Origin of the sequence: Cryobacterium breve (genome assembly GCF_004402375.1) — a bacterium.
In the GTDB taxonomy this organism is placed as follows: domain Bacteria; phylum Actinomycetota; class Actinomycetes; order Actinomycetales; family Microbacteriaceae; genus Cryobacterium; species Cryobacterium breve.
Genome location: NZ_SOGJ01000011.1, coordinates 225,887 through 282,787 on the forward strand (window position 1 = coordinate 225,887; position 56,901 = coordinate 282,787).

The 56,901-nt window shown below is 65.1% G+C and carries 55 protein-coding genes, 2 tRNA genes, 1 pseudogene and 1 riboswitch (2 of these 59 only partly in view); of the genes and pseudogenes, 16 read left to right on the forward strand and 42 right to left on the reverse strand.

The genetic code is table 11. The features are described 5' to 3' along the window. The 6 genes from E3O65_RS04195 to E3O65_RS04220 all read right to left on the reverse strand — a co-directional run. On the reverse strand, positions 1-81 hold the start of the coding sequence (locus tag E3O65_RS04195) for a serine/threonine-protein kinase (RefSeq protein ID WP_134362476.1). The gene continues 1,551 nt to the left of window position 1, outside the view; the window shows 81 of its 1,632 coding nt (coding positions 1-81); the start codon lies at positions 79-81; its stop codon lies off the left edge, out of view. Continuing rightward, complete coding sequence (locus E3O65_RS04200) at positions 78-1,241, reverse strand: FHA domain-containing protein (RefSeq protein WP_134362477.1); 1,164 nt, start codon at positions 1,239-1,241, stop codon at positions 78-80. Before E3O65_RS04200 ends, E3O65_RS04195 begins: the two co-directional genes overlap by 4 nt. Positions 1,242-1,248: 7 nt before the next feature. Further along, a complete protein-coding gene (locus E3O65_RS04205; protein ID WP_241985678.1) occupies positions 1,249-2,130 on the reverse strand; it encodes a PP2C family protein-serine/threonine phosphatase in 882 nt (293 codons plus the stop codon). A 46-nt stretch (positions 2,131-2,176) separates the two neighbouring features. Further along, complete coding sequence (locus tag E3O65_RS04210) at positions 2,177-3,202, reverse strand: TerC family protein (protein WP_134362479.1); 1,026 nt, start codon at positions 3,200-3,202, stop codon at positions 2,177-2,179. 240 nt (positions 3,203-3,442) lie between these two features. After that, positions 3,443-3,515, reverse strand: a tRNA-Glu gene (locus tag E3O65_RS04215). Between the two features lie 56 nt (positions 3,516-3,571). Further along, a complete protein-coding gene (locus tag E3O65_RS04220) occupies positions 3,572-4,471 on the reverse strand; it encodes a diacylglycerol/lipid kinase family protein (protein WP_134362480.1) in 900 nt (299 codons plus the stop codon). Between the two features lie 56 nt (positions 4,472-4,527). Here E3O65_RS04220 and E3O65_RS04225 point away from each other — a divergent pair, with 56 nt between their 5' ends. From E3O65_RS04225 to E3O65_RS04235, 3 genes are all read left to right on the forward strand, one after another. Beyond that, the gene (locus tag E3O65_RS04225) at positions 4,528-5,166 is read left to right on the forward strand and encodes an MBL fold metallo-hydrolase (protein WP_134362481.1); all 639 of its coding nucleotides are present in this window, start codon (positions 4,528-4,530) and stop codon (positions 5,164-5,166) included. Between the two features lie 269 nt (positions 5,167-5,435). Continuing rightward, positions 5,436-7,106, forward strand: coding sequence for a YhgE/Pip domain-containing protein (locus E3O65_RS04230; protein ID WP_134362482.1), 1,671 nt, complete (start codon positions 5,436-5,438; stop codon positions 7,104-7,106). 91 nt (positions 7,107-7,197) lie between these two features. Next, positions 7,198-7,413 carry a hypothetical protein gene (locus E3O65_RS04235; protein ID WP_134362483.1) on the forward strand — a complete coding sequence of 72 codons (216 nt, stop codon included), beginning with the start codon at positions 7,198-7,200 and terminating at the stop codon, positions 7,411-7,413. A gap of 504 nt (positions 7,414-7,917) precedes the next feature. On the opposite strand, the gene ald is transcribed toward E3O65_RS04235, so the two are convergent. Continuing rightward, complete coding sequence (gene ald / locus E3O65_RS04240; RefSeq protein WP_134362484.1) at positions 7,918-9,036, reverse strand: alanine dehydrogenase; 1,119 nt, start codon at positions 9,034-9,036, stop codon at positions 7,918-7,920. Between the two features lie 352 nt (positions 9,037-9,388). Between ald and E3O65_RS04245 the strand changes: the two genes are divergently transcribed. Next, positions 9,389-10,612, forward strand: a complete 1,224-nt coding sequence (locus E3O65_RS04245; RefSeq protein ID WP_134362485.1) for a PucR family transcriptional regulator — start codon at positions 9,389-9,391, stop codon at positions 10,610-10,612. 25 nt (positions 10,613-10,637) lie between these two features. On the opposite strand, the gene E3O65_RS04250 is transcribed toward E3O65_RS04245, so the two are convergent. The 8 genes from E3O65_RS04250 to E3O65_RS04285 all read right to left on the reverse strand — a co-directional run bounded on the left by E3O65_RS04250 (position 10,638) and on the right by E3O65_RS04285 (position 18,433). Beyond that, positions 10,638-12,125, reverse strand: a complete 1,488-nt coding sequence (locus E3O65_RS04250; RefSeq protein ID WP_134362486.1) for an amino acid permease — start codon at positions 12,123-12,125, stop codon at positions 10,638-10,640. A 299-nt stretch (positions 12,126-12,424) separates the two neighbouring features. Further along, the gene (locus E3O65_RS04255) at positions 12,425-13,330 is read right to left on the reverse strand and encodes an ABC transporter permease (protein WP_134362487.1); all 906 of its coding nucleotides are present in this window, start codon (positions 13,328-13,330) and stop codon (positions 12,425-12,427) included. Next, positions 13,317-14,300 (reverse strand): ABC transporter ATP-binding protein, encoded by a 984-nt coding sequence (locus tag E3O65_RS04260; protein ID WP_134362488.1) that lies wholly within the window; start codon positions 14,298-14,300, stop codon positions 13,317-13,319. The genes E3O65_RS04255 and E3O65_RS04260 overlap by 14 nt, the downstream gene beginning before the upstream one ends. Before the next feature lie 13 nt (positions 14,301-14,313). Next, positions 14,314-15,486 carry a LolA family protein gene (locus E3O65_RS04265; protein ID WP_134362489.1) on the reverse strand — a complete coding sequence of 391 codons (1,173 nt, stop codon included), beginning with the start codon at positions 15,484-15,486 and terminating at the stop codon, positions 14,314-14,316. 116 nt (positions 15,487-15,602) lie between these two features. Then, entirely contained in the window at positions 15,603-15,929 is a 327-nt protein-coding gene (locus E3O65_RS04270; RefSeq protein WP_134362490.1) for a TFIIB-type zinc ribbon-containing protein, read from the reverse strand. Positions 15,930-16,110: 181 nt separating this feature from the next. Further along, positions 16,111-16,368 carry a zinc-ribbon domain-containing protein gene (locus E3O65_RS04275; protein ID WP_134362491.1) on the reverse strand — a complete coding sequence of 86 codons (258 nt, stop codon included), beginning with the start codon at positions 16,366-16,368 and terminating at the stop codon, positions 16,111-16,113. A 3-nt stretch (positions 16,369-16,371) separates the two neighbouring features. Then, complete coding sequence (locus E3O65_RS04280) at positions 16,372-16,914, reverse strand: SRPBCC family protein (RefSeq protein WP_241985677.1); 543 nt, start codon at positions 16,912-16,914, stop codon at positions 16,372-16,374. A gap of 4 nt (positions 16,915-16,918) precedes the next feature. After that, the gene (locus tag E3O65_RS04285) at positions 16,919-18,433 is read right to left on the reverse strand and encodes a phytoene desaturase family protein (protein WP_422386400.1); all 1,515 of its coding nucleotides are present in this window, start codon (positions 18,431-18,433) and stop codon (positions 16,919-16,921) included. 252 nt (positions 18,434-18,685) lie between these two features. Between E3O65_RS04285 and E3O65_RS04290 the strand changes: the two genes are divergently transcribed. Beyond that, positions 18,686-18,901 carry an AsnC family protein gene (locus tag E3O65_RS04290; protein ID WP_134362492.1) on the forward strand — a complete coding sequence of 72 codons (216 nt, stop codon included), beginning with the start codon at positions 18,686-18,688 and terminating at the stop codon, positions 18,899-18,901. Positions 18,902-19,288: 387 nt separating this feature from the next. Beyond that, positions 19,289-20,158: a serine hydrolase domain-containing protein gene (locus E3O65_RS04295; protein WP_277870414.1), complete on the forward strand. Its 870-nt coding sequence runs from the start codon at positions 19,289-19,291 to the stop codon at positions 20,156-20,158. Positions 20,159-20,527: 369 nt separating this feature from the next. On the opposite strand, the gene E3O65_RS04300 is transcribed toward E3O65_RS04295, so the two are convergent. From E3O65_RS04300 to E3O65_RS04345, 10 genes are all read right to left on the reverse strand, one after another. Then, positions 20,528-21,544: a sigma-70 family RNA polymerase sigma factor gene (locus E3O65_RS04300; RefSeq protein ID WP_338419165.1), complete on the reverse strand. Its 1,017-nt coding sequence runs from the start codon at positions 21,542-21,544 to the stop codon at positions 20,528-20,530. 573 nt (positions 21,545-22,117) lie between these two features. Continuing rightward, positions 22,118-22,831, reverse strand: coding sequence for a GAF and ANTAR domain-containing protein (locus E3O65_RS04305; RefSeq protein ID WP_134362493.1), 714 nt, complete (start codon positions 22,829-22,831; stop codon positions 22,118-22,120). Beyond that, positions 22,824-23,189, reverse strand: a complete 366-nt coding sequence (locus tag E3O65_RS04310) for a hypothetical protein (protein ID WP_134362494.1) — start codon at positions 23,187-23,189, stop codon at positions 22,824-22,826. The genes E3O65_RS04305 and E3O65_RS04310 overlap by 8 nt, the downstream gene beginning before the upstream one ends. Continuing rightward, complete coding sequence (locus E3O65_RS04315; RefSeq protein WP_134362495.1) at positions 23,182-23,796, reverse strand: MarR family winged helix-turn-helix transcriptional regulator; 615 nt, start codon at positions 23,794-23,796, stop codon at positions 23,182-23,184. The genes E3O65_RS04310 and E3O65_RS04315 overlap by 8 nt, the downstream gene beginning before the upstream one ends. A 540-nt stretch (positions 23,797-24,336) precedes the next feature. Next, on the reverse strand, positions 24,337-26,151 hold the full coding sequence (locus E3O65_RS04320) for a class I mannose-6-phosphate isomerase (RefSeq protein ID WP_134362496.1): 1,815 nt from the start codon (positions 26,149-26,151) through the stop codon (positions 24,337-24,339). A gap of 61 nt (positions 26,152-26,212) precedes the next feature. Beyond that, positions 26,213-27,298, reverse strand: a complete 1,086-nt coding sequence (locus E3O65_RS04325) for a LacI family DNA-binding transcriptional regulator (RefSeq protein ID WP_241985675.1) — start codon at positions 27,296-27,298, stop codon at positions 26,213-26,215. Between the two features lie 88 nt (positions 27,299-27,386). Continuing rightward, positions 27,387-28,163, reverse strand: coding sequence for a glucose-6-phosphate isomerase family protein (locus E3O65_RS04330; RefSeq protein ID WP_134362497.1), 777 nt, complete (start codon positions 28,161-28,163; stop codon positions 27,387-27,389). After that, the gene (locus tag E3O65_RS04335; protein ID WP_166785647.1) at positions 28,160-29,146 is read right to left on the reverse strand and encodes an ROK family protein; all 987 of its coding nucleotides are present in this window, start codon (positions 29,144-29,146) and stop codon (positions 28,160-28,162) included. The genes E3O65_RS04330 and E3O65_RS04335 overlap by 4 nt, the downstream gene beginning before the upstream one ends. Continuing rightward, the gene (locus tag E3O65_RS04340) at positions 29,143-29,715 is read right to left on the reverse strand and encodes a glucose-6-phosphate isomerase family protein (RefSeq protein WP_198411663.1); all 573 of its coding nucleotides are present in this window, start codon (positions 29,713-29,715) and stop codon (positions 29,143-29,145) included. Before E3O65_RS04340 ends, E3O65_RS04335 begins: the two co-directional genes overlap by 4 nt. 79 nt (positions 29,716-29,794) lie before the next feature. Beyond that, the gene (locus E3O65_RS04345) at positions 29,795-31,219 is read right to left on the reverse strand and encodes a sugar porter family MFS transporter (RefSeq protein WP_134362608.1); all 1,425 of its coding nucleotides are present in this window, start codon (positions 31,217-31,219) and stop codon (positions 29,795-29,797) included. A gap of 458 nt (positions 31,220-31,677) precedes the next feature. Between E3O65_RS04345 and E3O65_RS17390 the strand changes: the two genes are divergently transcribed. After that, entirely contained in the window at positions 31,678-32,265 is a 588-nt protein-coding gene (locus E3O65_RS17390; RefSeq protein ID WP_198411662.1) for a hypothetical protein, read from the forward strand. Between the two features lie 196 nt (positions 32,266-32,461). On the opposite strand, the gene E3O65_RS04355 is transcribed toward E3O65_RS17390, so the two are convergent. From E3O65_RS04355 to thiM, 3 genes are all read right to left on the reverse strand, one after another. Then, a complete protein-coding gene (locus tag E3O65_RS04355) occupies positions 32,462-33,973 on the reverse strand; it encodes a bifunctional hydroxymethylpyrimidine kinase/phosphomethylpyrimidine kinase (protein WP_241985673.1) in 1,512 nt (503 codons plus the stop codon). Beyond that, the gene (gene thiE / locus E3O65_RS17110; RefSeq protein WP_166785648.1) at positions 33,970-34,623 is read right to left on the reverse strand and encodes a thiamine phosphate synthase; all 654 of its coding nucleotides are present in this window, start codon (positions 34,621-34,623) and stop codon (positions 33,970-33,972) included. Before thiE ends, E3O65_RS04355 begins: the two co-directional genes overlap by 4 nt. Continuing rightward, the gene (gene thiM / locus E3O65_RS04365) at positions 34,620-35,426 is read right to left on the reverse strand and encodes a hydroxyethylthiazole kinase (protein ID WP_134362500.1); all 807 of its coding nucleotides are present in this window, start codon (positions 35,424-35,426) and stop codon (positions 34,620-34,622) included. Before thiM ends, thiE begins: the two co-directional genes overlap by 4 nt. Then, positions 35,420-35,513, reverse strand: a riboswitch (TPP riboswitch). Its footprint overlaps the gene before it by 7 nt. Before the next feature lie 241 nt (positions 35,514-35,754). On the opposite strand from thiM, the gene E3O65_RS17475 reads away from it, so the two are divergent. After that, the gene (locus tag E3O65_RS17475) at positions 35,755-37,092 is read left to right on the forward strand and encodes a DNA/RNA non-specific endonuclease (protein ID WP_134362610.1); all 1,338 of its coding nucleotides are present in this window, start codon (positions 35,755-35,757) and stop codon (positions 37,090-37,092) included. 1,405 nt (positions 37,093-38,497) lie between these two features. Here the strand turns inward: E3O65_RS17475 and E3O65_RS04380 are convergent. The 3 genes from E3O65_RS04380 to E3O65_RS17545 form a co-directional block, all read right to left on the reverse strand. Continuing rightward, entirely contained in the window at positions 38,498-39,871 is a 1,374-nt protein-coding gene (locus tag E3O65_RS04380) for a LamG-like jellyroll fold domain-containing protein (RefSeq protein ID WP_166785649.1), read from the reverse strand. Positions 39,872-40,069: 198 nt separating this feature from the next. Then, positions 40,070-40,675, reverse strand: a complete 606-nt coding sequence (locus E3O65_RS04385) for a hypothetical protein (protein ID WP_134362503.1) — start codon at positions 40,673-40,675, stop codon at positions 40,070-40,072. 78 nt (positions 40,676-40,753) lie between these two features. Next, a complete protein-coding gene (locus E3O65_RS17545) occupies positions 40,754-41,095 on the reverse strand; it encodes a Mu transposase domain-containing protein (RefSeq protein WP_422386402.1) in 342 nt (113 codons plus the stop codon). A gap of 357 nt (positions 41,096-41,452) precedes the next feature. On the opposite strand from E3O65_RS17545, the pseudogene E3O65_RS17120 reads away from it, so the two are divergent. Next, positions 41,453-41,803 (forward strand): annotated as a pseudogene (locus E3O65_RS17120) (ATP-binding protein); the annotation flags it as partial. A gap of 73 nt (positions 41,804-41,876) precedes the next feature. Here the strand turns inward: E3O65_RS17120 and E3O65_RS04395 are convergent. Next, positions 41,877-42,209: a hypothetical protein gene (locus E3O65_RS04395; protein ID WP_134362504.1), complete on the reverse strand. Its 333-nt coding sequence runs from the start codon at positions 42,207-42,209 to the stop codon at positions 41,877-41,879. A gap of 286 nt (positions 42,210-42,495) precedes the next feature. On the opposite strand from E3O65_RS04395, the gene E3O65_RS04400 reads away from it, so the two are divergent. The 5 genes from E3O65_RS04400 (at position 42,496) to E3O65_RS17125 (ending at position 44,997) form a co-directional block, all read left to right on the forward strand. Further along, complete coding sequence (locus tag E3O65_RS04400) at positions 42,496-42,750, forward strand: hypothetical protein (protein WP_134362505.1); 255 nt, start codon at positions 42,496-42,498, stop codon at positions 42,748-42,750. A 66-nt stretch (positions 42,751-42,816) separates the two neighbouring features. Next, positions 42,817-43,110, forward strand: coding sequence for a hypothetical protein (locus tag E3O65_RS04405; RefSeq protein ID WP_134362506.1), 294 nt, complete (start codon positions 42,817-42,819; stop codon positions 43,108-43,110). 147 nt (positions 43,111-43,257) lie between these two features. Further along, positions 43,258-43,707, forward strand: coding sequence for a cytidine deaminase family protein (locus E3O65_RS04410; RefSeq protein ID WP_198411661.1), 450 nt, complete (start codon positions 43,258-43,260; stop codon positions 43,705-43,707). A gap of 310 nt (positions 43,708-44,017) precedes the next feature. Then, complete coding sequence (locus E3O65_RS04415) at positions 44,018-44,710, forward strand: GNAT family N-acetyltransferase (RefSeq protein WP_134362507.1); 693 nt, start codon at positions 44,018-44,020, stop codon at positions 44,708-44,710. Next, the gene (locus E3O65_RS17125; RefSeq protein ID WP_241988657.1) at positions 44,650-44,997 is read left to right on the forward strand and encodes a GNAT family N-acetyltransferase; all 348 of its coding nucleotides are present in this window, start codon (positions 44,650-44,652) and stop codon (positions 44,995-44,997) included. Before E3O65_RS04415 ends, E3O65_RS17125 begins: the two co-directional genes overlap by 61 nt. Before the next feature lie 192 nt (positions 44,998-45,189). Here the strand turns inward: E3O65_RS17125 and E3O65_RS04425 are convergent, their stop codons facing one another. The 5 genes from E3O65_RS04425 to E3O65_RS04445 form a co-directional block, all read right to left on the reverse strand. Beyond that, a complete protein-coding gene (locus tag E3O65_RS04425) occupies positions 45,190-45,993 on the reverse strand; it encodes a LysM peptidoglycan-binding domain-containing protein (RefSeq protein ID WP_134362508.1) in 804 nt (267 codons plus the stop codon). A gap of 212 nt (positions 45,994-46,205) precedes the next feature. Then, positions 46,206-47,411: a DUF4232 domain-containing protein gene (locus tag E3O65_RS04430; protein WP_134362509.1), complete on the reverse strand. Its 1,206-nt coding sequence runs from the start codon at positions 47,409-47,411 to the stop codon at positions 46,206-46,208. Between the two features lie 287 nt (positions 47,412-47,698). Beyond that, positions 47,699-47,770, reverse strand: a tRNA-Gln gene (locus E3O65_RS04435). A 140-nt stretch (positions 47,771-47,910) separates the two neighbouring features. Next, complete coding sequence (gltX, locus tag E3O65_RS04440) at positions 47,911-49,431, reverse strand: glutamate--tRNA ligase (protein WP_134362510.1); 1,521 nt, start codon at positions 49,429-49,431, stop codon at positions 47,911-47,913. A gap of 11 nt (positions 49,432-49,442) precedes the next feature. Then, complete coding sequence (locus E3O65_RS04445; RefSeq protein ID WP_134362612.1) at positions 49,443-50,360, reverse strand: LysR family transcriptional regulator; 918 nt, start codon at positions 50,358-50,360, stop codon at positions 49,443-49,445. 118 nt (positions 50,361-50,478) lie between these two features. Here E3O65_RS04445 and E3O65_RS04450 point away from each other — a divergent pair, with 118 nt between their 5' ends. Next, positions 50,479-51,621 (forward strand): aminotransferase class V-fold PLP-dependent enzyme, encoded by a 1,143-nt coding sequence (locus E3O65_RS04450; protein ID WP_134362511.1) that lies wholly within the window; start codon positions 50,479-50,481, stop codon positions 51,619-51,621. 208 nt (positions 51,622-51,829) lie between these two features. Here the strand turns inward: E3O65_RS04450 and E3O65_RS04455 are convergent, their stop codons facing one another. Both E3O65_RS04455 and E3O65_RS04460 read right to left on the reverse strand, forming a co-directional pair. Further along, entirely contained in the window at positions 51,830-52,537 is a 708-nt protein-coding gene (locus E3O65_RS04455) for a type 1 glutamine amidotransferase domain-containing protein (protein WP_134362512.1), read from the reverse strand. A gap of 48 nt (positions 52,538-52,585) precedes the next feature. Then, positions 52,586-53,605 (reverse strand): NADP-dependent oxidoreductase, encoded by a 1,020-nt coding sequence (locus E3O65_RS04460; RefSeq protein ID WP_198411660.1) that lies wholly within the window; start codon positions 53,603-53,605, stop codon positions 52,586-52,588. Between the two features lie 93 nt (positions 53,606-53,698). Between E3O65_RS04460 and E3O65_RS04465 the strand changes: the two genes are divergently transcribed. Further along, a complete protein-coding gene (locus tag E3O65_RS04465; RefSeq protein ID WP_134362513.1) occupies positions 53,699-54,304 on the forward strand; it encodes a TetR/AcrR family transcriptional regulator in 606 nt (201 codons plus the stop codon). Between the two features lie 49 nt (positions 54,305-54,353). Here the strand turns inward: E3O65_RS04465 and E3O65_RS04470 are convergent, their stop codons facing one another. The 3 genes in view from E3O65_RS04470 to E3O65_RS04480 are tightly spaced (each overlapping or abutting the next) and all read right to left on the reverse strand, a layout consistent with a single transcriptional unit that may run on beyond the window. Then, positions 54,354-55,118, reverse strand: a complete 765-nt coding sequence (locus tag E3O65_RS04470; RefSeq protein ID WP_134362514.1) for a fumarylacetoacetate hydrolase family protein — start codon at positions 55,116-55,118, stop codon at positions 54,354-54,356. Continuing rightward, positions 55,115-56,260 (reverse strand): branched-chain amino acid aminotransferase, encoded by a 1,146-nt coding sequence (locus tag E3O65_RS04475; protein WP_134362515.1) that lies wholly within the window; start codon positions 56,258-56,260, stop codon positions 55,115-55,117. Before E3O65_RS04475 ends, E3O65_RS04470 begins: the two co-directional genes overlap by 4 nt. After that, positions 56,257-56,901: the 3' portion of a 3-isopropylmalate dehydrogenase gene (locus E3O65_RS04480; protein WP_134362516.1), read on the reverse strand. It continues 429 nt past the right edge of the window; the window shows 645 of its 1,074 coding nt (coding positions 430-1,074); its start codon lies beyond the right edge, outside the window — the gene reads right to left on this strand; the stop codon is at positions 56,257-56,259. The genes E3O65_RS04475 and E3O65_RS04480 overlap by 4 nt, the downstream gene beginning before the upstream one ends.

A 56,901-nucleotide genomic window follows, 5' to 3' on the forward strand; every position in this document is an offset into this window, starting at 1 on the left:
GTCCGAGAACCCGCCCGACCCCAACGTCGACACGAACTCGTAGCCGGGCAGCTCGGGCGGCGAGGAGACGGCGCTGCTCACCGGTCCTCGCCCACCGTGATCGTCACGCCGCCGCCCAGGTCGATTACGGTTCCCACCAGAACAGAGGCCGCTTCCCCCGTCCGCAGCTTCTGCGGCGGCCGGCCGGGCAGCACGATGACCGTGCCGTTGCGGGAGAGCAGGTCGGTCACGACCACGGTGTCCCCCTCCACGGTGACCCGCACATGGTTGCGGGAGATGTCCTGGTCGGCTCCCCCGAGACTCACCAGCCGCGGAAGCTGTCCGCCGGGAACCTGGTTCACGCTGGGCGCGCGGCCGATCACGACGGGCTGGTGGCCGAGCGTCTCACGGCCGCCGCCCGGTAGGAGTAGGAAAAGGGTGGACGCCGTGGGATGGGTGGCGACGGATGCGGTTCCCGCGACTCTGGCAGCGTCCCGGAATATGCGGAGGTCCCCGCTCATGACCGTCAGCCCGTCATGGTGGTCGGAGTCCACCGACTCGGGCGCCACCCGGTGGGGCTTCCGAGCGACGCTCACGACGGTCTGATCGGCGACAGTGTCGATCCCGAACGCCGACGCGCTGATGGTGACGTCGCTGATCGTGTTCTGGCTTGGCGACACCACCGGGGACGGCGCTGTGCTCGATAACCCGGGCACGGGCCCGATCCGCCCCGGAGCGGCGACGACGGGCGCGGGGACGACGGGCGCGACCTGTGCGGGCGCAACGTGTGCACGCATGACCTGGGACATCCGTGTCACCACCGTCAGGTGGCGGGCACGCACTACGCCTGCCACGAGCGGCAAGGTCGTTCCGGCGCCGCGCTGGTCGGCCCCGGCCCCGCATTCGACCTGGAACTGACCTACGCCCGTGAAAGACTGTTCACGCCAGGTGGCGACGCCGGCACCGGACAGATCCTCGGGGCCGGTGCTGGTGGTCAGGCGGAGGGACACGTCACCTCGCACGATGGCGTTCACGCTTGCCCCGACGGACGGGTTTCCCTGCCAGGTCACCAACACGAACGACGGTGCAGTGAACAGGCCACGCGCCGTGAGTCCGTCGAGCATTCCCTGCACGCCGCCGTCGAGACTGTCCCAGAGCCGACCAGCCTGATCGGATGAGCCGTCAGAGCGAACCACAACGAGCTGTCCGTCCAGCGTTGCCGCAAGCCAGTCCCCCGACTCGTCGCATTCATACGAGAGCATCTGTCATCTACCCCTGGCTTCTTGGCCTCGTGTCTTCGAGATGCTCATGCACCCCTGTCGCTCGCTCACTCGTATTCGCGGGGTCGTCCTGCTCCGGATTCCCGAGCACCGACTCCACGTACACGACCGTAACGTTATCGTGCCCACCCCGGGCCAGTGCCGCGTCGACGAGGACATCGGCCAGAGACCGGTCCGGCTCCGCATTCCCGTCGTACGACGCGAGGAGCGCTTCGATCTCACCGGTGCCGAGTTCCTTGGTCAGTCCGTCCGAACAAATCAGGAACGAGTGCCGGCCGGCAGCCGGAAGAAGCCACACATCGGCGTCCACGGACTCGTCGGCCCCGATCGCACGCGTGATCACGTTGCGTTCCGGATGCTGCTCCGCTTCATCTTGGGAGATGAGTCCTGCGTCGACCAGTTCCTGCACCGCGGAGTGGTCGACGCTCAGCTGCACCAGCGTGCGCCCGTCCCAGGTGTAGACCCGGGAGTCGCCGATGTTGAAGGCCATCCAGTGAAAGCCCACGTCGTCTCCGGCGTCGACGAATGCCACGCCGGCGAGGGTGGTTCCGGACACGGCGGTGCCGTAGTCGTCGACGGCGCTCAGGTCCCGCACGGCGTCGTTCGACGAGTGGATCGCGTCAAGGATCCGCTCCGGCGTCGAAGGCGCGTCACGCGCGATGTGCTCGTCGAACACGCGCGCGACGGTCTGACTCGCCGCATCGCCGTGCGCGTGTCCGCCCATGCCGTCGGCGACGAAGAAGACCGGCGCCTGCGCAATGAAACTGTCCTCGTTCACCTTTCGTTCCCGGCCCACGTCACTGCGCGCGCTGAACACGAATCGCACGCGGGTCGTTGGGAGTACCAGTTCGCTCACACTCAGCGCGGCCACGTCTGCTCCAGTGTTCTCACTTGCCTGCGGTGCAGGGCGACGGATGTCAATCCTCGACGAAGTGCGGAATTTCCTCGGCGAGGGTGTGCCCGCGCCGGCGCGCATCCCGTCGAGCCTTGATCAGACTGGCAACGGTGGCCACGGCCATGGAGACGATGATCACACCCAGCGAGGTCCAGGTGTCGATCTCCGGCGCCCACGCCACTCCCTCGCCACCGTTGATGAAGAAAACCTCATTGGTGTGCAGAGCGTGGAATACGAGCTTGACGCCGATGAAGAACAAGATGAAGGCGATGCCGTACTTGAGGTACTCGAGGCGTTCGAGCAGCCCGCCGAGCAGGAAGTAGAGCTGGCGCAGACCCATCAGGGCGAACACGTTCGCGGTGAACACGATGAAGGGGCTCTGCGTGATCCCGAAGATCGCCGGGATCGAGTCAAGCGCGAAGACCAGGTCGGTGGTTCCGATCGCAAGCAGCACGATCAACATCGGGGTGAACACCTTCTTGCCGTCAACCAACGTGCGCAGTTTGGAGCCGTCGAACGACGAGGAGATATTCATGTGCTTGCGCAGGTAGCGGATCAGGCCGTTGTCGGCCTCATCAACGTCCGGTTCCTTTGCCAGGGCCTGGTGTACCGCCGTGTAGAGCAGAAAAGCACCGAATATGTAGAAGATCCAGCTGAAGTTCTCAATCAGCTGCGCGCCCAGCAGGATGAAGATGCCGCGCAGCACGAGGGCGATGATGATGCCCACGATGAGCACTTCCTGCTGGTACTTCCGTGGCACGGAGAACCTCGCCATGATGATGACGAAGACGAAGAGGTTGTCGATGCTCAGGCTGTATTCGGTGAGCCAGCCGGCGAGGAACTGCCCCGCGTGTTCGGCGTCGCCCAGCACCAGCATGAGCAGGGCGAAGACCAGGGCCAGAGCCACATAGAAGGCCACCCACAGGCTGGCCTCTCGCATGGAGGGCACGTGAGGGCGCTTGAAGACGATGAGGAGGTCGGCAAGCAGGATGAGCGTCAGGACGACGAGCGACCCAATCTCAAACCAGAGCGGAAGAGCGAGATCCATGCGGGTAGAGCCTTTCAATGAAGGGGATGCTGGAGGCAGCAGGAAACCTGAAAGTCTCTCCCGTATCGATATGTCGACACCGCCGTGCCGGGGCCCCTGCGATGCGGCCCGTGTTGACGTTCACGGCGAAGTGCCCGGAACGGGCACAGGGATACTCCCTTTCACTCGGTGGAGTCTACCGGGGGTCCCGCTTAAAGAAAGACACCCGACCCCCTTCGAAAAGGGAATCGGGCTTTATTGTGACCCCAGCGGGATTCGAACCCGCGTTACCGCCGTGAGAGGGCGATGTCCTAGGCCGCTAAACGATGGGGCCGTTTTGCAACTCACCTAATATGCCACACGCCCGCAGGGAAAACCAAACTGAGCGTGTCAGGCGTGCACGAGGAGGGCTCCGGGAACCACGTCGATCTGCACGGGCAGGGTGCCGACCCGCTCTCCGTCGGCGTAGGCGACGACTCGGTCGGCCTCGATCCGGATGCTGCGACACCGGGTGATCTCGACCTGCGGAAGGGTCGTATGCGTTCCGGAGAATACTTTCGGGAACACGCGGAGCAAACCCACCCGCGACAGCGGGGAGACAATGAACAGGTCAAGAAACCCGTCGTCGAGCACTGCTCTCGGGGCGATCCGCATGCCGCCGCCGATCGACGCGTTGTTGGCGACCGAGACCAACATGGCACGCACTCGGTGCTGGTTTCCGTCGACGGTCAGGCGGTACGCGATTGGCCGAAAGGTCGCGAGCACCAGAAGCATAGCCAGGGTGTACCGGCTCTTCCCCCGCGGCCGGCGCATGCGGTTGGCCCGCTCGTTCACCACGGCGTCGAAGCCGGCGGACAGCACGCCCGCGAACCAGATCGTGGTGTCGCCGCGGTGCACGCGGGCGGCGTCGATGGCGCGGGGCGGTCTGCTGAGGGCGTCGAGCAGATGCCGGATGGCGGCATCCGTGTCGTCGACCGGGATGCCGAGCCCGCGGGCTAAATCGTTGCCCGTGCCGCACGGCACGATGGCCAGCGGACGTCGCGTTCCGGCCAGGAGATTGGTGCCGAGGCTGACCATGCCGTCGCCACCGACGACGACGAGAACGTCAACCTCCTGGACCAGCGCGGCCTGCACGTCCACGCGGAGAGCCTCGAAGCCGGATGCGCTCAGGCCGGTCACCCGGTGTCCGGCTCGGTCCAGAGCTGCGACGACCCGAGGACCGACGTCTCGGCGACGGCTGAAGGACGCGGCTGGATTGATGGCGACAACGATGTGGAGAGGGAAAGACACCGCTCAAGTATGTCGCCAGCTTGCAGCTCACCAGGATTAAGGATTAGCTCGAACCCATGAAACTCACGAAACTCGAGCATGCGGCGCTGATCTTCGACAAAGGCGGGCGCAGACTGTTCGTTGATCCCGGTTCGTTCACGAGCCCGTTGACGGACACAGCCCGGGCTGCCGCCATCGTGATCACCCACGAACACCCTGACCACTGGACTCCGGAACAGTTGGACCGCATCATCGCGCTGAACCCCGATATCCCGATCTTCGCTCCGGCCGGCGTCGCCGCCGCCGCGGTCGGCTATCCCGTGACAGTCGTCGCAGCCGGCGATACCGTGGTGGCCGAGCCGTTCACCCTGCGTTTCTTCGGCGGCACCCACGCCGTCATCCACGAGACGATTCCGGTGATCGACAACCTCGGCGTGCTGGTCGACGAGGAGCTCTACTACGGCGGCGACTCGTTCATTCTTCCGGAGGGCGTGACCGTGCAGACCCTCGCCGTGCCTGCCGGCGCACCGTGGCTCAAGATCAGTGAGGTCATGGACTATGTGCTCGCACTCAAGCCACGCCGCACCTTCCCGACGCACGAAATGGGGCTCTCCCGGGGGGGCAAAGACCTCTCCAACGCCAGGATCAAATGGGCCACCGAGCAGAACGGCGGCGAGTTTTTGCCGCTCGAGCCGAACGAGTCCCTCGACCTGTAGTGGTTGACACTCGTTTCGGGGGGTGACTCTGTAGGAATCCCACAAGGTTGACGGGTCCAGCGCGTCATGTGTTGGCCTCAGCCCTGAACTTTTGCGTGCCTTCGATTCTGCACCTGCCCCACTGCTACGTTCGTGACACTTCGGCGCGCCACCGTGCCGCGCGGCCTTCGACCAGTGGCCGCCACGCCGAGGTCTGACCGCCCACCGCACACACACCACACGAGTTCCGGCATGCCCGCATGCCTGCTCGCGTCTTCCGAGGAGCCTCAATGATGAGATCTGACCGTGCCCTGTCCCGCCGAAGCACTCTCGGCATCCGTTCTACCGTGACCGGGCTCAGCCTGATGCTGGTCCTGCTGCTGACCTTCTTCTTCCTGACCACCGGGCGGCTGGCCGGCGGCGCCGAAGAACTCTCCACCGGAGCCGTCAAGGTGGAGGCAGGCTCCCTGAAAGTCGCCGGCGGCGCTGCGAAGCTGGCCGTGGGAGCCGAGACGCTATCGGAGGGCGCGGCCGCCGCGGCCGCCGGGGCCACCAACCTCCAGGCCGGGGCGACCCGGGCCAACACGGGCGCCGGCAGCCTGGCAACGGGTGCGGCGAGCGCCTCAGCCGGAGCGGGCACCCTCCTCGAGGGAGCACTCACGAGCGTCAGCGGCAGCACCAGACTGGTGCTCGGCGCTGAGTCTGCCGCGCGGGGAGCGGAGACACTGGCCGCCGGCGCCACCACCGCCGCCACCGGAGCAAATACTCTCGCTACGGGTGCCGGAGCGGCCGCGACCGGCGCGGCGACTCTCGCCGCCGGAGTCGCCACGGCCGGCACCGGTGCCACGAAGGTCGCTACGGGCGCGACAAAGGTAGCCGCGGGTGCGGCAACCCTGGCCACCGGTGCCGGCCAGCTCGCCCTCAAATCTACGACGGCTCGCGACGGCTCGGCCCTGCTCGCGGATGGAACGGCCTTCGCCGCCCAGGGTGCGGACCAAGCGAGGCGCGGGGCCGAGACCCTCGCGTTGGGGGCTTCCGGGCTCACCGCCGGAGCCAGCAACGTCGCTGCCGGAGCGACGAAGCTGGATGCAGCCCTCGCCACCCTCACCGGTCAGGTCGAGGCGGACACGATCTCCCAGGAAGCGCTCCTCGCTACCCTCAAGGGGCTGAGCTCCGCCGCCGGCGCCCTGCACACGGGCACCACAGGGGTCGAGTCCGGCGCAGTTGCCCTCAGGGACGGATCCACCGCCCTCCGGGACGGATTGACGCCGCTGAGCGCGGGCACCGCGCTGCTTCAGGCGAAGTCCGTAGAACTGCGCGACGGGCTCACAGCCCTCGCCGCCGGCGCAGCCAAGTTGTCCGGCGGAGCCGACACGGTGGCCGCGGGGACAGGCGCCGTCGCGTCGGGGGCCGCGGAACTCCAGGTCGGCACGCAGGCACTCACCGCTGGTTCCGCGCGGGTCGCGGCCGGCACCAGCGCCGTCTCCACCGGTGCGAGTTCCCTCCAGGCCGGCACTGGCCGGGTGGCGGCCGGCGCCTCGTCGTTGTCCACGGGAGCGACGACCCTGGCGACGGGCGCCGTGAGCCTCGCCGACGGCGCAACGCGCATCTCGGTCGGCGCCGGCTCCCTGGCCGACGGCACGCAGACCCTTGCTGCCGGCGCATCCACCCTGGTCACGGGTACCACCGCGCTCGAAACCGGATCCACTGCCCTCGCCGCCGGCACGGAGAAGGTGTCGGCCGGTTCCGGAACTCTTCTCAACGGCGCGAACACGCTCGCGGCAGGCACAGCCGAGCTGAGCGCCGGAAATGCCAAGGTGGCCGCGGGTTCAGGCAAGCTGGCCGATGGGGCCGAGACGGTGAGCTTCAATAGAGCGGCTCCCGGCATCATCATCCTGGTCGGGCTGCTCCTGGCGGGGGCGGCCGCCTGGCTGATCCGCCGCCTGAGAATGGCTCGTTGACCGACGACAAGCAGCTAGCGGGGCCCGGATCAGTTGATCCGGGCCCCGCCTTGCCCGTTTCGGTCCGATAGTGAGGCCGCGACTGTACTCTGTGCTTGCACACAGCCTGCCCGCATCTCCCCCAGAAGGATGCCGACTCCCATGGCAGTTCTTCGAAAACCTGCCCGGACTGCAGGTGGTGCAGTTCGCACTCAGCTCAATCGCCGTCATCATCGGAGTCGTCATGCTGATGGCCTTCCTCGCCGGGACCCTCCCGACCCGGGCCACGGCCAGACAGAACCCGGTCGCCGCCCTGCGCTACGAGTGACAGGTGACAGGCCGCTCACTGATGAACGTGCGCCCGGTCGGTGAGGTCCACGGCAGCGTGTCGCCTTGAAGGTGCGCGTGAGTCCACCGATTCTCCGACTTCAGCGCATGGTCGGCCGGACACAAATGCGCGAGGTTGTCGTACGCGGTGACCCCTTCAAATGTCAGTCGAGGCTGTGGTCGAGGTCGGAATTAGCTGCCGAGCGGCGGAATCCCGGCCACCGGCAGGTTTCTTCCTGCACCCGCACATACCGGCTGAGGTCTGTCGCACCGTGTACCGGGCGCGCCCGATCGAGAGGACGACCCCGGTCTCCGGGTGCGTCTGGACTCCGATCGGCTCGGCGCCCGCGCCACGATCTCGCGGGCGGTGTCGGGGGCGATCGGCCCATTTCCTCGTGGTGGCCGGGCTCCTCCGAGCGACCCAGGAGCATCGTCACCGACACCGACACCGATAACTGCCCGAGGTCGGATGTCCCGGCGGACGAGCCACCGCCGGGAGACGCCGCTAGGTGGTGATGAGGTCGCGCCAGTCGGCCAGCGGCAAACCGTGGGCCTCGGAGACGGAACGGTTCGTAACCCGACCGGCGGCGACGTTCAGGCCGAGGGCCAGTGCGTCGTCGCGCTCGAGCGCGGCCTTCACACCCAAGTTGGCGAGCGACAGGGCATACCTCAGCGTGACGTTCGTCAGCGCGTAAGTCGACGTGTTCGGCACGGCGCCGGGCATGTTCGCTACGCAGTAGAAGATCGAGTTATGCACGCGGTAGGTCGGGTCCTCATGCGTGGTCGCATGGGTGTCCTCGAAGCAGCCGCCCTGGTCAACGGCGATGTCCACCAGCACGGAGCCGCTCTTCATCCGCGCCACGAGTGCGTTGGTGACGAGTTTCGGGGCCTTGGCTCCCGGGATCAGAACGGAACCGATCACCAGGTCGGCGTCCGTCAGCGCGATCTCGATCTCGTAGGAGTTGGATGCGACGGTCTTCAGGCGACCCTGGTACTGCGCGTCGAGCTGGCGTAGGCGGTCGATGTTGATGTCGAGGATGGTGACGTCAGCTCCCAGGCCCATGGCCATGGCGGCCGCGTTGGTGCCCGCGACGCCGGCGCCCAGTACGACGACCTTCGCGGGGCGCACACCGGGCACACCGCCCAGCAGCACACCCTTGCCGCCGGCCGGGGCCATCAGGGACTGCGCGCCGACCTGCACGGCCAGCCGGCCGGCGACCTCGCTCATCGGTGCCAGCAGCGGCAGGGCACGGTTGGCGGTTTGCACGGTCTCATAGGCGATGGCGGTGACGCCGGCCTCGGCCAGGGCGCGGGTGAGGTCAGGCTCTGCGGCCAGGTGCAGGTAGGTGAAGAGAATCAGACCCGTGCGGAAGCGGTGGTACTCGGCGGCGACCGGCTCCTTGACTTTCAGCACCATGTCGGCGCGGGCCCAAACCTCGTCGGCGGACTCCACCAGCTCGGCACCGGCCAAGTGGTACTCGTCGTCGTTGATATGGGAGCCGAGGCCGGCGCCCTTCTCGATCAGAACGGTGTGGCCGGCGGCCAGAAACTCGTGAACGCCCGAGGCGGTGATTGCGACGCGGAATTCGTTGTTCTTGATTTCCTTGGGTACACCGATGATCATGGCCGACTCCGTTGCTTGTTGTGCTCAGTGGACGTATGACAGGGCCCCGACCCGAATTCGACTCCGAACCAGTGGCGGGGTCAAGACTAAATCCACGAATCCGGTCGGGGTCGAGCCGCGCGGACATACGCGAGCTCCCGCAGTCGGCGATGGCGGAGCGAAAGGGATGTTCCGGGCCGAAATACCGGCCCCATTCAGGTCTTTTACTGCCACCCCTTGCACCGACCTGGCACTCGACCGCGGGCTCCCGGAACGGAAAACCGATTTGTCACTCGACAAATGTCGAGTGAGAAACCGTCAAACGTCGCCTGATGTCCGTTTCGGGTCTGTTCCGGCCCCTAGCATTGAGCCAATGAAAACCGCGGAAGTCGAAGACCTGGTCGAACACTTAGCGGCCCGTCTCGACCGCGCGCTCTCGCTGGAGGACCTCGACGGCGGCCTGCTGGCCTACAGCCGCGACCAACCACTCGCCGACAGCGTGCGGGTCAATTTCCTGCTTAGCAAGAAGGTCCCTGCCGACGTCAGCGCCTGGCAACTGCAACACGGCATCAACACGGCGGTGCGCCCCGTGGTCGTTCCCGCCAACGCCGCATTGGGTATGCTCGGCCGGGTCTGCGTGCCACTCATGGTGCGGGGGTTCCGGGTGGGCTACCTGTGGGCGATGCAGGGGTCGCACGACGACTCGCCGGAGGAGATCCTCCGTGAGCTGCCGGCTGTACGCGGCAAGCTGGACCGGCTCGCCGAGACGCTGCTCGACACGAACACCGCCGAGTCCGAGCACCGCCGCCAGCGGGAAGCACGGTTCCTCGCCGCCTGCCACGCGGGGACATCCGCTATCGATGACATCGCGGGCTGGCCGCAGATCCACGCGACCGGACCCTGGCACCTCGCCACACTGATGCCCCGCCCCGACGAGCATCACGCCGGGGAGGGCACGCCCGACCCTGAGGCCGGCGTTCTGCTGCAGCGCATCTCGGCCCTGCACGCCACGGTCGGAATCGATGCGGCCCGGTTCAGCGCCGGCACCGAGACCCACGCGATCGTGCTGCTCCGGGATTCCCCGGGCAAGGTTGCCCACACCGAGATCCTGCACCGGTACCGGGCTGAACTCGCCCGGCGCGGCGGCACCCCCGAACGTCCCGATCTGATGGGGTTCAGCGAGGTCTTCACCGACCTCCGGCGGCTCCCGGATGCCTACGTCCAGTCACGCAAAGCGGTGCAGGCCGCCGCCGTCGACGCCAGGTTGGGCACCATCGCCGACTTCCGCCAGATCGGCGTCTACCAGTTCCTCGCGGCCAGCAGCCGCAACCTTTCCCCCGTCGAATCGGTCTACTTCGCCGAGCTGCGGGACTTCGACGTCAACCACGAACTGCTGCCCATGCTGGAGCTGCTCTACGACACCGACGGGTCGGTTCAGGATGTCGCGGCGGTCCTGCACCTGCACCGCAGCAGCATCTACAACCGGCTGGCGAAGATCCGCACGCTGATCGGAGCCGACCCGCTGGGTGGCCAGGTTCGGCTGGAACTGCACCTGGCCATGAAGGCCGACCGCTGGTCGCGCCGGCCCCGGATCTAGCCCCAGGGCCAGCTCCGCTCCAGCGCTAGCTCCGCAAGAGCGCGGCCTTTTCGGCGCGGGCCTCGGACTTCCATTCTTCGATCCTGGCCTGCTGAAGGGGCGCCCTGCGGTTGACGTGCCAGGCGGCGCCGAGCGACAGGAACCAGAGCGGGGCTACGACCAGGGCGAGGCGGGTGTCCTCCGCCTGGCCCAGTGCCCAGAGCATGAAGGCGAAGAAGACCAGCACGACCCAGGGCATGAACCGGGCCCCGGGCATCCGGTATGCGGACGCCGCGTGCAGTTGCGGACGGCGGCGGAGGAAGGCGAGGTAGCTGACCATGATGATCGACCAGACGAACATCGTCAGCACCGATGCGACCGAGGTGACGAGCGTGAACGCCCCCATGAAGGAATCCCCGGTGTAGAGCAGAACCAGCCCGGCAAGCAGGAAGATGCAGGAGAAGAGCAGGGCATTCTGCGGCACCTTGCGGCGACTCAGGGTGCCGAACGCCTTCGGGGCATTGCCGTCCTGCGCGAGGCCGTAAACCATCCGAGAGGTGGAGTAGATTCCGGAGTTGGCGCTCGACGCGGCGGAGGTGAGCACGACCAGATTGACGACGATGGCCGCAACCCCGAGCCCCGCGAGGGCGAACATGCCGATGAATGGGCTGCTGCCAGGGTCGATAGTGCGCCACGGGTTGACTGACATGATGACGACCAGGGCACCCACGTAAAAGAGCAGCAGTCGCAGCGGAATGGTGTTGATGGCCCGAGGCAGGTTTGTCTCGGGATCCTTGGTCTCCGCGGCCGCGGTTCCGACGAGTTCGATGCCGGCGAAGGCGAAGATGGCGATCTGGAAGCCGAGCACGAATCCGGCCACGCCGTGCGGGAACATGCCGCCGTCGTTCCACATGTTCTCGAAACCGGCCACGGCGCCCGAGGGCGAGGTGAAGCGGGTGGCGATCATCACGAGGCCGGTGCCGATCAGAGCCAGGATGGCGATGACCTTGACCAGGGCGAACCAGAACTCTGCCTCACCGAACGCCTTGACGCTCGGCAGGTTGAGCACGATCAGCACGACCGGTGTGAGGAGGGCCGGGATCCACAGCGGCGTGCCCGGTGCCAGCACGTCGACGTAGCCGGAGATGGCCACGATGTCGGCCACGCCGGTGACCACCCAGAACGCCCAATACGACCAGCCGGTGAAGAAACTCGCCCAGGGGCCGAGCAGGTCGCCAGCGAAGTCGCTGAACGACTTGTAGTTGAGGTTGGACAGCAGGATCTCGCCCATGGCCCGCATCACGAAAAAGAGCATGAAGCCGATGATCATGTAGACGAAGATCACGGCCGGCCCGGCAAGGGAGATGGTTTTTCCGGCGCCCATGAACAGGCCGGTTCCGATAGTGCCGCCGATGGCGAGCATCTGGATGTGCCGCCGGCTGAGAGATCGGGCGAGGTTCGGCTCCGCGTGGGAATCTCGGGTCACGGAACCAGTGCTCGTGGTTCCGGTCTTTGCGGTGGTGCGTTCAGGCATGGGTCCACTTCCTCAAAACGGCACAGACGCAGCCACCCAGAGGACGACCGTGTCAACCGCGCTGGGGACGTCACGGTTGTGAGGCCCGATCAGCGCGGTTCTGAATTGCAACGGTAGTGCCTCGAACGGGGGCCCCGAACCAGAACGACCCCCGCGGTTGGCCTCCGCCCCGCTCCCCCGACCGCGGCGCATGCGTGCCGGCCAGCCGGGATCGACAGCTGTCGAGCATCCGTGTCGGAAAGATCGTCGGCTGTTCGGGAACCCTGGATCGATAGAAGACCAGTCCAGACCAGGACAGTTCAGGACAGGATGTCCTTGGTGGAGAACCGGCCGTAGGCGAGGGCGCCGAACACGGCCAGGTAGCCCAGTTGCAGCAGCGCGTTGTCGCCGAACGAGCCAAGGTCCATCGGCTGACGCAGCAGGTCGGCGAAGCCCAGCCAGTAGTGGCTGAAGAGCCACGGATGCAGCCACGCCAGTTGCGGGAGCACACCAAGGATCTGCGCGACCACCGACACCACCACCGTGGCGGCCATGGCCCCCACGGGGACGTCGGTGAGGGTGGAGATGAACATCCCGATCGCCGCGAAGCCGAGCAGGGAGACCGTCACGTAGAGCGAGATCAGTGCGGAGCGCAGCAGGGATTCCGGAACGCTGATCACGTCGCCCGACAGCAGGGTCACCGGTCCCACCGGGAACAGGGCGGCGCCGATCAGGGTTCCGGTTACTGCCAGGGTCAGCGTCGCGGCCAGGCAGAACACGGCCACGCCGGCGTACTTGACGAGCAGCAGGCGCACCCGGCCGGCCGGTGCCACCAGCAGGTAGCGCAGGGTGCCGAGGCCGGCCTCCCCCGCGATCGTGTCACCGGCGACGACGCCGATGGTGAGCGGGAGGAACAGCGGAATGGCCACGATCATGGCGGTGAACGCCACGAAGAGGCCGTTCTGGGTGACGCGGTCGAGGAAAGGCGGCCCCTCGCCCGGGGCCAGGGTTTCCGAGGACAGCCGGACGGCGACGGCGAGCAGGATCGGGATCAATGCGACGGCGACGAGCATGGCCCAGGTGCGGCGGCGACGGAACAGCACCGTCAACTCGGAGCCGAGCAGGGCCAGTCCGCCGGATCGGTGCCTGCTCGGGCTCGGGCTCGTGTCCGTGTTCGTGTTCGTGTTCGTGTTCGTGTTCGTAACGGGCACGCTATTGGAGGACATCGAAACCTTCTCCGGTCAGTGCCACGAAGCGTTCTTCCAGGCTGGATTCCTCGATCAGGAAACCGCGCACGCGAACACCGCCGGCCACGAGGGCCGCGATGATGGTCTCCGGCTGGCCGGTCAGGCCGGTCAACAGGTCTCGGGGCAGCGGAGCCGCGACCCACGGGTCCTGTTCGGGCACGTCGCTCTGCACCGGGGTGAGGCCGAGTCGGGTCAGCACGGCGGATGCCGCGGCGGCATCCGGTGTGCGCACGCGCACCCGCGTCTGGCCGACGTGACGCAGGTCGGCCAGCGTGCCCTGGGCCACGAGGTTGCCGCCGCTCATCACCGCGGCGTGGGTGCACATCTGCTCCACCTCGGCGAGCAGGTGGCTCGAGACGAAAACCGTGGTGCCCTCGGCCGCAAGCGACCGCACCAGGCTGCGCACCTCGCGGGTGCCCTGCGGGTCGAGCCCGTTGGTGGGCTCGTCGAGCACGAGCAGTTCCCTCGGCTGCAACAGCGCGTTGGCGATGCCGAGTCGCTGCTTCATTCCGAGCGAGTAGGCAGCCACCTTTTTGCCGGCGGCGTGAGTGAGTCCCACCCGCGCCACGGCCTGCTCGACCCGCGCGGCGCGCGTGCGGGACGGGGCGTTGCGGTCGGCCGTGTCGAGCCGGCGTAGGTTGGCGGCCCCGGAGAGGAACGGGTAGAACGCGGGCCCCTCCACGAGTGCCCCGACGCGGGGAAGCACGTCGTGAAGACTGTCGGGCATGCTCTGGCCCAGAACACGAATCTGGCCGCCGCTGGCCTGGGTCAGGCCGAGCAGCATGCGAATGCTGGTGGTCTTGCCAGAGCCGTTGGGGCCGAGAAACCCGAAGACCGACCCGCGCGGAACGGCCAGGTTTATTTCGTTCACGGCGATCTGCCCGCCGAAGCGCTTGGTGAGACCCCGGCTCTCGATCGCAAGATCGGGAGCCGGGGTGACGGATGTCACTGTGTCGTGATCATTAGGCGTCGGCGGCGGCCTGGAGCAGCTCCACCGGAACGGATCCGGCGAAGACACGACCGTCGTCAGCCAGGAACACGTTGACGAGAGCGGTGGAGAAAAGCTGCCCACCGTCGACCGCAGTCGCAAGTTCCGACAGCATCGGGTTGGCACTGAGTTCGGATGGAACGGATGCCGCGGGCACCTCCACGATGGCGTCCCAGCCGGTTCCCGTCACGACGGGAAGGTTCTCGGCCGGGATCTCGGGCTTGGGCTGATCGGCAGGCATCTCGGGCATGACCGGCAGGGCGACCTCTTCAACGGTGGCGCCGGCCGGTGGGGTGAAGTCGAACAGGTCGGCAGACGGTGTGCTGAAGTCGACGTCGGTGAAGCCGACCTGGAAGGCCGGGTCGTCCTGACCGTCGGCACGCACGGTGACCTGCAACGGCACGCCCGTCTCGGAGTCGACGGAGATGGACACCGATTCGACGAGGGTCTGGGTGGCCTTGGGAGTGAGCACCAGCTCGTAGGCGGTGCGTCCGGCCACCGTGCCGTCGGTGCCGACCGAGACGGTGGTGCTCGGGTCGATCTCGCTGAGGAAGCGGTCGGCGACCTGCGAGGGCGTCGAGAGGTCGGCGGGGGCGGTGGCTGCCATCTCGGCGATCTTCGCCTGAGCGGCGGCCCGGGCTTCGGCGGGGATGGCCAGGTGGCTGGCGGTGTTCGTCTCGGAGTCGTAGGTCCAGACTTCCGTGCCGTTACTCACCACGTTGCGCTCGGCCATACGGTCTTGGATCTGCACGCGGGCCTTCGCGGGGCCGTCGGCATCGCTGCCGTCGACGTAGACCCTGGCCGTGTGGGCTCCGCTGAAGAGTTCCATGACGGATGCGAGAACGCCTGTTGCCGCAGCCCCGGTCTCAGCCGTGCCCTCCGGCGCGGACTCGGACGTCGACTCCTCCATGGACCCGGACATGCCGGCGCCGAGGTCGATGTCGGGCAGGCCCAACTCAGCGGTCTTCTCGACGGTTCCGGAGAAGGCGTTCACGGTGCTGTCGCTAACCATCAGGAGGACCTGCTCGGGCGTCTTGTCGGGCAAGTCGACGGCCGCACCGGCCTGCAGCGGCACAGCGAGCACGCCGGCGACGATGACGACGGGAACGACGATGGCGGGGAACCACTTGACTGAATTGCGTGACATGATCAACGACCTGTTCCGAAACGATTCATACTATGATGCTACGCCGAGGCTCTGACAGTGGGCTTGGAATCCCGCTGGGAGGTTGCCCACAAACAGCGGCGCGGAGCCGGGCACGCCTAGCCGAAGAGTTCGCCCAGCCAGTTGTCCTTCTTCTTGGGCCGATACCCGTCACGATTGTCGTAGCCACGGTCCCGGTCGTCGTGGCTCCGATCACGGTCGCCGTATTGCGGCGCGCGGGTGCGCGGGTCCGGGTATTGCTGCACCGGTGTGGCGGCAACCGGCTGGACCGGTGCAGCCTGAGCGAATTCCTTTTCGGCCCGGTCGAGGATCTTGTCCAGCTCGCCTCGGTCGAGCCACACGCCGCGGCAATCGGGGCAGTAGTCGATTTCCACGCCACTGCGTTCAGTCATGACGAGGGTGGTTGAGTCGTTGGGGCACTTCATGGGATCCTCCGGGACGTCGTGGGGTTCCGATCCTAGACAGCCAGACCGAGCTGATCCTGAGAGCCGCCGGGGACAGCGGTCGCCCCGGTGGGCAGTGGGGCGATTCCGGTTGGATCGGCGGCGCCATCCGCAACGAACGAATCGCGGGCAACGGTTGGCCGGGCACGGATGACTCCGCTCCCTAGTCTGCTGAGGCGTGTGGTGTCGCCCAATCCATGGAGTGCCGTACCTGGGTGGCAGTGAGGCGTGTGGTGCCGCCGCAGTTGGTGCATTCGTTGGCGTAAGACTTCGCCAGAGGGAACAGAGGAACAAAGAACAGCGTGAATTTCGTGGACTTTTTCAGCACTTGCTGCTGTGCGAGAACCCCGCAGTATCCGCACACGAACGAGACAACGTTTATCACCGCACGATGGGCACGGGTGCCGAAGAGAAGGAACACGATCTACTTCCCCAGCGTCGCAGTGTGGTCGGGCATATTGGGAATGCTCTGGGCAGCTTCCGCCTTTTTCGACTTCGACACTGTGGTCGTTCCTGGCACCTGGGGGACCTTCCCGGCGCCGCCCTCAGCAAGGAATGCCAGCCGCCGCAGAGTCTCCACGTTGCGCATCCGGATCGCCGAGTCGCGAAGGAATAGGGGCACGAACCGGCCGGGGCCGGCGGTGGCGTCCTCGGTGATGCGCACGATGCATCCGTTGCCTCGCGCTCTAACGTCGAGGGCCACATGGGCCTCGCCGACCGGCCAGCCACGCGCCCTGAAGAGCGCATGCCGGGGTGGGTCCCACTCCAAAGCAGACGTGGAATCGTCGATCAGGGCCGGCCAGACACCCACCGAGTGATGGATGCCGCTTCCTGCTTCCGGCCACGTCGCATCGACAGCCCGCATGCGGGAGGCTCCGACCACCCAGCTCGGGTAGAGCCAGCCATCGGCCAAAACCGCGAAGACGTTCTCGGGCGGGCAGTTCATGGTGTGGTGGTTAACGGCCACAGTGTCACCTATTCTGGTCGGTCGTCATCTGGTCGGTCGATTTCTGGTCTGTCGGGGAAAGATCGGGCGCGGTGTGCACCCCGAGGTCGTGGCGAAGAGCACTCAGCGCCGCGTGCCAGCCGGCCAGACCATGCACGCCCGGGCCCGGCGGTGTAGACGACGAGCATAGATACACCCCTCGCAAGGGAGTGCGCCAGGGGTCCGGGGACAGGACCGGCCGCCGGAGGAGTTGGGTCAGACTCACCTCGCCGGCCGAGATGTCCCCGCCGATGTAGTTGGGATTGAGCTGTTCCATATTCGTGGCGGTGCGACCCGTGCTGGCCAGGATCGTGTCGCGGAATCCCGGGGCGTACCGCTCGATCTGGCGCACGATCGCGTCGGTCTGGTCGATGGTGGAACCGCGTGGAACATGGGTGTACGCCCAGAGGGTGTGCTGACCGGCCGGAGCGCGACTAGGGTCGATGCCGCTGGGCTGGGACACGAGAACATAGGGCTCCTCGGCATGACCTCCGCGTGCGACGGCGTTCTCGGCCCGCCGCATCTGCGCCCGGGTGCCACCCACGTGCACGGTGCCCGCCGCCCGCAACTCGGTGGCCTGCCAGGGCACCGGATCCGAGATGGCGAAGTCGACCTTGGCGACGCCGTTGCCGTAGCGGAAGGCGCGAAGCTTTCTCGCGTAGGCATCGGGCAGCTCGCCCTCGGCGAGCCGCAGCAGCGCCCGAGGCGTCAGGTCCAGCATCACCACCCGGGCCGGTGGCAGGTCGTTCAGCCGCCGAACCTCGGTCGACGTGACGATCTCGCCACCGTGAGCGAGCAGATCGTCGACCAGCGCGGCCACGATCGCGCCGCTGCCGCCCACCGGGATCGGCCAACCGCCGGCGTGGGCATACGTGGCAAGAGTGAGACCGGCACCGGACGTGGCGATGCTGGGCAGGGCCCTGATCGTGTGCGCACCGACGCCGGTGAGCAGGGCGGGCGCGATCTCACCGGAGAAACGCAGGTCCCAGAGCGGACTGCCTTGTTCGAGTGCGCGCAAGCCGAAGCGCAAAGCGGTGGCCGGGTGCTGTGGCAGCCGCAGAAGCTGCGCACCGGTGAACTCGGCCACCTGCTCAGCATGAGACACGAGGGGCGCGAACAACCGGTTCCAGGCCGGTCCGTCTCGGCCCAGCTCGGCGACGGTCCGCGTCAGGCTGCGATAGGCGAGGCCCGCGGTGCCGCCCGGCAACGGGTGGCCGTAGGAGACCTCCGGAACGACCAATTCGATCCGATCCGCGAGCCCGAACCGTTGAAAGAACTGGGAAGCCAAGGCAAGCGGGTGCACGGCGGAGCAGACGTCGTGGTGGAAGCCCGGCAGGGTTAGTTCCGCTGTGGCGGCGCCGCCACCAACGCCGGCGGACTTTTCGTAGACGCGCACGGAGAGCCCGGCTCTGGCCAGGGTCACCGCCGCGGCCAGGCCATTCGGCCCGGAGCCGACCACGATCGCGTCGACGTCCGTCACTTTTCGCTGCCCAGTCACCATCTCATCCCCCACTCGTTCTCGGAAGAGTTTCCCCGTCGGCCCTGACATCGTTCACAGGAACCAGGTCGCCGGCGGCCGCCCCACGCCCCACGTCGATGACGACGCCACGCCTGCTTCCGACGCAAAGCCGCGGAGCCGCGCCGCCGAGCCGGAGGCATGCGGATGGGTGCCGACACTCGGGCACACTGGGCCCACTCGCGTCCTTCTGAATCGAACCCGTCGTCGCCCACTATCGTCAACTAGTATTGACGAATGCAGGCGGAGCGATTGAAGACACTGGTCGGAGCGATGGACGGCAAGGGACCAGCTGAGGCACTGCAAATCATTGCCGAGCTCCATCGAGAGGTGGGGCGCAGTGAGGCAGGCCTCGTTCGCAGTGCCCGTCAGGCCGGGCTGTCTTGGGAAGCCATTGCCCAGTGCCTCGGCGTCACCAAGCAGGCTGTCCACAAAAAGTACGGCAAACGGTAGCACGCAGTCAGAGAGCCACGCCAGCACCGAGGATCACACCGCCTCGTCGAAATGCATGGACGGTTCAGGACCCGACTGTTCAGCGATGACTTCTATGCGTTTTCGCCTCAGCCTGCTGCACCATCACTTCGCAGCGAGACTGCGGTGCCACCGAATCAACATTTGCGTCAACCAACGTTGACTTTTGGCGAATGGATCACCTATGGTCAGACTATAGGCATCGTCAACAAAGGTTGACGAACAACGAGAACGTGCGGAAAGAGAGCCTTCGTGACGATTGGGTGGAGTGGGGATGCTGAACTTGTTCGCGCTGTGGGCCGCGTCTTCCGTTCGACCGGAGCAGCAGCAGTGGCAGTGATCACCCCTCAGGGCGGATTGACCGCAACGGTGGGTGCGGACCACCATGCCACCTTCGAGATCGGCTCGATCTCGAAGGCACTCACGGGCATGTTGTATCGGGACGCGACCGAGCGCAGTCTCGTCTCGCAGACGACGGACCTTTGCGACTTGCTTTCGCTCGAGGGCCGTGGAGAGGTCGGCTCAGTGCGCCTGAGTTCCCTGGCCATTCACCGTTCCGGCCTTCCGGGCTTACCTCCCGGGATGCATCCACTTCGCCGCACCGTCGACTTCTGGTCCCGAGGGCACAACCCTTACGGTGATTCGCTCGCTGATCTCCTCGAACAGACTCGCAACGTGCGAGTTGGCTCCCCCCGACCCAGGTACTCGAACCTCGGTTTTCAGTTGCTCGGGCACGCCGTGGCGCAAGCCGCCGGGACTACCTATGAACGACTCCTGCAGTCTGTCCTGGGCGAGGGATTCTCGACGCCCATTCGACCTGAGGACCTTGGGCCGATGGCTCTGACGGGGTTCAGCCGATTCGGACGCCCACTGCCCGCTTGGGTAGGTGAGGGGCTCGCGCCTGCAGGAGGTGTCCGCGCGACGATAGGCACGATGCGCGGCTTCCTCAGCTCGATCCTCGACGGATCAACTCGGGGTCTATCCGCGCTCGAGCCGGTCTCACAATTCTCGTCCAGGGTCGGTATCGGTGCAGGGTGGATCACCCTTGAGTTCCAGGGCCGCGCAATCACCTGGCACAACGGCAGTACCGGGGGGTTCAGCAGCTGGATCGGCCTCGACCGAGATGCGGGCGTCGGAGTTGTTGTGCTCGCGGCAGTCCATGGATCTGTCGACAGGCAGGGATTTCGCCTCCTAACGGAGTTCGCCCGATCCCGGGGCCGAACAACCGCCACCGGCTGACGATTGGCGTGCAGCATGATCGAGAGAGCAGCCAAAGACCTCCCCGGCACGGTATCCTCGACGCTGCTCCCGTCTGACAAGACGCTGCTCTGCTCGAGCACCACCCCCGAGTCCCCACAGCCACAGCATTGGCTGTGCCTTTCTGCTCCCTGCGGCGACCCTGTGTGATCGCTCCTTCGATTCTCTCAGTGGACGCCATCTCCACTGACGAGTAGTGAACTCATCCTGGGCCGTCGGATGCGTGGCAAAGAATCCGACCACAGACTCGCGTGACTGAGCGGCCAAGATGCAGCCGGCCGAGGAATACCTGCGTTCTCGGCACGTTCCGGATTGCGCTGCGCGACACCGTGTCACGCGGCGCGCGTCGGGTCACTCTCGCAGGTAGAGCTCGAGCGCCGGCGTGCGCATCATCGCCAAGGCTCGCTTCTCAATCTGGCGAATTCTTTCTCGGGTCACACCTTCCCGGACGGCGATTTGATCGAGGGTGCGAGGTTGATCACCGTTCAACCCGAACCGGGACTCCAGGATCATGCGCTCACGTGTGGGCAGCGCATCAAGGTGAAAAGTGATGTCAGAGCGGCGCAGGGCAAGCGCCGCATATTCCTCTGGCTGGGGCAGGTCGTCGTCCATGATCAGCTCCGAGATGTCGGCTAAGCCCTCCCCGAGCGGGGTCTGATAAGAGATGGGCTCGACGTCCCAATCGAGAAATGCCCGCACGTCGGCCATCGGTGCACGGCAGGCCTCGGCAAGCTCCGCCAGGGTGGGCTCGCGGTGCAGGGAGCCGGTCAGGTCGCTGCGGATGCGTTTGATCTTGTTGAGCTTCTCCACTGCGTGCAACGGGATCCGGATGGTTCGAGCAGCACCAACCATGCCGCGGTGGATGGACTGCCGGATCCACCAGACTCCATAGGTAGAGAATTTGAACCCGGTTGTGTAGTCAAATTTTTCCACGGCACGCAGCAGGCCGAGGTTACCGTCCTGGATGAGGTCCATGATCGGAATCCGGCGGCCGGAGTAGTGCTTGGCGACGCTGACCACCAGGCGCAAGTTGGCCTCAATAAACCGTGTTTTCGACCGGTCACCGTCCCGAACCAGCCAGATGAGGTCCCGGGTCAGAGCCGGATCGGCGACACCCCGGGCGAGACGAGCGGCCGCGATCAGGCCCACCTCCATCCGCCGACCCAGGTTAATCTCATCCGCCGCGGTGAGAAGATCCACCCGTCCGATTTTTCGCAGGTAGAAACCGAACGTGTCCGTTGCGCCCCGAGCAACTCGTGCCAGCGAGGGACGAGGCACGGATACGGGTGGGGCTGCGGTCCAGGCAGGTTGAGCCGATTCGGAGTCAGACACCTCCACGGCCACGGCGTCTTCGTCCGGCGCACTCACCGGGTGACCGACCTACTCGTGATGCTGACCACAGCACTCGCCGTCGACAGCACATACGGACTCGCCAGCGGCCGCGTCACAGCCGTCCCATGCAAACGTCATCGATCTGCTGGACGAACCCCAGCAAAACCAGGGCATGATTTGGCGTTCGTCTGCGACGCTGGATCAGCCAGGACATCGGAGAAACCTCGGTGCCGCTCACTCCGCAACGGGGGCTGAGGGAATCGTCGCTACCAAACATGGAAACCTAACCAAACATTTATGAGAAGACGTTACACACTCGAAGCGGCCTCCTCTAGAGGCAAAATCGCGTTGAGTTGGGCCGAAAGTCGTACCCCTGGCAGCATGCGCATAATTCCGATCCTTAGCCCTGCAGCTTGCCTAGAATTTGGTCGTTTGAATTCACCATTCGCTCGCAGCCAGCGAAATGAGTCCGTTGCAGGCCTCCCTGTCCGGCGCGTGTGCGGGCGATGGCAGCCTGCGATGCGGAGTGAGTAATCCGCCAGACGTTGACGGGGTCGGATACACCCCACCTACTCAACCCCCACCACGAGAAACGCAGATCACCTGTCGCTATATGACGAGGGTGTGGTCGACGAGGCCTTGGGCGACCTGGGACAGCAACAGGTGATTGCTGCGAGCGTGATTCCTGAGCATCGCGAATGCCTCCTCAAGGGAGATTCCGCGGGAATAGGAAATCACGCCTTTGGCTTGCTCAATGACCACTCGTGAGTTCAACGCGGTCAGCAAGTGCTCCCGTACCGAATTGCTCTCCCTCAGGGTGCGTTCCTGCAAAATCCCGATCGTAGCGACATCGGCCAAGGCCTGAGCCGCGCGAACATCCTGTGGACGCAGGGCGCCGGGCACAGTTGACAACAAATTGAGGGCACCAATGGTTGTCTCACGCAGCCGTAACGGAATCGCATGTACCGCCGCGAAACCCTGCTCCCGTGCGCTATTTTGAAACCGCCGCCACTCGGGCGGGCTATCCTCTATGTTGGGCAGGGATACGACCATCCCGGCGGAGAAACACTCCACACACGGGCCCGCCCGAGCGCTCAGCTGCATCACCTCGACAAGCCAGCTTGCTTCACTGGTCGAGGCGACGACCTCGAGCTCGCCATCCGCGTCCGCCAAGAGAATGCCTGCTGCCGCAATGTCCAAAATTCTGGCACAACTTTCCACCAGTGTTTGTAGGAGCTCCACTACGTCGTAATCGGCAATCAGGGTGTCGGCGAGGGTCGCAAACGCATCGATCAGGCGGTCTTCTCTCGTCCCATCAATCATGAGGCGCGTCGATCTGATTGTCGTTTACCGCAAGACTTCCTCGCCGGTCGATGATCTCCTCCGCGATCTCCTGCACAGATCGAACTCCGGCGACTCGGGAGGGTGCCATCACCAGAAGATATGCGAATACCGCACGAAGGTCCTCGGCAATGACCGCCGGCGAAAACGCAGGCCACACCCGGCGCTGCCGATCACGGATGTTCGGCTCAAGAACCGGAGCGCCGGTCTCCAGAGCCTCCCTCCATGGGCACTCACCACGATCAATCTGGAGCGCCTCCAGCCGAAACGACCGGGCATCGCTCGCACACATCAATTCACCAGGCAGAGGGCCACCGAATGAGTTCTGGACGTCAGCCACGCTTCACAGCCGAGATGTGAGTTCCAGCGAGTCCGTCTTCCAGATCATGACCAAGGGCTGACGCAATCCTGAGCAGCCGCACCTCCGGCAGCTCCTGATCCGCGCGGGACATCTTCCTCTGAGCTTCGCCGATGCGCGCTCGAAAGTCGCCGTGGAGGCTCTCCATCAGCGTTTCGCCCGTCCCGGTAGGCTCCAGGAATAGGCTGCGCCGGTCCTCCGGGTTGGCCGCCCTGCGGGCAATGACCCGAGCAACCAACCGGTCAGAGATAGCAGTCACCGCACCGGTCGTGAGATCCATGGAACCGGCCAACATCTTCGGTTTCACCCGGCCCGCTCCCGAAATCCGAAATCCGATCCGAATTTCCGAGCCCGTGAAGCTCGACCTCGCCGCCATCCCGGCACGCGCCTCGTCCATCGCTCGAAGGAACACGACCACGGCAGCAGCAACGCCCTCGAGGACGTGAACTGAGCCGCTTCCCTTGGCCATGATTTCTCCCGACATCAACGTCAAGTACCCAGCTGGATTCGCGGCGCTGCCGTCATCACAACCGACTGCCACCACCGACCACTGCCGAATAGATCCACGTTTGAGTAGTTCGATGTACAAACTATCAAATGTAGATTACGCGCCGCCGCCACTTTTCCGCGTCAACTTCCGAAATCTGATGAACCACAACGTAGGAGCCTTCATGGCGCGCTGACAGAAAATGACCCATGTATCAACCCATACCGGTGTCAGCGGACACGACTCCTCACCGTGAAGGCCTTCAGCTGCGAGGATTTTTGAGACCGGACACCGTCTCGAAATACGGTGATTCCCAGGCAGATGCGTCACATCCGCCACGGTGGGAGCCACCTGCGGAACCGAGGTGAGGCAGCAGAGAATATCGGTGAGGGCCACAGTCACGACTCCGTCGCCAGAACGCCTCCGGGTCAACGTCTCTGTCATGGCCCTCCCACAGGGCCGCGTCGAGGAGGGCGCCGCAGACGGGAACGAGGCGGTTCACGAGGTTTTCGTAGGGGGCGTCGGAGCCGGCACCGCCGATCGCGAGCGATTCCGCCTGGGCCCTCTTCGGTTGGGCCTGTGGCTCACCCGGTCCCCACTCGTTGCTGGCTGCCTGCCCCCATACGGCGTTCTTAAACGAGGTCACACGCTCGCTGAGGCCGAATCCTCGTCGCCGAAAGACGTGCCGCGCACCGAGGCTTTCACGGTGGCGAACTTGGCGCTCGTGGCGTGCGGACCACGTCGAACGACATAGGGACCCACTGCGGCAGGCACGATAACAGTCTCCGCGTAGTGCACGACAAAGGGCGAGAACACGCCAGAGGGGCTGACGATCTCAACTTCATCGCCCTCGACGAGGTTCAGAACGTTCACCGTGCCTCGCGTGTCGTGCCTCGCTTCGGTGGCGAACCAGTGCCTCCGCACCTCGATGAACTCGAGTTCGTGCAGGCCAGTTCGTTCCTCTCTCAGGTCCGCGACTTCGGAGAGGACTTCGACTTGACCGACAAGGTTGTCCGATACCCACTCGGTGTTGCGGTCCCATTGGATGTTGCGTTCGCCGTGCTCGATATTGATCGGTCGAGGGATTCCGTCCGTACCGACGCGGCCCCAGTCCCACAGCTTGAAGGTGAAGATGAACGGAGTTGCCGATATTTCGAGCACCATCGAGTTGGCGCCCGAGCAGTGGACGGTTCCCGCGGGGATGAGGAAATGGTCATGCTTCTTGACGGGGAACGTGTTGATGTACTCCTCGGCAGGGAAAGGATGCTGGCCGTCGGTGGCCTCGTGCAGTGCTGCCACCATTTGGTGTGGATCGACACCCGTTTTGACACCCAGGTATACAACTGCGTCGTCATCACAGTCCAGGATGTAGTAGCTCTCGTCCTGGGTGTAGTTCATCCCGAATGTGTCCTGAATATAGTCAGTCAAGGGGTGTACCTGGAGCGATAATTCGCCGCCGCCCATGGTGTCAAGGAAGTCGAAACGAATGGGAAATTCGGCTCCGAATCGGGCGAAAGTCTTTTCGCCGAGCAGCTCCCGCGGCTGGGCGAGGACGAGGTCGATCGCTGGAATCTCCATCCGTTTCCCGTCGTTGGCTTGCAGCAAAAGCGAGTTCTCTTCCGGGACACAGTCAAAACCCCATGCATAGTTTTCCTGCGTCGGATCGAGCTCGAGCCGGTCCTTCATCCACTGCCCGCCCCAGACGCCGGGATCGAAGAAGGGGACAACTCGGAATGGTCCCTGCGTCGCCAGCTTCATCGCCCCGCGGAAGGCGTCTCCTGTGACCACGTTGACCGTAGTGGTAGAGGTGGTGTCGAGGAGGAAGTCGATCTGATCGAAAATGGTTCGTTTGTGACGATCGGCGACGCGCCACTCGACAAAGAAGCCGCGCTTGTACTTCCGTAGGATGTCCTCGTCGAAGTTTGTGCATCGCCAGTTCGGGGCCCCCGCGCGGAGGCGTCGCTGGATCTCCCAGCGCGGCATGTCGGCGAGCACGACGACCGCGTCGCTGGTGCGGACCTGGGCGGCACCCCACCCGATGACCACCGTCGGCGCCTGCCTGAGCATGAGCTGACGGCCGAGATCAGCGATGCGTTCGGGGTTGAAGAACTCATCGATGGTGGCGTGGCTCATGAGTCCGAAGACACGGTCGTCGGTGAGATTCCGGGCAATCATCGCGTCGATACCGGCGATCGGCAGCGCCGCCGACTGCTCCATGTCGACCACGTCGTAGTCCGGAAGATTGGCGGTAATCTCTCCGGTCAACGCCGACAGATCCACCCCGGGATAGCAGTCAATGATGACGAGTGGCGGCTCGATTCCCGCGCGTAGCGCCGCCATGCGGTCAATCTCCGCCCACGCAGTGATTCCGGTCCACATCTCGCTCCCCGCCGGCAGCGAGATGCTCGGCAGCTTGTCGTAGCCGTTCCGCCCGGGTGCCGGGATTTTGTTCGCCATGTCCTACCCATCTTTGGTATCGTTACCAAACCCTACCACGATCTTCCCGAGAGAGCACGTTTCAAGAGCGAACTACGATGAGCCGCGTCGGCATCTCGATCTCACGAGTGGCGGCAATGGCGCCGCCCGGCGCCATCCGGGCAAAGAGCAAGGTTGCACTTTCGCGCCCGAGTTGGCGGGCATCGTGGTCGATGATCGTGATCGGAACAGGCATCAGCTCGGCGAGTTCGAAGTCGTCGAAGCTCACGATCGCCGGACCCGTCGCGATCCCCCCTCGCTCCTGAACCCTCGCCCCGATCGCCTTGAGTGCGCCGATGGTGTTCCGGTTGTTTGCGCAGAAGACCGCAGTCGGAGGGTCCTCCAGATCAAGGAGCGCGGTCATGGAGATCTGTGCCGCTTCGACGTCCTGCTGGCCTCGCTTGACCAGTGCGGGGTCCAGCGGCACGCCATAGTCCTCAAGCGCTCGACAGAAACCCGCATACCGGCGATGACCCGTGGAGACCGAAGCCGCGTTGCCCAAGTATGCGATCCGCCGGTGGCCCGCCTTGAGTAATGCGGACGTCCCTGCGTGAGCACCCCCGGTGTCGTCCACAAGGACGGTATCGGCGTCCACTCCCTCGAGCGCGCGCGAGGCGAGAACGAGCGGGGTCCCCCCCAGGGCCTGAACCTGGAGGTGCTCCGAATCGCCACCTGCGGGAACAAGCACGAGTCCCTCGACCTGGCGACCCAAGAAGTCTGCGACGAGTTGCCGTTCCCGTTCGGTGTTTTCCCCCGTGCTGCCGATGATGATGCGCACCCCGTGCTGCGCAGCGACTTCTTCCACACCCAGCGCGAAACTTGCATAGTACGGGTTGGCGAGATTTGTGATCGCAACGCCCACCAGACCGCTGCCCTTATTCACCCGCATTCGACGTGCGTTGTCGTTGCGGTGGTATCCGAGCGCTTGGACTGCCTCCAACACCAGCGCCTGGATCTCGGGGCGCACGTTCTGGCCGCCCGCGATCGTCCGCGACACTGTCATGGGGCTTACCCCTGCGAGCTTGGCGACGTCCTTGACGGTGGCGGGGCGATGCACCGTCGGGCGGCTGCTGGTCGGCGACGGCTTGCCGTCGCCCGCGCGGTCACCGTGAGCGTTTAAATTGGCCACGGATCGATCCTACGGGCGGAGGCGCCCACGAGGGATCCGACCGGCCGAACTGACGGTTCATGTCGACCGCGAACGTGAGACGCGCGATTTAAGGGACAAAGCCCGCCCAAGACCTCAGGTCTGGTTGCGGCACCCACATCATTCGATCTGGATCCTTGAGGTACTGGCTGTAGACAGGAACTCCTGATTCCAGACCGAGGTCGGGGTAGTCACGCGCTGGATGGATGTCCAGGTCTCGGCTGATCGGGTAGGCGGGATTGCGTAACCAGTCGATCTGGGTTCCGCTACCGAGCCGGGCGAACCACGCGAGCCCACCATGCGCCCGAACACCGGTGTAGTCAAACCCAAAGTCGCGCACGCACCACGCTCCGAACGTCAGCGGCTGGGTCCGGTCGGCGCTGATTGTCGCATGGGCCCACCCGGGCGGGACCACAACAAGCTGTCCAGGTCCTGCTTCCACCGCGAAGCACCGACCTGGATCGTCCGAATCAGACTCCTGCATAAGAATTACGGCCCGGCCCGACCAGATCTCGTACAGTTCCCCGGTGCTTGAACCGCACGACTTGGACACGGCGTGCACGTGCCCCTGGGACCGGACTGGTTCGACACCAAGGCTCCCTGCGGCGTATGTCACCGCGCCATAGAGCAAGTTGCGCCGGACGAGGTCGTCTTTGGCCTCGTCGGTCCCGACATCCATGGCGATCGCATAGACGGGGTCTGGCCCATCGCACGCCGGATCGAGAAGGCTGGGCCGAATGGCGTCGAGGTGGCGCAACTCGAGGGTCGGGCCGAAAACGCCCGATCCGTAGGTAAATCCCATCGGATGCTCGGATGCCTGAATATCGAACCCTGGATAGAAGGTCATATGAAGCAACTCACTTTCATCGTTGAGTCATCCGGTGTAGTGGAAGGTCGCGACGATGACCGGATCTCGGCCTCCGCTATTGCCGCGAGTCCGAGGACGGCGGCGTCTGCACCACACTCACTGGCACGAAGCTTGACCTTGCCCCACGGAGTCCAGGCATAGTGCGTGAGGTATTCGGACAACGGGGTGAACAAGGCATCGCCGGCCGCGGCGATTCCGCCCCCGACAATGAGGATCTCCGGGTCGTACGCGTGCACGAGGGAGACCGCCAACGCTGACCACACTTCCAGGGCTCGGTCTCGAAGATCACGGCATAGCGGATCGGTGTCAGCATCCTGGAAGACGTGCGAGTAGTCGATGGCGTCCACGGTTGCCAGCGTGCTCGTCGCAAACCGACGATCACTCCGGGCGAGACCCGGCAGCACTGACGTTGACGCCTCTGCCTCCGCGCAACCACGATTGCCGCATGTGCACTGGTGCCCACCAGCGACGACTGTCAGGTGTCCGGCGATCGCCGCCTGGCCGTGGCTGCCGTGGAGCAAGCGGCCGTCGACGACGGCCGAGACCCCGATACCGGTTCCGAGAGTCATCATGACCACCCCGTCAGCCCCGGCACCGGCTCCGCAGCGCCATTCGCCGGCCAGGGCCGCGACAGCGTCGTTCTCAATTATCAGCGGTGCTCCCCAGCCGGCCGCTGCCCAGGCTGGGAAGTCGATTTCGGTTGCGTCCGACCACTTGGCGTTGATGGCCGTTAGTCGACGGGACCGCCGATCGACTATGCCTGGCATCGCCATGCCCACGGAGTGAACGGTACGTCCCGCAGCAAGCGTGTCGACCAATTCGCCCAGCGCTGCAAGCTTCGGCCCCAGACCGGCCGCGGAGTCGGATGCGAGTTCAGACCGCGCGGTCACTCGACCGTTCTCGACTACTCCCGCTTTGATCCGGGTGCCACCGAGGTCGATGGCCACGCACAGCCCGGTCACGCCGGTACCAGTCGCGGAATGCCATCGACTCGCAACGCACGGGCGGAGAACCCGGATTCAGCGATGCTGTCATAGTCGTGCCCGGCGTCACTGGGCCAGCACGCACCAAACGAGAACACATCGTCACCCGTGTTGACCGTGCGATGCGCGGTATAGGGCGGTATCAAGTGCGTGGATCCGGGTGTCATTTCTTCCGCCCAGCAGTTGCGGGCGGTGTCCATCAGCACAAGTAATCCCGTGCCACCGAATGTGAAATAGGCTTCCATTCGATCGGCCTTGGCATGGAAATGGCCCTTCGTCATGAAGTACTCGGCACCCACCGTGCCCGGCTCGATAAACGTCGTACCCCAGAACACCCCACCTTCAGTGCCCTCAGGAACAGGGAATACGCAGGCGGTGCGGTACACCAGGCGATCCGGGCGCAGCTGGGAAAACGCGCCTTCATCAGCGAAGACCCCACCAAGATCGCTAACCCGCCGCTCAACTCCCTGCACCTCCGTACCCGTCACCACGCCTGTCTTCCAGTCCGTCACGAACTGCGGAGCACTGATCTCCATCGGTACGTTCATCTTCATTTCCTCTCACTCACTTTGACAACCATCGACGCGTCGACTGCGACTGAATCCGGCCCCACGATCACACTCGCAATCAACCTTGAACGTCCTCTAATTCCTTGCCCTTCGTCTCCTCGATGAACTTCACAACGAAGAACAACGAAAGCAGAGCGCAGAGCGCGTAAAACCCATAGGCGAGCGCCAGCGAAAGGTCCTTGAGCCCCGGGAAGGTGATCGTGATGATCCAATTCGAAACCCAGAGGGCACCCGTCGCGAGCGACAAACCTGCTGCGCGCATACGGTTGGGGAACATCTCGCTGAGCAGTACCCAGACCACAGGCCCCCAGGACATGCCGAAAGCGACGACGAAAAGGTTGGCTGCGATCAACGCCATCGGTCCCTGAGCGCCTTCCAGAACGGGGCTGCCGTTGACGACGGGCGCTGTTCCGAAGATGACCGACATCGTGGTGAGCGTGACCGTCATCGCGATCGATCCAATGATGAGCAGGGGTTTGCGGCCGAACCTGTCAATCGTTGCAATCGCAATGAGCGTGGTCACGATGTTGATCGTCGCGGAGATGATCGTGATGACGAAGGCCTGGCTTTCGTCGAATCCCACGGCGACCCACAGCACGTTGGAGTAATAGAAGATCACATTGATTCCGATGAACTGCTGGAACACAGCCAGGCCCAGACCGATCCAGACCACCCGGGCGATCCTTCCATTGGGCGACTTCAGGTCCCGCCACGATGGGGCCTTCTCACGCTCCATCGTTTCGCGAATCCGCTCGACCTTGGCATCGATGTTCGCCGCGCCGACCAGCTTAGTCAGGATCGCTTTGGCCTCAGAGACCCGATGTTTCGCGATCAAGAACCGCGGCGACTCTGGAATCGACAGCGAGAGTGCGCCGTACAGAATTGCCGGAACCGCCATAGCGAGGAACATCCAACGCCAGGCTTCCAAACCGAACCAGAACGGCTCGCCAGAGCCCCCGGCCATCTCAGCGATGATGAAATCGACGAGCAGCGAGATGAATATCCCGCTCACGATAGCGAGTTGCTGCAGCGCACCCAGCCTTCCGCGGACCCGGGACGGAGCAATCTCGGCGATATACGCTGGCGAGATCACAGCCGCCATACCGACGCCGAAACCGCCAACGATACGGAACAAAACAAGAACCGACAGACTCGGCGCGAAACCCGTTCCAATCGCGCTGACCAGGAACAGCACGGCCGCGATCCTCATAACGGCCAGCCGCCCCATACGGTCGGCCAGCCGGCCGGCGAGGAGTGCTCCGGCAGCCGCCCCGAGCAAAGCAGAGGCAACGGCAAATCCAAGCGACGTTGCGTCTGCCTGGAAGTGGCTCTGCACGGCCGAGACGGCGCCGTTGATCACGGCACTGTCGTACCCGAAGAGCAATCCTCCCAGAGCCGCTACGGATGCGATCCGAACGACTCCGAGGCCCCCTTGCTCGCCATCGCCATTGGACGACGCTTCTTGGTTGGCCGCTGGCCTTATTGAACTTGACAAAGTCACTCCTTCGTGTGGTTGCAAGCTGCGCAGGTAACGTTACCAAGAGTATCTACGCCAAAACGAGATTGACCCTGGGAACGACTTAAAGGTAACGTTACCAAGCTCTAATGTCAACCAGCCATTCGGAGTCTCCTGTGACTGGCATCCATGGCTCCCATCGAAGAACGGCAGAAGCTGCTCACGGCCTAAGTGATCATCCACCCCTCAGAGTCGGTGTAACGGCTAAATCGGTCGGCCTTCCCTCCTTCGCCGTTCTCGTGGAGCTTCACATCCTGGTTCCATACCGGAATCGCGCTGTGGGTGACCGAGTCTGGCTGGGATTCATCATTCTGCTTCCTCCTCCTCTCCGAACTCGGCACGTGCCGCCTCGGCATGCGCACCAGGGCGTGGGGCGCCTCTGTCGTTTTCTTTGCATGTGGCCGACGTAGCGGACGGGGGTGCGAATGGTCTGGAGGGCGTCCGGGTTGCGCCCGGCGGCATCCGGCAACTCGCGCACCGGTGGGGCCTCCCCCTACCCTGAATTCGTCGAACACGACCTGCGCATTCATGCGCTCGCTCGGCGTGGGCCAGTGCGGCGCCGACGTTGGTTCGCCGCTGAGGATAACGTTGCGCTCACCAGTCATGTCCCTCGCAAGGTGCTGCTGGTGTCCTCGGATGTCCTTCGGGCCGGGGTTGCGATTTCGCTCCCCTTCGTGACCTTTACGCCCGCGTTCCAGGCTCGGATTCCGGTTGTCCTGCCCAAGGAAAGCGAATACACCCTGACACCATCAGCCCGGCTCCTCCGACGCTATTCCGATGACACTAACCGACCTGCGGTCTTCGCCGCCCAGTTTTCACTCTCCCACGCCTGCTTCATCATCACCTACCCGCTGGCCGGGGTACTCGGAGCAACGCTCGGGCTCGCCCCGACCGCCCTGATCCTGGCCGCGACCGCCGTGGTCGCCGGGATCGTTGCCCTGCGGTCATGGACGGAACCCGCGTCACCGAAGCCCCTGGAGACGCACCCCTCATCGTCGGCGACCAGCTGCTGACTCAGCGCCCTGCCGTCCCCCCTTCTGCTCGATTGTCTACAGGAGCGCATCCATCCGAGGAACCTTGAAGGGCGGCACCGCGTGCTTACTGAGGGAAGAGTCGTTCGAGGAGATGGAAGCAGCCCGAGCCCAACACCCTCACATAACTACACGATCAAGGGATACGAAGAAAGTAACGGGGCGAACGGAGGAACCTTCACTTCTGCCGGGGGCTGGTCAAGGGCGCAGCGAAGAATTCTCGCTCGTGCGCGGCCGAGGCGCGGAACGCCTGGGCCATACGGCGCCGGGCCGGTTCAGCCGCCGCGGCGGCGGTGGAGGTGACAATCTTGATCGCACGTGCGGTGGAAGCGGCGAACTCCTCGTCCGCGTAGGTGTCCAGCCAGCTGCGGTACGGATGCGCGTCGTGCGAGAGCGGATGCAGCCGCGTGCCGACATCCTGGTACACCCAGAAGCACGGCAGCAGCGCCGCGGCGAGGACGCCGTAGTCGCCGCTCGCGCCGGCGGCCGAGAGGTGGTTGAGGTAGGCCGTCGTTGTCTCGCTGGGCTGCACGCCGGCCAGGGTCTCCTCGGCGATCCAGCTGGAGTGCAGGTCGAGTTCGGCGGCGATCGCGCCGTGCGCGCTGGCCGCCCAGAACGCCTGCTCGGTGGCGGTCGGGGCAAGCCGGCTCGCGACGGCCAGCATCCGGGCGTAATCGCGCAGGTACAGGGCGTCCTGGGCGAGGTACCAGATGAAGGCGTCCCGCTTCAGGGAGCCGTCCCCGAGCGCTTGGATGAACGGCAGCTCGTCGGTGTCGGTGCGGATGTCACGGATGTCGTGCCACCATTCCTCGGCGACCTGGTCCGGGCTGGGGCTGGTATGCAGGCCGCCGCGCTGCCACAAACCGGCAAAATGGTGGATCGGTCCGTGGCCAGATCCGACCTGCAGGTCGCCAGAGTGGGCGATGCTTTCGGTCAACCAAAGTTTCGCCTCGGCTACCGCGTCCCCCCAATCCGCCAGGCTCGGCCCCGCTATGCCGGCCCGAGCCGCGACCCGGGTTGCGACAGCGGAGGAGAAAGAACACCCGGTACCGTGGGTGTTCGGGGTGTCAATCCGCAGCCCGGGAAACTCCCGCAGGGTGTGGGCGCCGACGAGGGCGTCCGGTACGAGGTCGCCGGCGAGGTGTCCGCCTTTGGCCAGCACGAGGACCCCGTACGTCTCGGCGACGTGCTGCGCCTGGCGCAGCACCGCCGACCAGCTGGTCGCCACGGGAGAACCGTCAAGGATGGCCAGCTCCGGGATGTTGGGCGTCACCAGGTGCACGACGCTCAGCAGGTCGCGCAGAGCCTCCTCAGCATCCTCGGTGAGCAGGCGGTCGCCGCTGGTGGCGATCATCACCGGGTCGAGCACTACGAGCCCAGGCTTTACTTGGCCGAGCCACCCGCTCACGGTGCGGGTGACGTGAACGTCGGCCAGCATCCCGATCTTGACGGCATCGATGTCGACGTCGTCGCTCACTGCGTGCAGCTGCTCGCGCAGGAAGGAGACCGGCGGCACGTGCACCGAGCGCACACCGTGGGTGTTCTGCGCGACCAGTGCGGTCACGACGGCCATGCCGTAGCCCCCGTTCGCCGCGATGCTCTTGAGGTCGGCCTGGACGCCCGCTCCACCGGTCGGGTCGGTACCAGCAATGCTCAGCACGCGCGCGGTGCGTGGGGATGCGCCGGTCACGCCGTCGCTCCCCAGGCTGCCCGCAATTCGCGGGCAGCCTGCTCGGGGTGCGGCGCCGCACAGATCGCCGACACCACGGCGACGCCCGCCGCCCCGCACTCACGGAGGGCGGCCAGGTCGCGCAGGCCGATCCCGCCGATAGCCACGGCCGGCAGCGTGCTGACCCCAACCAGGCGAGCGAACTCGGCCAGCCCCAGGGCAGGGGGCGCGTCGCTTTTGGTGCGTGTGGCGTGCAGTGCGCCGATGCCGACGTAGTCGACCAGGGCAGGGTCCTCAGCCGCGCGGCGCAGCTGGGCATCCGTCGATGCGCTGAGCCCGATCATCGCGTCACCCCCGACGAGATCGCGCACCGCGCCGACGGGCAGGTCGGATTGCCCGACGTGCACCCCGGTCAGCCGGCGCCCGGCGGCACGGGCGGCCAGGAACACGTCGACCCTGTCATTCACGATCAACGCCACGGTGTCGGGCAGCACATCCGCGATGCGCAGCACCGTGTCGAGGAACTCCCGCCCAGCGGTCTCCTTCTCACGCACCTGCACGGCGCTCACGCCTCCGGCAACGGCGTGCCGCACCACGTCCACGATGCTGCGCCCGGCCGCAGCGGCCTGCCCCGAGTCGGTCACCAAGTACAACGACAGGTCGAGGTTCATCGGAGCACCGCCCGGCGTGCGATGTCCTGGGCGGTGACGGTGGACAGGGCGTCCACAAAGGCGACAGCGAAGCTGCCCGGACCGGCGGCGGACTCTGCCGCGAGCTCGGCCGCGACGGTGTACACCGTGGCCGCGGCCACCGTGGTGACGAACCTGTCGGCGTCGACCGTGGCGAACGCGGCCATGACCGCGCCGAGGGCGCAGCCCCCGCCGGTGACGCGGGTGAGCAACGGATGCCCGTTGTCGATGCGCACCAACTCACGGCCATCCGTGATGATGTCGACAGGCCCGGAGACGGCGATCACCCCACCGGTCATCCCTGCCAGCGCGTACGCCGCGGCCATAGCCGCATCTACCTCGTCGGATGAATCCACCCCGCGGCCGCCGGATCCTGCTCCCGCCAGCGCAATTATCTCCGACGCGTTTCCGCGCACCACCGTGGGTCGCAGGTCGCGGAGGGCGAAGGCCAGCGGCGTGCGCACCGGCAGAAAACCGACGGCAACAGGGTCGAGCACCCATGGTGTTCCAGCATCGTTCGCGGCTGTGACGGCCTCGACCATCGCGTCGCGTTGTTCGGCGCTAGGCGTGCCGAGATTGACGAGCAGCCCAGATGCAATCCGTGCGAACGCGCCCGCCTCGCCCGGAATATCGACCATCGCGGGCGCCGCACCGAGCGACAGCAACACGTTAGCGGTGAAGTTCACAACAACGCTATTGGTGAGACACTGCACGAGCGGAGGGCGGGCCCGCACCTCGTCGAGCGCTGAACAAGTGAATGAAATAAGTTCTTCTGGCGTGCGCATTTGCGCGACATCCCTTCGCTAGTACTAACTAGATCAGGTTCAACGGGTGTTATCTCAGCTCCCGATGGAGCACCCCGTGTCACTTGGCTTACGGCCCAGCGTATCGCAGCGCCTTCGTTCTTATTCATGGTTGGACGCGGCCACTATCTTGACAACTGGCCGACGGAACGAACTCATTGCGCGAGCGCTCCAAGAGCTGACCGAGCGTCTCGTATCCGACGGCGGCTGCGTCAAGTGGGCGTAGGGAGACAGGACGTCTCACAGCCCTGACCTGGGATGGCCAAAATGTCGGCTGCGACTGCTTAGCTAACGGCAAGGACGCTTCGACATCCTCTCCTGCTGGGTACGACCTAATTTTTCTCGAGTCACCACTGCAACTTCTTACACCGCCTGCGGGCACCACCATTCGAGAACTGCCTTACACACATTTCACCGTGCCTTTAGAGCCCCTTCGTCGCCTTGCTCTCGTGACTGGCGTCAACATCGACGGCGACCAGCTCGTCGACTCCGGCGCGGTGATAACTGGCACTTCGACTCGCGCATCCCCCTCACTGAACAGACCGGGGAGGCTGTCTACGCGAAGAACGACCTGGACCGCGGGCATCTCGTCCGGCGTCAAGACCCGGTATGGGGCGGCTCCGCGACCGCCCGGCAGGCTAACGCTGATACCTTCGCCCACACCAACGCCGCCCCGCAAGCCGGGGCATTTAACCACTCGCAAGCGCTCTGGCTCGGCCTTGAGGACCATACCCTCACCTACGCACGCACCAACAAGAACCGCATCAGCGTTTTCACCGCATCTGTGCTCTCCATTGAAGATCCGGTAAACCGCGGCACTGGTATCCCACAATCCTTCTGGAAAATCGCCGCGTGGACCACCACGATAAACGGTTCCACCGTTCGTCGAGCTGCCAGGGTCGTCCTGGACCAAAGTCCCCAACTGGCCGATCTCGACCTTGACGCTGCCAGCCGTCGAGCTCTCACCGCCGGCACTCCCCCACCCCTCGGTCCACATCGGACGTACCAGGTACCCATCGCGGACGTTGCAGTCCTCACCGGGCTGAACCTGACCGCCCTGGCCGAGGCGGATGCCCTAGCGCCCCTAGCCCTAATCCGGAACGATGTCGGTCCTCGCGAGCTGTGGGTTGAACTCACTGAATTATCGGGAGTTCGCCTTATATCCATATGCATGAGGGATGCGCCTTCTCGATTCGTTAGCGCCATGGCGCCAGAATACGGCCCGCACCGCCCCGCCACCATGGAGTTTCGAGACTGTCGAGTAGCGAACGATTGTCGCGAAAAACACACTGGAGCGCGAATCTTGTCCGGGTGGGGCAACCGGGACGGCCCGGTCGACAGGAGCGCTGGGGTACTCCTGTCAATTTCCGAACTCGGCTGCACAATTTCCGCACTCGCCTGCACCACACCGCGGCGGGCTGAGCCATTCGTTCGCGCGACGGAAATCAAGCATGGTCGAGCACGGGACGTCGGACGGGCCGCCAGCCAGGCGGAGCGAGAAACCATCATGAAGAACGATTCGAAGAGTGGTGTTGGAATAGTCGAGTGGCAATTCTTCACGAGCCACAACAACACCGTCGGGCCCGACGTCGCTCTGTTAGAGCGGCTTGAGCGTTTAGGAATCCCTTTTACCCTCTGGGTAGCCTGAGATCGTGTGGAACACCATGAGCGCCAGCCGCGAAACACGTGAGGACCTGCACGAGCTACACCTCCGGGGATCTAAACCGGCGCTGGTGCATCTTCGGAGTCGTTTGAACGGGCCGAGCACTCCGCGGCTCGACGGCAGCGTCGTACGCCTGGACGCCGTGAGCGAATGATTCCTGGCCCATATCAAGGAGCGTCACGAAACGCAGCGCACAGAACTGCCATCGTGTTGGGACCCCTCGAGACCCACCTCCGAGAGCGGTGACCCGGGGAGCGGCCCGTTCACGTCAGCTCAGCTTGCCCTGATCGATGAGGTGCAAGTTTACTTCGGGGAAGTCTTGACTGCGACCTTCCCTGATGCGGAATGGGTGATCCATAGAGGCCACAAGAATGACTTCAGGAACGGTTCGACAATGCTCCAGCTCGGTAAGGGAGGTCCCTTTCCAGTGCGTGACGTGGTTTACAAGGAAGCTCTTGGCGTTGTGCTGTCCGGGGGCGACGCGGCGGTCGACACCTTGTCCCGCTTGGTGCGGGAAGAGTCAGCCGGGCGGGCATGAGCCCGTGCGGGACACAATGAGCGCCAGCCCCGAGAAGGCCGCGGAGCTGCACAACGCGAACCACCAGAAATCAAGTCGCCACACCAGCGGTTTCGGGCCCGCTTGACCGGGCCAAACAACCCGCGACTCGACGGCAGCCTTGAAAGCCTGGACACCATGAATGACCGGGTTCCTGACCTGCATCCTGTAACAACCAAGATCCCTCAGCTGTGAACAAACGCTCAGAAATTGCCGCCAGTTGAGGGTTCCGCTAACGGGCGCTCAACCCATTCTCGACGAAGGTTGGCGCATCGAGGATCATGTGGCCAAGCAACCGAGCACCGGCCGAGGTAAAGTACAACGCGCGCTCGTACTGCCGGAGCTGCGCGTGGCCGCTCATGCAGGCAACTTCCGATCCCCACCACCGCCGCGAACGAACGTCTAGCGGCTCAGTACTCGGCTGAGTTACCGGGGCTTCTCGATGTCGGCCGCAGCTCGTCGCGCGGCCGCAAGATGCGCCGCGACCCGCAGTCGGCGTCCTGAACGAGCGGCGGGCCCTCACGTCGTAGGGGCAGGGGTGTGGATGACGACGTGTAGGTTGTCGGCGAATCGCTAGTTGTCACTTGCGGCTAACGCTCGTTCGCTGCTTGTGGGACTGCCGACGCCCAAACCCATGCCTTGTGCTTGGTGCTTGGTGCTTGGTGCTTGGTGCTTGGTGCTTGGTGCTTGGTGCTTGGTGCTTGGTGCTTGGTGCCGTCGATCGTGAACCGGATCGCTTCGGCGCTCGATGTCGAACTGCACGACTCCGCATCGACGAGAGCCGGCTCGGAGTGATTCTCTGCCCAAGAGCAACGACTCAGGGGAGGTAGTCGTTTAGTGTCCGGTGGTTCGGTGTGCGTTCACCTGCGCGTCGGTGAGTGCAGTCGTGTAAACGGCGGCGTTGTCGATGGTTCCCTGGAAAAAGAAACGAGGCGGTAGGCCAGGCCAGGAGGTCAGGTTGTCGTAGCCGATCTTCCAGAAGCCGCTGTACGCCGCGGCGGTAGTGACGGTGGTGTCGGAGGCAACAAGAGTGCCGTTGACAAGTAAGCGCATACCGGCCGGGGAGAGTGTGGCGACCACGTGCGTCCAGTTGCCGGTGTTATACGACACCGGGCTGGTGATCACTTTAGCGGCGCCGGGGTAGACGCCGAAAATGAGGTTGCCATTCGCATTCATGTAAATGTGCCGGTCGTAACTGCTCGATTGACCTAACTGGGAGTTGCCGAAACCAATGAGCTTGCCGCCCTGTGTGTATCCTGGCGCGGTTTTGAACCACAGCTCGAGGGAGAAGACGTTCAATCCGGCGACCGTAGTGGGGGTACTCACGTAGCCGCTCACCCCGTCGAGAGTGAGGGCAGGGCTCGCGTTGGTCTCACACGATCCCGCTGCCCGACGCGCACCGCCCTGAAAAGTGCCGTTTCGGTTATTCCCAGACCAGTCGGTGGCGATTGTTCCGGATGTTCCGGTGAACCGGTAGAAGAAGAACGGGGTGTCTGCTGGCGTTGGCTTGGTAAGACACGGGTAAGCAGCGTCGGCGGCGAGGGTCGTGGTGGGATTCGCGGTGGGCCCGGTGAATGCGGCGTCGGCAGTTGCTGTTGCGGTGCTGATGAGCGTGCAGGCCAGCACGGCCAGCACGACGAACGTGGCGGAGCGGCCCGAGCGAGGCGAGGTGGCCCCGGGCAAGTTATCGGTCGAAACGACGGGAGGATTGTCATCCGGCGGCATATCCGCGTCAGGAGGGTCGACAGCGGGTTCAACGGGATGGATGATGCGTCGATCGAGGCGGGTGGCGAGGAGAAGTGTGGCAACGGCTCCAAAAAATACTACGAGGGGGAGAACGGCTCCGTCACGCAGCCAAATCCCGGGGAAGCCGGCGAACGGCACCCGGATGACGCCGACGCCGCGCACGGCGTCGCGGGGAATGGTGCTGGTGTCGACGGTTGGGTTGGCATCTCCCTGAAGCACCAGTGCGCCGGTCCCGTCGGAGGCGACCATCCGATGCAGCCGAAACCTGTCATCGTGGTCAGGGTCGTCGACAAGGAGCACCTGGCCAACACGGAGATCGTCGTCGTCTACGGGCATCGCTACCACAACGTCGCCCGCGCGGATACGCGGTGCCATCGAGTCGCTGGCAACTGTGGTCGGCAGCCAGCCGATTGCGGCGGGCAGGGCAGCCCAAATGAGAAGGGATACCGCGCTGGAAAGCATGACCCGAGCCACAGTGGCGATCACGATCCGCCACCAGAAGCTAAACCGAGCCAATCTTGGCAAACCCCCAACAAGTACTCCATGTCGCGTTCGAGACGATGAACGCGACATGGGGTAAGACCTCGGTTCTACTAGGAGCATTAAACGGACGCAGCCACCACGCGGGTTTACACGGCGACCAACTTCCGGAGTGTTGGGCTAGCTGCTCTGGGCTTCCCAGGTGAAGCCGATCGAAGCGGTACTCCCCTGGGTTGTGTTCGGGGCGCCAGCGTCGACCGTGTAGGTGAACTGGTAGGTGCGGCTCTCCGCTGCGGTGCCGGTTGGCGCCCAGTTGCCCGTACCAGTGCCGAAGCTGGTCGCGGCAGTGCCGAAGCCTGCCAGGGTGCCGGTGAACACTGACGAGCCAGTTGCCAGCGCGGTGAACCCCGTGCACGACCCAAAAGTGCCGCCAGTGCCCTGCACAACGCTGAGGTTGATCGATCCGCTGAAAGCGTTCGTCGTTGCAGGGGTAGTGCCGTAAAGCTTCACAGCGGACGGAACAGTGCCAGAGGAAGTGACAACGATGCACTTCGTGCCGGTCGAACCCGGCGCGAGCTTTGTCGCGGTGAACATCGCTATGTTGGTGTCGTCGTCGGTCAGCGCAACGGTGCCTGAGCTCCAATTGTTGATCGGGTTTACTGTCGTCGCCGTGAACGCCGAGTACGAGGCCTGACCAACGATCAGGCCGCTGACCAGCAGGCCAGCCGGAATGACCGCAATCCGAGCGAAACGAGCTGCACGAGTAGTGGACGCAGTGCTGTGCATGGAAAAACTCCCCAGGTTTATGCTGCTTGGAATGAGCGGGGACGGCATACGGAGAGTCGTCGCGATTTCCTACACAAGTCACCGCGCATAACTATGATATAAGCTCTGAATATTAAAAACATATATGTGCCTCGAACTGGGGGTTGCCCACAGGGTAATGGTCGCGGAAAAGTGCCGAGGTCGCCGCCCCGTAAACGCATTCACGTGCCGAGGCGACCATGCCCGGTTGTGGGACGCGAACGACCTGTCCTTGAGGGTGACCGTGACCTGGTCCAGGTCCGCCCGAACCTCGACCGTTCGTCCGATCCCGGCCGGATCGACGGAGTAGTCGTTGCCGTGGACGCGAACGGAGTAATCGCGCGGCAAGCGGACCCTGGCGGCGAACCCGACCAGCGGAGCGACCGGCGGCAGCGCGAGCATCGCGGCCCGGTCCGCCGCGACCGACTCCGTGGGGCGCCCGCCGAGCCGGCGAACAACCCTCCCGTTCGCCCGGGGCAACCAACTCGCGAGTTGCTCGTTGAAGTCAGCCGGCGAGCGAAACGATCGGCCTGGCAGGAACGATGTCTCCACGGACTGATTCGTGCAGACGAGTGCGCCAATTTGTGCAGACGAGTGCGGAACTTGACATCTGGGATCGCCGGAATCTCGAGGATCGGCGATTCCCAGAATCGCGCCACAAAACCTGCTGGGTCAAATTCAGTTCATATCGTGAGTTAGGGGACGCTCTTTCCGAGGCCCCCCTGTCGGCTGCGACTGCGTGACTATCGACATGGACGCTCACTGGCAAAGTCGCTCTACACACGCTCACTCCCCTTCGGCCGACGCGTCTACGTTCCTGGCGACCCGAAGGGCGAGCACACCGCCGTCGCCGAGGCCGTCGGCGGCAAGGCGATCATCCTTGGCCATGGACTACGCAACCGACTGAATCCGCTCGATGAGGGGCACCGGGCGGCCTCCGCATCGGATGCCGAGTCGTGGGCACAGCTGGCCTCACGGCGTCGTGACCTGATCGGCGCACTCGCCGAGACCGTGCTCGATAGAACCCTCAGTCCGCTCGAGCACACGGCGATCGACCTCGCACTGGCGGATATCGTTCGGAGCGCAGAAGTGCCGATCCTGCCGATCCTGCCGATTCGAGAAGCCATGAAAAACCTTCCTTCGACGCGGGAGCTGAGGACCGGTCCGGCCGCGGATTGGCGATCTATGGATTGGTCAATCGCACCAACAGAGCCTCAGCAGCACTGGAGATGCTGCCAATTGAGGAAAGAGTGACGATGCCAGCAACGCCCCAGAACCAGTAACGGTCACTCCGACCCGCTTTCATCCGGTTGAACGCCAACCACCAAGCCGCCACCGACGCCAAGGTGGAGGCGATTACGGTACCAAACGCCATCCGTACGAAGTCTGCTGCGTCTGGAGCATCCCAGGAGTTGGTCAAGAGCACGATGAAGAACGGAACGATGATCATCCCCACGAATCCGATGAGCACCGGAGACACTGCACGTCGTTTCTGAGTACCCGTCTGAGTTGACATGCGGTGAGTCTCGCAGGTCTCGCCCCTGCAGACGTCTCAACCGCTCCAGCGATCCGCAAAGGGTTCCCGAATGCCACTCCCCGAGACTTCGGGACTAAGCCGAATAGGCCTGAATCTGCTTCCAGAGTCCCTGAAACGCCCGTGGCGTGTGCGAGCGTGGTCACACCAGGCTGATGGCATCGCCATGAATGCCCCGACCGTCAGCAAAAGGCCTCAGAGGTCTGAAACCACGCCGAAGCAGTGCACTTGGCTCCACCTGCTCTGGGCTCTTCCGATTCCAGTGGTTGTGAGTGCAGTCCTTCTGATCAGTGCGCTGTGGGACTTCTGCGGAATCAACGGGTGCACGGGCGGCGGATTCGGAATCAATCGGGATATCGGCGGCACGATCGGCAACCTCCTGCCACTCCCATTTCTGATCGGACTGCCCATCTTTCTCGTTCCCTGGTCGCCGAACCGCTGGGCGAGGGCCGTTGTGGCACTCGTGAGTGGAGTCACTTTCGCGGGACTCGGATTCGGACTTCTCGTGTCGATGGCCTCGTGACGCGTTCTTGGCTGGCGAACGGCCACACTAGGCAGGTAACGGCGTGCTCACGGGAGGATCGAAGCAATGCGAGTACTCAACCTGCTTTGGGCACTCCCCGTTGCGGCGTTCATCCAGTACTACTCCATCGTGGCTGCGCGGCTCGCTTGGTGCGGGCTCAGAGACTGCCACGGTCTCGGGTCGGCTTTGAACATCCCGATGGTCTTTGAGACCCTAGCGGCACTCTCAATCGGCGCGGTGCTCTCCGCCGCTGTGTTGATGCTCCCGCCTTGGACAAAGAGGTGGCGTCTGCGTCTTATTGTCCCGGCCGTCTACTCGAGTGTGATTGCTGCGGCCCTTTTTGTGTGGCTCGCAGCATGACGAACTGCGCCCCGCGGCTCTGTCGACCTGCCGCAAAGGTAGAGGTAGCTTGCCACGCTCTCCCTTAATCTGGCCCACCGAGACCGAATCGAGCGTTGGCGGACGTTTCGGCGCGCAACGTGAGCATTGGGCAATACGCTCAACGACATGGATATGCGCCAGCTCACCGATGACGACCTGGAACTCATTGCGAGAGCGGAGGAAGCCATTGATGCCAACGCGGACGTTGAAGGTGGCGTGCACACAGTCGGAGCCGCTGTTCGGGATGCCACGGGACGGATTCACGTGGGCGTCAATGTTTATCACTTCACGGGTGGTCCCTGCGCTGAGCTCGTCGCGCTGGGAACGGCGCGAACTTCCGGAGCACGCGAGCTGACGGCAATTGTGGCCGTGGGCGACAGCGGTCGCGGCGTGAAAGCCCCTTGTGGTCGCGATCGCCAGATTCTTGCCGATTACCACCCCAACATTCGAGTCATTGTTCCCACTCCGGTGGGCGTGCGTAACGTCTCAATCGCCGACTTGCTGCCATTGGGCTTCGATTGGTTAGCCGAAGAGAAAGGGGCCGGTGACAGGGCGGCGAGTTCGATCATTGGGTAGCTCGATGGTCGGTCACCACGGGGCAGCCGGGTGCCTCTCGAGCAGATAGCTTGACCTGGCAGGAATGCCATTCAAGGTGCCACGGTGGATGAGTCCTGGACCATTAGGTTGTCAACATGGATCCCACCTGGCTTCTTGTCGCGATAGTGGTGCTCGTCGTATTCGCGACCATCAGCGTCACCGGCGCATTGCGGCGCATTGCGGCGCATTGCGGCGCATCGCGACAGCCACCGAAAAGACGTCCGCCGACATGGAAACACTGCTTGCTGCGCTCCAGACGACCGCCATTCGACCATAGACAGTTGCATCAATGGGTGACCTTCAGATTGTGCGGGCCGAGGATCCCCGAGTGGCCGATCTCGAAGCATCCGGCTACCGGCTGGTCGGTGAGAGTTGGGGTGCGAGGCTGCACTTGGCGGAGGCGCCGGATCTCACCAGGATTCAGCAGGCGGTGGCCGGGGCCGAGGTATCCGGAATCACGATTCTGGAACTCTCGGCCGAGTACGCCGATGCGGTCTGCGACCTCGAATTGGCCAACAACGCCGATTACCCGTTCACACCCGCGACGTTCCAAGCACCTCCCGAGCGAGAGTCAATTCGTGGCTTCTGGGCCTCGGGCAAGAGAATCTTTGGCGCTCTTGACGGCGGCGTCCTGGTCGCAGTCGTCGTCGGGCAGGTTGTGGATGGCACGGGAAACAACGACTTCGCTTCCGTGCTGAGTACCCACCGCGGCCGCGGACTCGGCGCTGCGGTCGCGGCAGCATCCATCGTTACATTCGCCAAGGAAGGAGTTCGCGAGTTCACGGCAGGTGGCGCCGCTGCCAACGCGGGGCGTCTTGGCCTAGTCCGCTCGATGGGGTTCAACGTCGAAGAACAATGGCGGAGCTACGAACGGCAATTACTACTGACCTGCGCCCCTGGAACCAATCTGATGCCGGGCATCTGCTTCGCGCGTTCGGTGCCAGCGACGACCTCGCAACTCAAGTCGGCGATGCCGACCTGACATCGCTCGAGTGCTGCCAGGAATTCATCGCACTCCAGCTCGCCCCGTCCAGCCCCTCCGTGCGCAACTTCGCAATCAGCGTCGACGGCAAAGCAGTCGGTAACGTGGGCATCGGAAACATGAAGCATCGCCACGACACCGGCTGGGTCGACTACTGGGTGTCCGCCGAGGCCCGAGGCCATGGCCTCGCCTCACGCTCTCTCACCTCGGCTGCCAACTGGGCATTTGAACAGCGCGACCTGTTTCGGCTCGAGCTCGGGCACAGGGTCAACAACCCGGCATGCTGAACCATCGCCCTGAAAGCGGGATTCATCCCAGAGGGAATCGAACTCCAGAAACTCAAGTACGAAAACCAGCGCTGCGACGTCGAAACCCACTCACGTCTGAGGAGTGATCCCGCACCCAAGATCGACCTACTCAAGACCCGTTGAGGGTTCCCAATAGGGGGCGACAGCGGCCGTTCAGTCCTGGAGCGGCGTTCAGCTCGAGGGTGGCGGGACCGAGGCGCCGCCGCGCAGCGCCACCCGGAGGTTCAGCTCGTCACCGGCCTGGGGCTGGCGGCTGGTGAGCGGGTTGAGGAAGCCGAGGTCGTCGTCCGTGATGCCGAAGCGGTCGGCGATGTCGTTGAGCGTGTCGCCGGCGACCGCACGGTAGGAGAGTGGGGCGCCATCGGCTGAAGCGGCGGCACCGCCGGCGCCAAACCGGGCGCCGGTATCGACGGCGAGCAGCCCGGGGCGGGTGTCCGGCACGTCCCAGGTGATCGTGCCGACCGCCCGGGGAGTAAGCACGCAACCGTCAGGATCGGTCGTGGTCGGGTCGGTCTCCGTGATGACGGCGGTCAGGTAGTAGCTGGGGTCGCCGCGGGACAAGTCCCTGGGGCCCATGTTCAGCCCGGGCTGATCGGCGTCCGTGGAGAGGTTACCGAACGAGAAGCTGTGCATGTCGGCCAGGCAGATCGTGGTCTCCGACCAGGGGCTGAAGAACAGTTGCAAGCCTCCGGGGACGTCCGAGTGGAAGTCCTTCAGTGCGACGTCGAATCCGCCCCCACCCGCCGTGACGACGACGGTTCCGGAGATGGCGTTGTCTCCCGAGGCCGACGTGAGCTCGGCTGTGCCGATGACACCGTCGGGGATGACGACGTCGGCCGCACGGTCGGGCGGGGCCGGCGCATCCGTGTGAACGGTCGTGTCGACCGGTGGAGTCTCGGTTGTCGGGGGCGAGCAGGCCACCAGTCCGAGCACCAAAGCAATGCTCCCCAGAACGGATGTCGTCAGTCGTGGCATCAGGTCCCCTCCCCGCCGAACCCAGTATGGCAGTCGGCCGCATCGCCGGGCGAGCCGCGGGCCCGACGGACGAGGTGGCTCGTCCGAAGTCGCTATCGCACGCACCGATCGCTCTGTCTGAATCGGCACTGCGAAAGCTCAGACCAACCGTTCAAAGTTTCTCGAGGTTTTGACGCTCAGGAATTGACGCTCAGGTCTCGACGGGCTCCGGTTCAGGGCTGGGGGTCTGGGCTGGCGTCTGTGAGCGACCAGGCCGTGACGGAGACTTCGCCGCCCGCGACGATGTCGAGAGTGCTGGGCCAGGAACCGCGAACCAGGCCTGGGTAGAGCGCTGCGTAGAGCGTGTAGGTCGTGGGGACATCCGCTGTGGCCATGGCGCCCCAGCCGAGCCGGGCGATGGCGTAGCCGCCGGCCGGAACCACGATGGGCACGGGGCCCTCGTCGGTGGTCATGAACGATCCGCCGTGCACGAGAGTGACGTCGAGGGCCGACCCGCTCGCGTCCGCGAAGGCGAGGTCGGGGTAACCGCTGAGAGTGCATGGGGAGTCGGTGAAGTTCATCGCCTGGATCGACAGGGTGCGGTGCCCCATTGCCGCGTCCGCGTCTCCGAGTAGCAACGCCGCCTGGTCGGGCGTGCACCAGTCAGCGGCGGGCTCGACCACTGCGGGCGCAATGGTGGACGGCGGCGTGACCGGTACGTCCGGGTCGGGCACGGAGCCGAGGGTGTGCCCATTGGCGCGGGCGTTCTCCGCCGCCGCATCGAGCCGCGCGGCCCGGCTCCCCGCACCGGCCGCCAAACCGGACAGAATCACGGCGACGACGACGATGCTGCCAAGAACGGCGAGCGGGCGCGTGCGCAACGGGCCGGGTGCGGCCGACGCCGGGACGGCATCCGCGCCCGGCTGAGCCGGGTGGGCCGGTTGGGCGCGCACCCTTGCGCGGCGCATGGCGAACAGGGCCGGCAACCACCCCCAGGCGATCCCCCAGTACCCGCTGAGGAGAACGGACTCACCGGCCGGGTCGAGCACGAATGCGGCGCGGGACGGCGGGAATGCCGCAACGATCGCGCTGATCACCCACGGGAGGGTGGCGAGGAAGCCGGTCAGAACGGCCACGAACCAGAGGGCGAAGAACCGGGCTGTGCGCGATCCGTCAGTCCGGTCGACGATGAGGCGCGCCAGGAACAGGTAAACCACGAAGACAACGGTGGCCGAGGCAAGAGGGGCGAGAGCGATCCACGGCCAGGACCAGAACCAGACGCTGCGCGGAATCGTTTCCGGCAGGAGGTGCTTCACGAACGCGTTGGGCACCAGAGCGAACCAGGTCAGGAAGCCGAATCCGCCGGCGCACATGACCCACCACGCGGCAGCGACGGACGCCGGAATCCAGAAAAATGGTCTGTGGCCGGGCCTTGTCATCCCCAGAGACTACGTCAACCAGGGTGCGCTCGGGGAGTCGAAGCAACTCGGACAGTTCGTGCTGGGTGAGGAACGTCGGAGTAATCTGCGTTGTCGCGTCGATACCCAAAAGGTGCGTAGGCGCTACCGGAAGCCATCCGCGTGGGCCGTGACAGATCAGTATCTGTCCGGGCCGCACGACAACCCAGCACTGCTGCCTGGGGTATCTGGTAATTCGGCCCGTTTCGGGCCTTGAGGGAAGGATGGGCGATGGGTGATATCGCCGGGGAATCCTGCGCCTCCTACTGCTGGGGTACCTGGACTCGAACCAAGAACAACTGAACCAGAATCAGTCGTGTTGCCAATTACACCATACCCCATTACCCATTCCGCAGAACGGGCCGACTCGTAACTCTAACCCACTCTGGGATCCGGGACAAACTGAGCGCGGAATCAGCCGGTCATTGCCTTGTCTCCCTTCGCCGGATCAGGCGTGATGCACCTCACCCGGCGACGAGCGTCACTCGAGAGTACTGGCCGCTAGACGCGCGAGCCGAAGAACGGACTCCGCCTTGCCGAGAATCTCCATCGACTCGAACAGCGGCGGCGAGATGCGACGACCGGAAATCGCGACCCGCAGGGGGCCGAAGGCCACGCGCGGCTTAAGCGCGAGCCCGTCGATCAGCGTCTCGGTCAATGTGGTGTGCACGCGGTCATGGGTCCATTCCGCTTCAGGAATGTCGAGCAGCGCGCCCGTGGACGCGGCGAGAATCTCGCGCGTGTTCTTCGGGAGAGAGGCGAGGGCATCCGGCTGATAGACCAGCGAGTCACCACCGATGAACAGGAAGCCGAGCATAGCGGGCGCCTCACCAAGCAGAGCGATGCGCTCCTGCACGAGCGGCGCGGCGGCCTGGAGGATGGCCTGCTGCACCTCGCTGAGCGGTTCGGTCACGTCGCCGGCAGCCACCAGGTACGGGATGACCCGGATGGCGAAGTCGTCGCGGTCTAACAGCCGAATGTGGTCGCCATTGAGCGACTCAGCCTTCTTCAGGTCGAAGCGGGCCGGATTCGGCAACACGTCGACAACATCGAACGCGGCGATCATCTCGTCGATCGTGAACACGTCGCGGTCGCTGGAGAGCGACCAGCCGAGCAGCGAAAGGTAGTTGACCAGGCCCTCGGGCACGAAGCCGCGGGCGCGGTGGTGGAACAGGTTGGATTCGGGGTCACGTTTCGAGAGCTTCTTGTTCCCCTCACCCATCACGTAGGGCATGTGCCCGAAGCGCGGCACGAACGTGGCCAGTCCGATGTCGATCAGCGCGTGGTACAGAGCAATCTGGCGCGGCGTGGAGGAGAGCAGGTCTTCGCCGCGCAGCACGTGCGTGACGCCCATCATGGCGTCGTCGACCGGGTTCACGAACGGGTACAACGGATGACCGTTGGGCCGCACCACGACGAAGTCGCTGAACGAGCCCGCCGGGAAGGTGATCTCACCCCGAACCAGGTCGTCGAACGAGATATCCGTGTCGGGCACCTTGAGTCGGAGCGCCGGCGAGCGTCCCTCGGCAAGGAAGGCCGCCTTCTTCTCGTCGCTGAGGTCGCGCTCGAAGTTGTCGTAGCCGGCCTTGGGATCGCGGCCGAGGGCGACGTTGCGCACCTCAATCTCTTCGCCTGTGGCGAAGCTCTCGTAAATGTGACCGGACGCCTTGAGCTGCTCGATCACATCACGATAGATGTCGTAGCGCTCGGACTGACGGTAGGGACCGTGCGGTCCGCCGACCTCGACGCCCTCGTCCCAGTCGAGGCGTAGCCAGCGCAGCGCGTCGAGGAGCTGCACGAAGCTCTCCTCGGTGTCGCGGGCCGGGTCCGTGTCCTCGATCCGGAAGATGAATGTGCCGCCGGTGTGCCGGGCGTAGGCCCAGTTGAACAGCGCCGTGCGGATCAGGCCGACGTGCGGCGTTCCGGTCGGCGAAGGGCAGAACCGAACGCGAACGTCGGTACCGGTGGCAGTGGAGAACGGGTGCGCAATAGTCTCAGACATCACATCCGATTCTAGTTGGCTTGGCGCGTGGACGCGGGTGGCGAGTCCAGCACTGCCAACCGGCGCAGGGTGGCGGCGATGGCGGGCACGCCGGCGGCCCCGGTCGCCGTGACCGCGTGCAGGGTTCGCTGGTCGCGTCCGCGGGTGGGCCGAATGGCGACCAGCGGCTGCGCGCCGACCGAGTCGAGCGCCAGCGCCGGCAGCATGGCCACTCCGATGCCTGCTGCCACGAGTCCGATCACGGCGGCCGCGTTGTCGGTCTCGTAGGACACTTTCGGCGTGAAGCCGCTGTGTCCGCATAGTTCCAGCAGGTGGCCGCGGCACCGCGGACATCCGCCAATCCAGTTCTCCTCGGCCAGATTGCCAAGGTCGACGGCCGCGTCGCCGGCCCGCGCGTGGCCGACCGGCAGCACGACCATCATCTCGTCGCGCCGGAGTCGGGTCACGACCAAACCCTCCGCGCTGTCGCGATGCGGGTCGACCCGGTCGCCGGGGTAGCTGAATGTGATCGCAAGGTCGGCCTGGTTCTGCCGCACCAAGGCGACCGCCTCGGGCGGCTCGGCTTCGACATAGGTGACGCTGACTCCAGGATGGCGGCGGCGCAGGTCGGCAAGCAGGCGCGGCACGATCGTCGCAGAGGCGGAGGGGAACGCCGCGATCCGCACCCGGCCGGCACGCAGGCCCCTCAGTTCGGCGAGCTCTTCCGCGGCGGTGTCGAGGGCCCCGCTCACCGTGTCGGCATGCCGGGCGAGCAGGCGGCCGGCGTCGGTGAGCCGAACACCGCGGCCGACGCGTTCGATCACGGCCAGACCAATGCGCCGTTCGAGCCGTTTGAGCTGCTGGCTCACGGCGGGCTGACTGTAACCGAGGGCCGCGGCCGCTGCCGTGATCGAGCCGTGGTCGGCGAGGGCACCCACAACGCGCAGCATGGTGGAATCGAGTTCTGGGGAGGCGATGGTGGGCACGTATAAATCATAATGTCTGCTTATGGTTTGCCTCAATGACTGGGCATTGTTGAATGGATGCGGCCGGTCCCATGCTGGAAATATGATCCAGAGCGACTCCCCCACGTCCCGTTCGTCGCTGTCTGCGCTGTCGGGTGACGTGCCCGGCCGGCAGGCCGGAGTGCCTGCACTGCCTGATCGGATCGGCGTAAGCGAGGCGCGTAATCGATTCCGCGGCGGCCGCGGCTACCTGGCCGCCTGCACGCTAGGGCTACCGACCCGGGAGACGGAGACGGCCCTGCGCGCGGACGCCGAGGCGTGGGCGTCCGGGCGGGCCTCGGCCACGGACTACGCCGCGGTGGTCGAGCGAGTACGGCACGCGTATGCGGGGCTGGTGGCGGTGCCGGTGAGCCGGGTTGCGATCGGGTCGCAGGCATCCGTGCTAGCCGGACTGCTCGCCGCCAGTGTGCCCGACGGCGCCGAGGTGCTCTGCGTCGACGGCGACTTCAGTTCGATGGTGTTCCCGTTCCTCAGCCAGGCGCACCGCGGGGTCACCGTGCGGCATCTGCCTCTCGCCGAGCTAGCCGCAGGGATCACCGACGACACCTGGCTGGTGGCGTTCTCGCTCGTGCAGTCTGCAACAGGTGCCATCGCCGACACTGCGCTGATCGTGGCCGCCGCCCGTGCTCACGGGAGCTTCACTCTCTGCGACACGACGCAGGCTGCCGGGTGGATGCCGGTGGACGCATCCGTCTTCGACGCCAGCATCTGCCACAGCTACAAGTGGCTCTGCGCCCCGCGCGGCGTGGCCTTCCTCACTGTGAAAGAGGGTCTGGCCGCCCTGCTGCGCCCCGTGCAGGCGGGCTGGTATGCCGGCCGAGACCCGTGGGCATCCTGCTACGGACCGACCATGGACCTCGCGACCGACGCGCGCCGTTTCGACGTCTCCCCCACCTGGAACGCCTGGGTGGGCGCCGAACCCGCGCTCGACCTGTTCGGCCGGCTTGACCTGACCGCGGTGCGCGACCACGCCGTGACCCTGGGCGATGCGCTCTGCGCCGGCCTCGAGCTCACCCCGGCAGGCCAAGCGATCGTGACCTGGCCGGATGCCGGCGGCGTCGACCTCGACCGCCTCACCCGGGCGGGCCTCACCGCGTCGGGCCGGGCCGGCCGGGTGCGCGTGGCGTTCCATTTGTGGAACGACGAGGACGACGTCACCGACGCTCTGCGGGCGCTCCGCCCCTAGTTGGATCTCAACGCCCACGACCGCCTGCCGGTCGGGGCCGGCCGCGCCGCCTGGCCACGCTGGATCACAGGCGACGCGCTCTGCCCGACATCGAACCAATTCGACGGAGATTTTGGGTCAAGCACCCGTTTTTGACTCCAAAAACGCCGTTGTCGGCAATATCTCCGTCGAATTCGTTCGGGCTTGCATCGGACCCGCTGGGGATCGGTTACTTCTTCGCGGTGACGGCGGCGATGATCTCGCCGGCGAGCGCGGCCGAGGACGCCGGGTTCTGGCCGGTGTAGAGGTTGCGGTCGATTTCCGTGTGCTCGCCCCACGCCTCGCCGGCGATGAAGACGGCGCCCAACTCGACCAGGCGGCTCTGCACGAGCCACTTCGCCTTCGGGGCGAGACCGCCGAGGGTCTCCTCCTCGTCGGTGAAGCCGGTCATCCGGTAGCCGGTGAAGGGCCAGCTGCCGTCGGCCCGCTCAGCGGCGAGCATCGCGGCAGGGGCGTGGCAGACCACGCCGAGGATGCGGCCGGAGTCGAGGGCCTCGGTCATGATGCGTCCGGAGACGGCGTCGACGGCCAGGTCTTCCATCGGGCCGTGTCCACCGGGGTAGAAGACCACGTCATAGTCGGCGACCGTCACGTCACTGATCGAGCGCGGCTCGTCGAGTTCGCTGCCGATCGTGTCGAGGTAGGCCACGATCGCCGCGGCTCGGTCTTCTCCGCCGGCGGCCGCGGGTGTCAGGCTGCCCGCGTCGATGGTGGGAGCGACGCCGCCGGGAGTCGCGATGGTGATCTGCCAGCCGGCCTCGGTGAACAGACGGTGCGGCTCGGCAAGCTCTTCGGCCCAGTAGCCGGTGGGGTGCAGGCTGCCGTCATTGAGGGTCCAGTGGTCAGAAGCGCTGACGACGAAAAGTACGGAATTCATGGGTTCTCCAGAGATTGTGATCGAAAGAAAGGGATGCTGCGGGGAAAATCAGACGTTCGTGCGGACGACCATCTTGCCGGTGTTCTCACCGCGCATGAGGCCGAGGAAGGCGTCGACCGCGTGGTCGATGCCGTCGACCACGGTCTCGTCGAAGACGACGTCGCCCGCGGCGAGCCACCCCGCCATGTCGGCGGAGAAGTCGGAGAAGTGCTGCACATAGTTGCCCACGATGAAGCCCTTGAGGGTCAGCCCGCGGCCGATCATGTTCGCCAGGTTTCGCGGCCCACCGGCGGCCTCGGTGTTGTTGTACACGGAGATCGCCCCGCAGAGAGCGGCGCGTCCCCCATCGTTGAAGCTGTCCAGCGCCGCCTCCAGGTGGTCCCCGCCGACGTTGTCGAAGTAGACGTCGATGCCGCCGGGTGCCGCCGCGGAGAGTTGTTCGGCGATGTCGCCGTCCTTGTAATTAAAGGCCGCGTCGAAGCCGTACTTCTCGGTCAGGAGGGCGACCTTCTCGGCCGACCCGGCGGAGCCGATCACGCGCTTCGCGCCCTTGAGCCGCGCAATCTGGCCGACCATGCTGCCCACGGCACCGGCCGCGCCGGAGACGAAGACGGTGTCGCCTTCCTTGAGCCCGGCGACCTCGAGCAGCCCGACGTAGGCGGTGAGGGCAGTCATACCCAACACGCCGAGATAGGCGGAGAGCGGAACACCCGGGAGTTCGGGAACGACCCGGAAGTCGGCGGCGTCCCCCTGCACGAGGTCGCGCCAGCCGAACTGGTGCACGACCACGTCGCCTACCGCAACCGCGTCCGAGGCGGAATCGATAACGCGGCCGACGGCCCCACCCGTCATCGTCTCGTTCAGCGCGTACGGCGCGGAGTAGGACTTCGCGTCGCTCATCCGGCCACGCATGTACGGGTCGACCGAGACAAACTCGTTGGCAACGCGAACCTGGCCGGGGGTCAGCTCTGGCAGGTCGACGCGAATAGTGCGGAAGTCGGCATTCGTCGGCCAACCGGTGGGACGGGCGACGAGCTGGATCTGGGTGCTGGTGATGGACGAGGCCACTAGTGACTCCTCTGCTTTTTGTAACGGATGGTCTAATATATTGTGTACTGAGCGATACACAAAACCACTCACAGGAAAAATGGAGGAACCACCATGGGCCGGCTGCAGAGCTTTGATCGCACCACCGTAGTACAGGCCGCCCGGGACCTCTTCTGGGACCGGGGCTTCGACATGGTGTCCCTCGCTGAACTCGAAGACGCGACCGGGCTCCGGCGGTCCAGCATCTACCACGCCTTCGGCAGCAAGCGTGGCCTCTTCGACGCGGCCGTCGAGGACTACCAGGTCACCGTCATCCGCCCCCGGCTGCGAACCCTGACCGGCGCCGGAATCGGTCGGACCTCCCTGCTGACGTACTTCACAGAACTCCGATCGGCGGTCGCCGCACTGCCGGAGGACTCCCCCCGGCGCGGCTGCCTACTGGTGAATTGTGCCGCAGGACTGGCCGGGCACGACGACCTGGCTCGTCAGGTGGTCGACGGCTACCGGTCCGATCTGACGACCGCGCTGCAGGACGCTCTCCGCGCCGCCGACACGCTACCGGGCACCAGGCTGGACCGCGCCCCGGAGCGCGCCCGCACCCTCGCCTCGCTGGGATTGAGCGCAATGCTGCTCGCCCGGGTCAACGCGACCGAATCGGTGGCGCTGCTCGACACGGCGATAGAGCAGATCCGCTCCTGGCTCCCCGAAGATACCGCATAGGGTTCCCCGGAGACTCGCCGTTGGCGGCAACGTGACCACCGCCATCCGTTCAGGGGCGGTGCACCGGGTTCGACAGCGTGCCAATACCAGGGACCTCGATCTGCACGGCGTCCCCATGCACAACGGAGGCGGACCGGTCGGGGGCGCCCATCAGGATAACGTCGCCCGGCAGCAGCGTGAAGACCTGGGAGACGAAGGACACCGTCTCGGCGACGGTGTGTTTGAGCAGGGCCGCCGTGCCCTTCTGGAAGACGTCACCGTTGATGAGCGACTCCACGGTGAATGTGGTCCAGTCATACTCGGTGTCGATGACCGGCCCGAGGGGGCAGAACGAGTCGAAGCCCTTGGCCCGGGTGAGGTGGCCGTCACGTTCCTGCAGGTCACGGGCGGTGACGTCGTTCGCAATCGTGTAGCCGAAGATAACGTCCTCTGCGTCGGCGACGGACACGTTCCGCGCGATCTTGCCGATCACGATCGCGAGTTCGCCCTCAACGTGCACGTTGCCCGACGACACCGGCAGCACGATCGCGTCGCCGGGGCCGACCACGGAGGTGTTCGGCTTGAGGAAGAATTTCGGCTCGCCAGCATCGGCGGCGGCCTGCTCTGCCTCGTCGGCGAAGTAGGACCACGCCATGCCGACGATCTTGGAGCGCGGAATCACCGGGGCGAGCAGCTTCACGTCGCGCAGGGCTACCCGCTGCCCCGTGGGGTCATACCCGGCGAACATCGGGTCGCCCTTGAGCACCACGATCTCGTCGTCATCGATGATGCCGAACGCAATGAGCCCATCGACGCTGAACCGCGCGATCTTCACGACTGTGCCGCCGGGGTGTCCAGGCGGGTGAGCCAGCCGTGGCGGTCGGGCAGCCGGCCGTACTGGATGTCAGTCAGCTCCTGACGCAGCGCCATCGTGATCTTGCCGGCGGGGGCATCCGGGTTGCCGATCGAGAGGTTCGGCCCCTTGAGCTGGGAGATCGGGGTGACGACGGCGGCCGTTCCGCAGGCGAATACCTCGGTGATGGCACCGGATGCCACACCGTCCTGCCATTCTCCGAGAGTCACGTCGCGCTCCTCCACGGTCAGGCCCCGGTCCCGGGCGAGCTGCAGGATGCTGTCCCGGGTGACGCCCTCCAGGATCGAACCGGTCAGGCGCGGGGTGACGAGCCTGTCGGTGCCGTGCACGAAGAACACGTTCATGCCGCCAAGCTCGTCGACGCGGCTGCTGGTCTCCCCGTCGAGGAAGAGCACCTGCGCGCATCCGTTGTCGTAGGCCTGCATCTGCGGCAGCAGGCTGGCGGCGTAGTTGCCACCGCATTTGGCGGCACCGGTGCCGCCGCGGCCGGCGCGCGAGTACTCGGTCGAGAGCCAGATCTTGATCGGCGCCACGCCATCGGCGAAATACGCTCCGGCCGGGCTGGCGATCACGTAGTAGCCCACCTGGTGCGCGGCCCGAACGCCGAGGAAGCTCTCGTTGGCGATCATGAAGGGGCGCAGATAGAGACTCGTCTCCGGCGCGGAGGGAACCCAATCGCCGTCGACGGCGATGATCTGCCGGATGGATTCGATGAAGTCGGCCACGGACAGCTCCGGCAGAGCCAGGCGGCGGCCCGAGCGCTGCAGACGCTCTGCGTTCTTCTCCGGGCGAAAGGTCCAGATCGACCCGTCGGAGTGGCGGTAGGCCTTCAGCCCCTCGAATATTTCCTGGCCGTAGTGCAGAACCGAGGAGGCAGGGTCGAGCTGCAGGGGCCCGTAGGGCATGACGCGGGCGTTATGCCAACCCTTGTTGATGGTCCAGTCGATGGCGACCATGTGATCGGTGAACTTCTTGCCGAAGCCGGGGTCGGCGAGGATCTCCTCGCGTTCGACCGCCGTGCGGGACTCCGTAGACGGCGTGAGGCTGAACGTCAACGGAAACGTGGTGGTGCCGGATGTCTGGCCGACCTGTGTCTGGCTCATTGCATTCCCTTGTCTGTCAGTCGAGTCACGATGGCGTCGCCCACGGCGCTGGTGCTCCGAGGGATTCCGAGAGCCGCACGGGCCACGATGTCGGCTGTCACGGCGGCACTCACCCGGGCTGCGGCATCGGTGAGACCGAGGTGCGCCAGGAGCAGCGCCACTGAAAGGATGGCCGCCGTGGGGTCAGCCACTTGTTTGCCCGCGATGTCCGGTGCCGAACCGTGTACCGGCTCGAACATGCTGGGGAACCTGCCCTCGGGGTTGATGTTCCCGGAGGCCGCGAGACCGATGCCACCGCTGATTGCCGCCGCGAGATCGGTGAGGATGTCGCCGAAGAGGTTGTCCGTGACGATGACGTCAAACCTACTCGGATTCGAGACCAGAAAAATCGTGGCCGCGTCGACGTGCAGGTAGTCGACCGTCACATCGGGGTATTCCGCCGCGACGGCGCTGACTATCCGCTGCCAGAGGCTGCCTGCGAAGACGAGCACATTCGTCTTGTGCACGAGGGTGAGGTGGCGGCGCGGCCGGCCCTGCGCCTTCTCGAACGCGTAGCGCACCACGCGCTCCACGCCGAAGGCCGTGTTGACGGAGACCTCATTGGCAACCTCGTGGGTGGTGCCTTGGCGGATAGCCCCGCC

Bases quoted from the DNA above. Each gene is read 5' to 3' on its own strand.
- E3O65_RS04200 (WP_134362477.1), bottom strand. From the start codon at position 1,241: ATGCTCTCGTATGAATGCGACGAGTCGGGGGACTGGCTTGCGGCAACG.
- E3O65_RS04210 (WP_134362479.1), bottom strand. From the start codon at position 3,202: ATGGATCTCGCTCTTCCGCTCTGGTTTGAGATTGGGTCGCTCGTCGTC.
- E3O65_RS04225 (WP_134362481.1), top strand. From the start codon at position 4,528: ATGAAACTCACGAAACTCGAGCATGCGGCGCTGATCTTCGACAAAGGC.
- E3O65_RS04230 (WP_134362482.1), top strand. From the start codon at position 5,436: ATGATGAGATCTGACCGTGCCCTGTCCCGCCGAAGCACTCTCGGCATC.
- ald (WP_134362484.1), bottom strand. From the start codon at position 9,036: ATGATCATCGGTGTACCCAAGGAAATCAAGAACAACGAATTCCGCGTC.
- E3O65_RS04245 (WP_134362485.1), top strand. From the start codon at position 9,389: ATGAAAACCGCGGAAGTCGAAGACCTGGTCGAACACTTAGCGGCCCGT.
- E3O65_RS04250 (WP_134362486.1), bottom strand. From the start codon at position 12,125: ATGCCTGAACGCACCACCGCAAAGACCGGAACCACGAGCACTGGTTCC.
- E3O65_RS04255 (WP_134362487.1), bottom strand. From the start codon at position 13,330: ATGTCCTCCAATAGCGTGCCCGTTACGAACACGAACACGAACACGAAC.
- E3O65_RS04265 (WP_134362489.1), bottom strand. From the start codon at position 15,486: ATGTCACGCAATTCAGTCAAGTGGTTCCCCGCCATCGTCGTTCCCGTC.
- E3O65_RS04270 (WP_134362490.1), bottom strand. From the start codon at position 15,929: ATGAAGTGCCCCAACGACTCAACCACCCTCGTCATGACTGAACGCAGT.
- E3O65_RS04285 (WP_422386400.1), bottom strand. From the start codon at position 18,433: ATGGTGACTGGGCAGCGAAAAGTGACGGACGTCGACGCGATCGTGGTC.
- E3O65_RS04290 (WP_134362492.1), top strand. From the start codon at position 18,686: ATGCAGGCGGAGCGATTGAAGACACTGGTCGGAGCGATGGACGGCAAG.
- E3O65_RS04305 (WP_134362493.1), bottom strand. From the start codon at position 22,831: ATGATTGATGGGACGAGAGAAGACCGCCTGATCGATGCGTTTGCGACC.
- E3O65_RS04320 (WP_134362496.1), bottom strand. From the start codon at position 26,151: ATGGCGAACAAAATCCCGGCACCCGGGCGGAACGGCTACGACAAGCTG.
- E3O65_RS04330 (WP_134362497.1), bottom strand. From the start codon at position 28,163: ATGACCTTCTATCCAGGGTTCGATATTCAGGCATCCGAGCATCCGATG.
- E3O65_RS04340 (WP_198411663.1), bottom strand. From the start codon at position 29,715: ATGAACGTACCGATGGAGATCAGTGCTCCGCAGTTCGTGACGGACTGG.
- E3O65_RS17390 (WP_198411662.1), top strand. From the start codon at position 31,678: ATGGTCTGGAGGGCGTCCGGGTTGCGCCCGGCGGCATCCGGCAACTCG.
- thiE (WP_166785648.1), bottom strand. From the start codon at position 34,623: ATGAACCTCGACCTGTCGTTGTACTTGGTGACCGACTCGGGGCAGGCC.
- thiM (WP_134362500.1), bottom strand. From the start codon at position 35,426: ATGCGCACGCCAGAAGAACTTATTTCATTCACTTGTTCAGCGCTCGAC.
- E3O65_RS04380 (WP_166785649.1), bottom strand. From the start codon at position 39,871: ATGCTTTCCAGCGCGGTATCCCTTCTCATTTGGGCTGCCCTGCCCGCC.
- E3O65_RS04385 (WP_134362503.1), bottom strand. From the start codon at position 40,675: ATGCACAGCACTGCGTCCACTACTCGTGCAGCTCGTTTCGCTCGGATT.
- E3O65_RS17545 (WP_422386402.1), bottom strand. From the start codon at position 41,095: ATGCTCGCGCTGCCGCCGGTCGCTCCGCTGGTCGGGTTCGCCGCCAGG.
- E3O65_RS04395 (WP_134362504.1), bottom strand. From the start codon at position 42,209: ATGTCAACTCAGACGGGTACTCAGAAACGACGTGCAGTGTCTCCGGTG.
- E3O65_RS04405 (WP_134362506.1), top strand. From the start codon at position 42,817: ATGCGAGTACTCAACCTGCTTTGGGCACTCCCCGTTGCGGCGTTCATC.
- E3O65_RS04410 (WP_198411661.1), top strand. From the start codon at position 43,258: ATGGATATGCGCCAGCTCACCGATGACGACCTGGAACTCATTGCGAGA.
- E3O65_RS04415 (WP_134362507.1), top strand. From the start codon at position 44,018: ATGGGTGACCTTCAGATTGTGCGGGCCGAGGATCCCCGAGTGGCCGAT.
- E3O65_RS04425 (WP_134362508.1), bottom strand. From the start codon at position 45,993: ATGCCACGACTGACGACATCCGTTCTGGGGAGCATTGCTTTGGTGCTC.
- E3O65_RS04430 (WP_134362509.1), bottom strand. From the start codon at position 47,411: ATGACAAGGCCCGGCCACAGACCATTTTTCTGGATTCCGGCGTCCGTC.
- gltX (WP_134362510.1), bottom strand. From the start codon at position 49,431: ATGTCTGAGACTATTGCGCACCCGTTCTCCACTGCCACCGGTACCGAC.
- E3O65_RS04445 (WP_134362612.1), bottom strand. From the start codon at position 50,360: ATGCTGCGCGTTGTGGGTGCCCTCGCCGACCACGGCTCGATCACGGCA.
- E3O65_RS04450 (WP_134362511.1), top strand. From the start codon at position 50,479: ATGATCCAGAGCGACTCCCCCACGTCCCGTTCGTCGCTGTCTGCGCTG.
- E3O65_RS04455 (WP_134362512.1), bottom strand. From the start codon at position 52,537: ATGAATTCCGTACTTTTCGTCGTCAGCGCTTCTGACCACTGGACCCTC.
- E3O65_RS04465 (WP_134362513.1), top strand. From the start codon at position 53,699: ATGGGCCGGCTGCAGAGCTTTGATCGCACCACCGTAGTACAGGCCGCC.
- E3O65_RS04475 (WP_134362515.1), bottom strand. From the start codon at position 56,260: ATGAGCCAGACACAGGTCGGCCAGACATCCGGCACCACCACGTTTCCG.